The 56,383-nt window shown below is 68.6% G+C and carries 57 protein-coding genes and 1 pseudogene; 32 read left to right on the top strand and 26 right to left on the bottom strand.

The window, feature by feature from the left end:
- Nucleotides 1-39: 39 nt before the first annotated feature.
- Entirely contained in the window at nt 40-381 is a 342-nt protein-coding gene (locus AB0M48_RS44380) for a hypothetical protein (RefSeq protein WP_090006401.1), read from the top strand.
- Nucleotides 382-450: 69 nt separating this feature from the next.
- On the opposite strand, the gene AB0M48_RS44375 is transcribed toward AB0M48_RS44380, so the two are convergent.
- The 4 genes from AB0M48_RS44375 to AB0M48_RS44360 form a co-directional block, all read right to left on the bottom strand.
- Nucleotides 451-1,053 (bottom strand): hypothetical protein, encoded by a 603-nt coding sequence (locus AB0M48_RS44375; RefSeq protein ID WP_363855019.1) that lies wholly within the window; start codon nt 1,051-1,053, stop codon nt 451-453.
- Nucleotides 1,046-1,630, bottom strand: a complete 585-nt coding sequence (locus tag AB0M48_RS44370) for a hypothetical protein (RefSeq protein ID WP_363855016.1) — start codon at nt 1,628-1,630, stop codon at nt 1,046-1,048. The genes AB0M48_RS44375 and AB0M48_RS44370 overlap by 8 nt, the downstream gene beginning before the upstream one ends.
- A 72-nt stretch (nt 1,631-1,702) precedes the next feature.
- Nucleotides 1,703-2,881 (bottom strand): RtcB family protein, encoded by a 1,179-nt coding sequence (locus AB0M48_RS44365; protein WP_363855014.1) that lies wholly within the window; start codon nt 2,879-2,881, stop codon nt 1,703-1,705.
- Nucleotides 2,882-2,891: 10 nt separating this feature from the next.
- Nucleotides 2,892-3,566: a hypothetical protein gene (locus AB0M48_RS44360; RefSeq protein WP_363855011.1), complete on the bottom strand. Its 675-nt coding sequence runs from the start codon at nt 3,564-3,566 to the stop codon at nt 2,892-2,894.
- 169 nt (nt 3,567-3,735) lie between these two features.
- Between AB0M48_RS44360 and AB0M48_RS44355 the strand changes: the two genes are divergently transcribed.
- Entirely contained in the window at nt 3,736-5,055 is a 1,320-nt protein-coding gene (locus tag AB0M48_RS44355) for an NAD(P)-binding domain-containing protein (RefSeq protein WP_363855008.1), read from the top strand.
- Nucleotides 5,056-5,337: 282 nt separating this feature from the next.
- On the top strand, nt 5,338-5,865 hold the full coding sequence (cpt, locus tag AB0M48_RS44350; RefSeq protein ID WP_363855005.1) for a chloramphenicol phosphotransferase CPT: 528 nt from the start codon (nt 5,338-5,340) through the stop codon (nt 5,863-5,865).
- A 292-nt stretch (nt 5,866-6,157) separates the two neighbouring features.
- Here the strand turns inward: cpt and AB0M48_RS44345 are convergent, their stop codons facing one another.
- From AB0M48_RS44345 to AB0M48_RS44335, 3 genes are read right to left on the bottom strand one after another with little or no spacing between them, the layout of a single operon-like run.
- Nucleotides 6,158-7,660: an aldehyde dehydrogenase (NADP(+)) gene (locus AB0M48_RS44345; RefSeq protein ID WP_363855002.1), complete on the bottom strand. Its 1,503-nt coding sequence runs from the start codon at nt 7,658-7,660 to the stop codon at nt 6,158-6,160.
- A complete protein-coding gene (locus tag AB0M48_RS44340) occupies nt 7,657-8,481 on the bottom strand; it encodes an NAD(P)-dependent oxidoreductase (protein ID WP_363854999.1) in 825 nt (274 codons plus the stop codon). The genes AB0M48_RS44345 and AB0M48_RS44340 overlap by 4 nt, the downstream gene beginning before the upstream one ends.
- A gap of 40 nt (nt 8,482-8,521) precedes the next feature.
- The gene (locus tag AB0M48_RS44335; protein WP_266042096.1) at nt 8,522-9,310 is read right to left on the bottom strand and encodes an IclR family transcriptional regulator; all 789 of its coding nucleotides are present in this window, start codon (nt 9,308-9,310) and stop codon (nt 8,522-8,524) included.
- Nucleotides 9,311-9,434: 124 nt separating this feature from the next.
- Here AB0M48_RS44335 and AB0M48_RS44330 point away from each other — a divergent pair, with 124 nt between their 5' ends.
- The 10 genes and pseudogenes from AB0M48_RS44330 (at nt 9,435) to AB0M48_RS44285 (ending at nt 17,832) form a co-directional block, all read left to right on the top strand.
- On the top strand, nt 9,435-10,754 hold the full coding sequence (locus AB0M48_RS44330) for a sugar ABC transporter substrate-binding protein (protein ID WP_363854995.1): 1,320 nt from the start codon (nt 9,435-9,437) through the stop codon (nt 10,752-10,754).
- Complete coding sequence (locus AB0M48_RS44325) at nt 10,751-11,722, top strand: sugar ABC transporter permease (protein ID WP_363854992.1); 972 nt, start codon at nt 10,751-10,753, stop codon at nt 11,720-11,722. The genes AB0M48_RS44330 and AB0M48_RS44325 overlap by 4 nt, the downstream gene beginning before the upstream one ends.
- Nucleotides 11,719-12,597: a carbohydrate ABC transporter permease gene (locus tag AB0M48_RS44320; RefSeq protein ID WP_363854989.1), complete on the top strand. Its 879-nt coding sequence runs from the start codon at nt 11,719-11,721 to the stop codon at nt 12,595-12,597. Before AB0M48_RS44325 ends, AB0M48_RS44320 begins: the two co-directional genes overlap by 4 nt.
- 8 nt (nt 12,598-12,605) lie before the next feature.
- The gene (locus tag AB0M48_RS44315; protein WP_363854985.1) at nt 12,606-13,508 is read left to right on the top strand and encodes a 5-dehydro-4-deoxyglucarate dehydratase; all 903 of its coding nucleotides are present in this window, start codon (nt 12,606-12,608) and stop codon (nt 13,506-13,508) included.
- A 13-nt stretch (nt 13,509-13,521) separates the two neighbouring features.
- Entirely contained in the window at nt 13,522-14,781 is a 1,260-nt protein-coding gene (locus AB0M48_RS44310) for a glucarate dehydratase family protein (protein ID WP_363854982.1), read from the top strand.
- Entirely contained in the window at nt 14,775-15,905 is a 1,131-nt protein-coding gene (locus AB0M48_RS44305; RefSeq protein WP_363854979.1) for a hypothetical protein, read from the top strand. The genes AB0M48_RS44310 and AB0M48_RS44305 overlap by 7 nt, the downstream gene beginning before the upstream one ends.
- A 66-nt stretch (nt 15,906-15,971) precedes the next feature.
- Entirely contained in the window at nt 15,972-16,442 is a 471-nt protein-coding gene (locus tag AB0M48_RS44300; RefSeq protein ID WP_363854976.1) for a hypothetical protein, read from the top strand.
- Nucleotides 16,443-16,615: 173 nt separating this feature from the next.
- On the top strand, nt 16,616-17,146 hold the full coding sequence (locus AB0M48_RS44295; RefSeq protein WP_363854973.1) for a hypothetical protein: 531 nt from the start codon (nt 16,616-16,618) through the stop codon (nt 17,144-17,146).
- Nucleotides 17,147-17,195: 49 nt separating this feature from the next.
- Nucleotides 17,196-17,351: pseudogene (locus AB0M48_RS44290) on the top strand (alpha/beta hydrolase); the annotation flags it as partial.
- Nucleotides 17,352-17,670: 319 nt separating this feature from the next.
- Nucleotides 17,671-17,832 (top strand): hypothetical protein, encoded by a 162-nt coding sequence (locus AB0M48_RS44285; RefSeq protein ID WP_363855028.1) that lies wholly within the window; start codon nt 17,671-17,673, stop codon nt 17,830-17,832.
- Nucleotides 17,833-17,857: 25 nt separating this feature from the next.
- On the opposite strand, the gene AB0M48_RS44280 is transcribed toward AB0M48_RS44285, so the two are convergent.
- The 6 genes from AB0M48_RS44280 to AB0M48_RS44255 all read right to left on the bottom strand — a co-directional run bounded on the left by AB0M48_RS44280 (nt 17,858) and on the right by AB0M48_RS44255 (nt 25,070).
- Nucleotides 17,858-18,319, bottom strand: a complete 462-nt coding sequence (locus tag AB0M48_RS44280; protein WP_363854970.1) for a hypothetical protein — start codon at nt 18,317-18,319, stop codon at nt 17,858-17,860.
- Nucleotides 18,320-18,487: 168 nt separating this feature from the next.
- Nucleotides 18,488-20,143, bottom strand: a complete 1,656-nt coding sequence (locus tag AB0M48_RS44275) for a fumarate hydratase (RefSeq protein WP_363854967.1) — start codon at nt 20,141-20,143, stop codon at nt 18,488-18,490.
- A gap of 282 nt (nt 20,144-20,425) precedes the next feature.
- Complete coding sequence (locus AB0M48_RS44270) at nt 20,426-21,415, bottom strand: sigma-70 family RNA polymerase sigma factor (protein ID WP_363854964.1); 990 nt, start codon at nt 21,413-21,415, stop codon at nt 20,426-20,428.
- Nucleotides 21,416-21,665: 250 nt separating this feature from the next.
- Complete coding sequence (dtd, locus tag AB0M48_RS44265; protein ID WP_363854961.1) at nt 21,666-22,091, bottom strand: D-aminoacyl-tRNA deacylase; 426 nt, start codon at nt 22,089-22,091, stop codon at nt 21,666-21,668.
- The gene (locus tag AB0M48_RS44260) at nt 22,088-23,557 is read right to left on the bottom strand and encodes a methyltransferase (RefSeq protein WP_363854958.1); all 1,470 of its coding nucleotides are present in this window, start codon (nt 23,555-23,557) and stop codon (nt 22,088-22,090) included. The genes dtd and AB0M48_RS44260 overlap by 4 nt, the downstream gene beginning before the upstream one ends.
- A 28-nt stretch (nt 23,558-23,585) precedes the next feature.
- On the bottom strand, nt 23,586-25,070 hold the full coding sequence (locus tag AB0M48_RS44255; protein ID WP_363854951.1) for a helix-turn-helix domain-containing protein: 1,485 nt from the start codon (nt 25,068-25,070) through the stop codon (nt 23,586-23,588).
- A gap of 70 nt (nt 25,071-25,140) precedes the next feature.
- Here AB0M48_RS44255 and AB0M48_RS44250 point away from each other — a divergent pair, with 70 nt between their 5' ends.
- Nucleotides 25,141-25,479 (top strand): DUF3099 domain-containing protein, encoded by a 339-nt coding sequence (locus AB0M48_RS44250; RefSeq protein WP_363854948.1) that lies wholly within the window; start codon nt 25,141-25,143, stop codon nt 25,477-25,479.
- A 159-nt stretch (nt 25,480-25,638) separates the two neighbouring features.
- Here AB0M48_RS44250 and AB0M48_RS44245 read toward each other — a convergent pair whose 3' ends face one another.
- Together AB0M48_RS44245 and AB0M48_RS44240 are read right to left on the bottom strand one after the other, a co-directional pair.
- The gene (locus AB0M48_RS44245) at nt 25,639-26,517 is read right to left on the bottom strand and encodes a sugar kinase (protein WP_363854945.1); all 879 of its coding nucleotides are present in this window, start codon (nt 26,515-26,517) and stop codon (nt 25,639-25,641) included.
- On the bottom strand, nt 26,514-27,404 hold the full coding sequence (locus AB0M48_RS44240; protein WP_363854942.1) for a pseudouridine-5'-phosphate glycosidase: 891 nt from the start codon (nt 27,402-27,404) through the stop codon (nt 26,514-26,516). The genes AB0M48_RS44245 and AB0M48_RS44240 overlap by 4 nt, the downstream gene beginning before the upstream one ends.
- Before the next feature lie 31 nt (nt 27,405-27,435).
- Between AB0M48_RS44240 and AB0M48_RS44235 the strand changes: the two genes are divergently transcribed.
- Complete coding sequence (locus AB0M48_RS44235) at nt 27,436-27,687, top strand: DUF3039 domain-containing protein (RefSeq protein WP_090006425.1); 252 nt, start codon at nt 27,436-27,438, stop codon at nt 27,685-27,687.
- A gap of 154 nt (nt 27,688-27,841) precedes the next feature.
- Here the strand turns inward: AB0M48_RS44235 and AB0M48_RS44230 are convergent, their stop codons facing one another.
- Nucleotides 27,842-28,945: a YihY/virulence factor BrkB family protein gene (locus AB0M48_RS44230; protein ID WP_363854938.1), complete on the bottom strand. Its 1,104-nt coding sequence runs from the start codon at nt 28,943-28,945 to the stop codon at nt 27,842-27,844.
- Nucleotides 28,946-29,086: 141 nt separating this feature from the next.
- Here AB0M48_RS44230 and AB0M48_RS44225 point away from each other — a divergent pair, with 141 nt between their 5' ends.
- Entirely contained in the window at nt 29,087-30,772 is a 1,686-nt protein-coding gene (locus AB0M48_RS44225) for a DEAD/DEAH box helicase (RefSeq protein ID WP_363855025.1), read from the top strand.
- A gap of 7 nt (nt 30,773-30,779) precedes the next feature.
- Here AB0M48_RS44225 and AB0M48_RS44220 read toward each other — a convergent pair whose 3' ends face one another.
- Nucleotides 30,780-31,568, bottom strand: a complete 789-nt coding sequence (locus tag AB0M48_RS44220; RefSeq protein ID WP_363854935.1) for a class I SAM-dependent methyltransferase — start codon at nt 31,566-31,568, stop codon at nt 30,780-30,782.
- A gap of 246 nt (nt 31,569-31,814) precedes the next feature.
- Here AB0M48_RS44220 and AB0M48_RS44215 point away from each other — a divergent pair, with 246 nt between their 5' ends.
- The 4 genes from AB0M48_RS44215 to AB0M48_RS44200 all read left to right on the top strand — a co-directional run bounded on the left by AB0M48_RS44215 (nt 31,815) and on the right by AB0M48_RS44200 (nt 36,405).
- On the top strand, nt 31,815-32,939 hold the full coding sequence (locus tag AB0M48_RS44215; RefSeq protein WP_363854932.1) for a substrate-binding domain-containing protein: 1,125 nt from the start codon (nt 31,815-31,817) through the stop codon (nt 32,937-32,939).
- Between the two features lie 76 nt (nt 32,940-33,015).
- Nucleotides 33,016-33,789: an ATP-binding cassette domain-containing protein gene (locus AB0M48_RS44210; RefSeq protein ID WP_363854929.1), complete on the top strand. Its 774-nt coding sequence runs from the start codon at nt 33,016-33,018 to the stop codon at nt 33,787-33,789.
- A 20-nt stretch (nt 33,790-33,809) separates the two neighbouring features.
- Entirely contained in the window at nt 33,810-35,246 is a 1,437-nt protein-coding gene (locus AB0M48_RS44205; protein WP_363854926.1) for an ABC transporter permease, read from the top strand.
- Nucleotides 35,247-35,250: 4 nt separating this feature from the next.
- Nucleotides 35,251-36,405, top strand: a complete 1,155-nt coding sequence (locus AB0M48_RS44200) for an ROK family protein (RefSeq protein WP_363854923.1) — start codon at nt 35,251-35,253, stop codon at nt 36,403-36,405.
- Nucleotides 36,406-36,466: 61 nt separating this feature from the next.
- On the opposite strand, the gene AB0M48_RS44195 is transcribed toward AB0M48_RS44200, so the two are convergent.
- From AB0M48_RS44195 to ppgK, 3 genes are all read right to left on the bottom strand, one after another.
- Entirely contained in the window at nt 36,467-36,646 is a 180-nt protein-coding gene (locus tag AB0M48_RS44195) for a hypothetical protein (RefSeq protein ID WP_030464836.1), read from the bottom strand.
- Nucleotides 36,647-37,316: 670 nt separating this feature from the next.
- Complete coding sequence (locus tag AB0M48_RS44190; RefSeq protein WP_266042071.1) at nt 37,317-38,636, bottom strand: RNA polymerase sigma factor; 1,320 nt, start codon at nt 38,634-38,636, stop codon at nt 37,317-37,319.
- A gap of 218 nt (nt 38,637-38,854) precedes the next feature.
- A complete protein-coding gene (ppgK, locus tag AB0M48_RS44185) occupies nt 38,855-39,616 on the bottom strand; it encodes a polyphosphate--glucose phosphotransferase (RefSeq protein ID WP_363854918.1) in 762 nt (253 codons plus the stop codon).
- A 117-nt stretch (nt 39,617-39,733) separates the two neighbouring features.
- Between ppgK and AB0M48_RS44180 the strand changes: the two genes are divergently transcribed.
- Nucleotides 39,734-40,540: an inositol monophosphatase family protein gene (locus tag AB0M48_RS44180; protein WP_363854916.1), complete on the top strand. Its 807-nt coding sequence runs from the start codon at nt 39,734-39,736 to the stop codon at nt 40,538-40,540.
- Nucleotides 40,541-40,624: 84 nt separating this feature from the next.
- Here the strand turns inward: AB0M48_RS44180 and AB0M48_RS44175 are convergent, their stop codons facing one another.
- Both AB0M48_RS44175 and cei read right to left on the bottom strand, forming a co-directional pair.
- A complete protein-coding gene (locus AB0M48_RS44175; protein ID WP_363854913.1) occupies nt 40,625-41,167 on the bottom strand; it encodes a hypothetical protein in 543 nt (180 codons plus the stop codon).
- 31 nt (nt 41,168-41,198) lie between these two features.
- A complete protein-coding gene (gene cei, locus AB0M48_RS44170; protein ID WP_363854911.1) occupies nt 41,199-41,921 on the bottom strand; it encodes an envelope integrity protein Cei in 723 nt (240 codons plus the stop codon).
- 421 nt (nt 41,922-42,342) lie between these two features.
- On the opposite strand from cei, the gene AB0M48_RS44165 reads away from it, so the two are divergent.
- The gene (locus AB0M48_RS44165; protein ID WP_030474775.1) at nt 42,343-42,642 is read left to right on the top strand and encodes a DUF4193 domain-containing protein; all 300 of its coding nucleotides are present in this window, start codon (nt 42,343-42,345) and stop codon (nt 42,640-42,642) included.
- A gap of 62 nt (nt 42,643-42,704) precedes the next feature.
- Here the strand turns inward: AB0M48_RS44165 and AB0M48_RS44160 are convergent, their stop codons facing one another.
- Nucleotides 42,705-43,166 carry a DUF3093 domain-containing protein gene (locus AB0M48_RS44160; RefSeq protein WP_319984446.1) on the bottom strand — a complete coding sequence of 154 codons (462 nt, stop codon included), beginning with the start codon at nt 43,164-43,166 and terminating at the stop codon, nt 42,705-42,707.
- A gap of 24 nt (nt 43,167-43,190) precedes the next feature.
- Between AB0M48_RS44160 and dut the strand changes: the two genes are divergently transcribed.
- Together dut and AB0M48_RS44150 are read left to right on the top strand one after the other, a co-directional pair.
- On the top strand, nt 43,191-43,664 hold the full coding sequence (gene dut, locus AB0M48_RS44155) for a dUTP diphosphatase (protein WP_363854906.1): 474 nt from the start codon (nt 43,191-43,193) through the stop codon (nt 43,662-43,664).
- A gap of 4 nt (nt 43,665-43,668) precedes the next feature.
- Nucleotides 43,669-44,286, top strand: coding sequence for a DUF3710 domain-containing protein (locus tag AB0M48_RS44150; protein WP_363854903.1), 618 nt, complete (start codon nt 43,669-43,671; stop codon nt 44,284-44,286).
- Here AB0M48_RS44150 and AB0M48_RS44145 read toward each other — a convergent pair.
- On the bottom strand, nt 44,283-44,939 hold the full coding sequence (locus AB0M48_RS44145; protein ID WP_363854900.1) for an alpha/beta hydrolase: 657 nt from the start codon (nt 44,937-44,939) through the stop codon (nt 44,283-44,285). The genes AB0M48_RS44150 and AB0M48_RS44145 overlap by 4 nt on opposite strands.
- Nucleotides 44,940-45,008: 69 nt before the next feature.
- Between AB0M48_RS44145 and AB0M48_RS44140 the strand changes: the two genes are divergently transcribed.
- Both AB0M48_RS44140 and AB0M48_RS44135 read left to right on the top strand, forming a co-directional pair.
- Nucleotides 45,009-45,389, top strand: coding sequence for an OB-fold nucleic acid binding domain-containing protein (locus tag AB0M48_RS44140; protein WP_363854897.1), 381 nt, complete (start codon nt 45,009-45,011; stop codon nt 45,387-45,389).
- Nucleotides 45,386-46,156 (top strand): DUF3159 domain-containing protein, encoded by a 771-nt coding sequence (locus tag AB0M48_RS44135; RefSeq protein ID WP_363854895.1) that lies wholly within the window; start codon nt 45,386-45,388, stop codon nt 46,154-46,156. The genes AB0M48_RS44140 and AB0M48_RS44135 overlap by 4 nt, the downstream gene beginning before the upstream one ends.
- A 614-nt stretch (nt 46,157-46,770) precedes the next feature.
- Here AB0M48_RS44135 and AB0M48_RS44130 read toward each other — a convergent pair.
- A complete protein-coding gene (locus tag AB0M48_RS44130; protein WP_319984453.1) occupies nt 46,771-47,427 on the bottom strand; it encodes a TrkA family potassium uptake protein in 657 nt (218 codons plus the stop codon).
- The gene (locus AB0M48_RS44125) at nt 47,427-48,089 is read right to left on the bottom strand and encodes a TrkA family potassium uptake protein (protein WP_363854892.1); all 663 of its coding nucleotides are present in this window, start codon (nt 48,087-48,089) and stop codon (nt 47,427-47,429) included. Before AB0M48_RS44125 ends, AB0M48_RS44130 begins: the two co-directional genes overlap by 1 nt.
- Before the next feature lie 82 nt (nt 48,090-48,171).
- Between AB0M48_RS44125 and AB0M48_RS44120 the strand changes: the two genes are divergently transcribed.
- The 6 genes from AB0M48_RS44120 (at nt 48,172) to AB0M48_RS44095 (ending at nt 56,059) form a co-directional block, all read left to right on the top strand.
- Nucleotides 48,172-50,157: an APC family permease gene (locus tag AB0M48_RS44120; protein ID WP_363854890.1), complete on the top strand. Its 1,986-nt coding sequence runs from the start codon at nt 48,172-48,174 to the stop codon at nt 50,155-50,157.
- The gene (locus AB0M48_RS44115; RefSeq protein ID WP_363854888.1) at nt 50,154-51,359 is read left to right on the top strand and encodes a class I SAM-dependent RNA methyltransferase; all 1,206 of its coding nucleotides are present in this window, start codon (nt 50,154-50,156) and stop codon (nt 51,357-51,359) included. Before AB0M48_RS44120 ends, AB0M48_RS44115 begins: the two co-directional genes overlap by 4 nt.
- A 62-nt stretch (nt 51,360-51,421) precedes the next feature.
- Nucleotides 51,422-53,326 carry a 1-deoxy-D-xylulose-5-phosphate synthase gene (dxs, locus tag AB0M48_RS44110; protein ID WP_363854885.1) on the top strand — a complete coding sequence of 635 codons (1,905 nt, stop codon included), beginning with the start codon at nt 51,422-51,424 and terminating at the stop codon, nt 53,324-53,326.
- A 230-nt stretch (nt 53,327-53,556) separates the two neighbouring features.
- Nucleotides 53,557-54,198, top strand: a complete 642-nt coding sequence (locus AB0M48_RS44105) for an SPFH domain-containing protein (RefSeq protein WP_363854881.1) — start codon at nt 53,557-53,559, stop codon at nt 54,196-54,198.
- 46 nt (nt 54,199-54,244) lie between these two features.
- Nucleotides 54,245-54,928, top strand: coding sequence for a response regulator transcription factor (locus AB0M48_RS44100; protein WP_319984458.1), 684 nt, complete (start codon nt 54,245-54,247; stop codon nt 54,926-54,928).
- Nucleotides 54,929-54,931: 3 nt separating this feature from the next.
- On the top strand, nt 54,932-56,059 hold the full coding sequence (locus AB0M48_RS44095; protein WP_363854877.1) for a HAMP domain-containing sensor histidine kinase: 1,128 nt from the start codon (nt 54,932-54,934) through the stop codon (nt 56,057-56,059).
- The last annotated feature ends 324 nt before the right edge of the window (nt 56,060-56,383 follow it).

Genomic DNA, 56,383 nt, shown 5'->3' with positions numbered 1-56,383 from the left:
TCAGGACGTCCGCGACGGTGCGGAGGAGCGGGGTGTGCCGTGTCCTTCAAGGCGGAGTTCCTCGCAGAACTCGAGGACTGTCTGCGCGGTTACGGCGCGGTTCCGGTGAGCAATCCGGACGCACTCGCGTTGTTCATCGAGTTCGTGCGAGCTCTTCCGGCGACTGACCAGAGGCTGCGGTGCCTCGAAGGCGTCGACCAGGGGTCCGGGTCGTTCTGGAACAACCCGGCGGTGTGGTGGGAGCAGGTGCCGCGGTTCGGCGCGGGTTTGCCGCGTTGCGGATCAGCGGAGTGCCGCAAGTTGCTGGACGACATGCTGGACGAGGCGATCAGCGACGAGATCGACGTCCTCGAGATGGAGATCCGCGAACTTCCCAGCTGATCGGGAACCTCTGGACACGCCTGCCGGCGCCGCCACCTGTTACGGCCACGGCGCCGGGGCTTCCAGCACTTACTTGACGGCGACCAGCGACTTGAAGAGTTCCCGATAACGGTGGAGAGCCAGTCGCAGGTCCTCGGTCTGTGGATCACCGTTTCCCTCGAGCTGCTTGGTGAGGGAGCGGTGCCGGGTGTTCAGCTCCTCCAGCGCGCGCGTCACGAGCTCGTCCGCCTTGCGGACAGCGGCCTTCGGGTCGTCGACGAACTCGTACTGCACCGCCTGCCACTCGTCCTCGAGCTTGCTGGACGACCGCGCGCCGGTGTGCTGCGAGCCGGTGGGCTGCTCGGCGCGGTGCTGGTCGGTGCGGCGCTCGTCGCGCTCATGTTCGTTGCGCTGCGGTTCAGTGCGCTGGTGTTCGGCGCGCTGGGCCTCGGTTCGTGCGGCTTCGGTGCGCTGGACGTCGGCGCGCTGGCCGTCGGTCCGCTGAGCCTCAGTTCGCTGTGCATCGGTGCGCTGCGCGTCGGTTCGGTTCGCGTCGGTCCGCTGTGCCTCAGTCCGTTGCGCGTCGGTGCGCTGCGGCTGCTGCGGCATGCGGTCTGTCTGCGGAGTGCGCTCGGTCTGTTGCGGCCGGGCAGGAGTCGGAACCCCCGCGGCGTGAGTCGGTGCCTCAGACATCGGTCTTCTCCTTCCGCACGGCTTCCCTGTCCTTGCGCGGCTCTGCGCCGCGTTCCAGCAGATCGGTGAACAGCTCCCGGTAGTGCACCATCGCGGTGCGCAAGTCCTCGGTGCTCGCCTCGCCGATCTCCTGGCGCTCTGAGATGTCGTGCGCCTTGCGGTAGTGCTCCAGCGTCCGTGCGTGCTCGACGGACAAGACGCTCAGCTGTGCCTCGTACCCCTCAGTGGGGTAGCCGCGCTCGGCCATCAGGTCGGTCACGAGCCGGTCGGCATCGGCGATCGCGCTCTCCGGCGAATCGACGAACTTCGTCTGCACGTTCGCCCAGTGGCGGCGGTAACTCTCCTGCGCCGTCTGGGAAAGCGGCTTCAGGTCGAACTCGCTGTGGCGGTGCTCCCGCTCGGCGAGCTCCTTCTCCGCGGCCGTTCTGCTGTCGCTGTGCGTGACCGCGCGGTCGTACTCGGGGCCGAAGCGGTCGCGCAGCTTCTTGCGCTGCATAGCGGGCCTCAGCACGAACGCGAGGACCGCCAGCACCACTAGAACCGCGACCACCAGGCCGATGATGGCGCCCGTTGACATGGAAAAACCTCCAAGACAGGCAAGAAAGACTCTGCTGTCCTGGAGGCTTCCCGTTCACCCACAAGGGAAACATCAACCCTTGATACAAACCACCTGCTTGAGCTTGGCGACCACCTCGACCAGGTCGGACTGGTTCGCCATCACGGTGTCGATGTCCTTGTACGCGCCCGGAATCTCGTCCACCACGCCGGAGTCCTTGCGGCACTCGACACCACTTGTCTGGGCGGCGAGATCCTGCGTCGTGAACGTCTTGCGGGCCTTGTTGCGCGACATCCTCCGGCCGGCGCCGTGCGACGCAGACTCGAACGAGTCGGGATTCCCGAGCCCGCGCACGATGTACGAACCGGTGCCCATGGAACCCGGGATGATGCCCAGCTCTCCACGGCCCGCACGGATCGCACCCTTGCGCGTCACCAACACGTCCTCACCGAAGTGGTTCTCCTCGGAGACGTAGTTGTGGTGGCAGCTGATCGGGTCCTCGAACGCGATCTGCGGGAACTCGGCGCGCAGCACGTCGCAGACCAGGCGCAGCATGACCGCGCGGTTGCGTCGCGCATAGTCCTGAGCCCAGTACAGGTCGTGACGGTACGCCGCCATCTCGGGCGTCCCCGCGAGGAACACGGCGAGGTCCGGGTCCGGCAGCTCGGAGTTGTGCGCGAGCGTGCGCGCCACCGCGATGTGGTGCTGCGCAAGCTCGTTGCCGATGCCGCGCGACCCGGAGTGCAGCATGACCCACACCCGCTGGTCGGTGTCCAGGCAGACCTCGAGGAAGTGGTTGCCGCCGCCGAGCGTGCCCATCTGGTGCATCGCCTTGTCGGCGCGCGCCTTCACGGCCGGCGTGAGGTCGTCGAACTTCCTCCAGAACGTGCCCCAGTCGGACGCGTCCCTCTCGGTGAACGCGGTCGCCTTGTGCTGGCCGAAACCGACGGGGACCACGGCCTCCATGCGGGACCGCAACCCGCGCAGCGTCTCCGGCAGGTCGCTGGCCGTGAGCGAGGTGCGCACGGCGGCCATGCCGCAGCCGATGTCCACGCCGACGGCCGCGGGGGAGACGGCGTCGCGCAGCGCGATCACCGAGCCCACCGTGGCGCCCTTTCCGTAATGCACGTCGGGCATGACCGCGATGTGCTTCACGGCCCAAGGCAGCGCGGAGATGTTCTGGAGCTGTCGCATGGCGAACTCCTCGACCTCGTCCGGTCGAGTCCACATTCGGATGTCCACGTTCTGGCCGCGGACCACAGTTGCTGCCATGCCTACGAGGTTAGGCCGCGTTTTGCCTGTTCCACAAAGGAGTTTCCTCGGCGCTGACGAACTCCCAGGTGCCCTTGCGCACCTTCGCCTTGGTGATGTCGCCGCCGATGTCGGTGACGAACGCGCGCACAGTCGGCAGGTCGTCGACGTCCGCGATCAGGATCGCCTTGTTCTGCAACGTGACGCTGCCGCCGCCGAGCTTCTCGCGCGCGACCGCGTCCTTGAGCAGGCCTTCGCGGACCTGCGTCGCGGTGATGCCGTCGACCTCGACCTGGACGGCATCGACCTCCGGCGAGTTCGCGGGCAGGAAGCGGAACGTGAGCACCGACTCCTGCCGGAACTGCTTGCTGATCGTGGACGCGGTGTGGCGCAGGGTTTCCTCGTCGAGGGTGACGTCGAACTTGCGGGACCGTTCGAACGTCGTCTGCTGCAGGTCGCTCGACCAGAACACACCGTCAAGCAGTGTTGAACGGATGGTCACGCCACCGTTGGCGTGCACGATGCCGCGCACCTCGCGGTCGAACCGCACCAGTCTGTCCCGCAACCGCGGATCGGCGGGGTCGGTGATGATCGCGGTGTTGTTCGTCGCGAAGATCTCCGGGCACGGCAGCGGCGCGCCCGCCGCCGTGCCGGTGGAGACCGCGAACGCCAGTACCGAGGTGACTGCCACGAGAAGATTTCGCATGGGGCACAAAGTATTGGGCGGACCTGGTCCGGCACACCCCGTTCCACACAGCGGGCTACCGCGCGAGGTGCTCGCACCCGGTCGGCGCGACGACTGACCCGGAGCGTCTGACCAGGCCTTCGGTCACAACGATTGACAGCCGCTCCTAACGTGAAAATACTTCAGCCGCATGGAGCGTGTGTGCGTCATCGGAGCGGGATCGTCCGGCATCGCCGCTTGTCAGGTCCTCGGCGCCCGCGGCATCGAGTTCGACTGCTTCGAGACCGGGTCGGAGATCGGCGGCAACTGGCTCTACCTCAACGACAACGGCATGTCGTCGGCCTACCGGTCCCTCCACATCAACACCTCGCGGCAGATGATGGAGTTCAAGTCCTTCCCGATGCCCGCGAGGCTGCCCGCGTACCCCTCTCACTTCCAGATCGCCGAGTACTTCGACGACTTCGTGAAGCACCACGGCTTCCGCGACCGCATCCGGTTCCGGACCGAGGTCACCTCCGTCTCCGTTGCGCCGGGTGGCTACGCCGTCACGACGCGTGATCGCGACACAGGCGAGGAGGCTTCGGGGAGCTACGGATCAGTGATCGTCGCGAACGGACACCACTGGTCGCCGCGGATGCCCGAGCCCGCGTTTCCCGGCTCGTTCGACGGCGAACAGATGCATGCGCACTTCTACAAGACGCCCGAACGATTCGCGGACAAGAAGGTGCTGGTTCTCGGCATCGGCAACTCCGCCTGCGACATCGCGGTCGAGTCGTCGCGGGTCTCGGCGCGGACGTTCCTGGCGATGCGCCGCGGAGCGCACATCATGCCCAAGTACCTCTTCGGCATGCCGACCGATCACCTGACCACCTCGCCGCTCGCCCGCTTCGCACCCGCGTGGCTGCAGGCGCTGTCCCTGCGAGTGATGCTCCGGCTGGCGCGCGGCAAGCTCTCCGCCTACGGCCTGCCCGAGCCGTCGCACGGCATCCTCGCCGCGCACCCGACGGTGTCCGACGACCTGCTCACCCGGCTCGGGCACGGCGACATCACCGTGAAGCCGAACCTGTCGCGGCTCGACGGCTCCGGGGTCGTGTTCGCCGACGGGTCGCGCGAGGACGTCGACGTGATCGTCTATTGCACCGGTTACAAGGTGGAATTCCCGTTTCTCCCGGCGGCCGAGTTCCCGGCGGTGTCGTCCGCCGACAACGACGTGTCGCTGTATCGCCGGGTCGTGGATCCGGCGCATCCCGGGCTGTACTTCCTCGGGCTGATCCAGCCGCTGGGAGCGATCATGCCGCTGGCCGAGGCCCAGTCGGAGTGGATCGCCGACCTGATCTCCGGACGTGCGGCGCTGCCTCCGGTGGCGGAGATGAAAGCGGAGATCACCTCCTACCGGGAGCGGCTACGGCGCCGGTATGTGAAGTCGAAGCGGCACACGTTGGAGGTCGACTTCCTGGGGTACCAGCGGGAGCTGCAGCAGGAACGGCGAGCCGGCGCCGCCCGCCGCTGACTGCTCCAGTCGTCTGCTCCGGTCACGCTCGCCGCAAGGTCCGCACCGCTCGTTCAGTCGATCTTTGCAACGAGCCTTTTGACTTCGTCCGCAAACGTTTTTTGCATGCGGTGAGGGCGGGAACCGATATATCACTTGGTGTGAGGGCTGTGAGCTGGTCCTTAGCAATGGGTCTTTGACTTCGTCGTCAAAAGACCCATTGCTAAGGCGGTGACGGGTGGGAAGTGAGGGGTGAGGGCGGGGGCGGCTGGGTACCGTCGGGGCGTGTCGTCGAGTGCTCAAGTGATCGTTCTCAACGGTGGGTCCAGTTCGGGCAAGTCGGGGATCGCGCGGTGCCTGCAGGCGGTGTTGCCGGAGGCGTGGCTGGCGATCGGAGTCGACACGTTGATCGACGTGATGCCCGCGCGGTTGCGGCTCGGCTCGGAGGGGATCGGGTTCACGGGCGACGGTGAGGTCAGCGTCGGAGCCGAGTTCCGGGTGCTGGAGGACGCGTGGATGGCGGGCGTCGCCTCGATGGCGCGCTCGGGGGCACGGGTGATCGTGGACGACGTGTTCCTCGGTGGCGTCGAGTCTCGACGCCGGTGGGAGAAGGCACTCGACGGGCTGGACGTGGTGTGGGTCGGGGTGCGGTGTGATGCCGCCGTCGCGGCCGGGCGGGAGCTTGCTCGTGGTGACCGGGTCACCGGGATGGCCGAGGCGCAGGCCGAGTTGGTGCATCGCGGGATGAGGTACGACGTCGAGGTCGACAGCGCGAAGTCCGAGGCGGTCGAGTGCGCCAGGATGATCGCCGCGAGGATTGGGAGCGCTTAGGTGTCGGTCTGAGCGATCAGTTGCCGGTCAGGAACGTCTCATCAGGAAGCACGCGAAACCGCTTCCGCGGGCGGGCCCTCGCATGTTGTCGAGCACGCTGTAGTCGACGAGCAGGTCGAACGTCCCGGAGACGCCGGGATCGAGTCAGGTCTCGGGGCAACCACTCGATCGACAACGGCGGCGGCGTCGTGCGCTGGGCCTTCTTCAGGCCGACGACTGGCATCCCACGTCCTCCCAAAAGGAAACGGGGCCACTGACATGGTGTCAGCGGCCCCGCTCATTCGAAGATCCCTCAGTGCACGCCGAGCACACCGTCCACCCGGCGGGGGATGCCGAGCGGGTTCGCGTCCTGCAACTCTGCCGGGAGCAACGCGTCCGGCCACGACTGGTACGTCACCGGGGCGATCCAGCGGCGGATCGACGTGGCGCCCACCGACGTGTGCAGCGGGTTCGTCGTCGACGGCCACGGGCCACCGTGGTGCTGGCCCCACGCCACCGCGACACCGGTCGGCCAGGCGTTGAAGATGATCCGGCCCGCCACGCGCCGCAGGATCTCGGCGATCCGACCTGCCTCCGCGTGGTCCGACTCGGCGGCGTGCACCGTGCCGGTCAGCGTGCCCGGCAGCTTCGCCAGCACCGAGTGCAACTCCTCCGGCGACGAGTACGTCACGACCAGTGCGGCCGGGCCGAAGTGCTCCTCGGTCAGCTTCTCGAGGTTCTCCTCGAACACCTTCACCGACGTGCTGAACAGCAGCGGTGCCACGGCCCACGCCTCGTCCGGGCGGACACCCGTCGACACCACGGAGACGAGGTCCGACGCGGCCAGGGCGTCCGTGCCCGCCTTGTAGGAGTCGCACATCCGCTCGTTCAGCATCGCGCCACCCGACGAGGCGGCGACCGCCTCGCCCAGCGCCGCCACGATCGACTCCGGCGCGAACACGAGGCCGGGGTTCGTGCAGAACTGCCCGACACCCATCACCAGCGACTGCGCGAAACCGGCGGCGATCTCCGGGGTGGCCGCACCGGGCAGGATCACCGTGGGGTTGACGCTGCCGAGCTCGCCGTAGAACGGGATCGGGTCCGGCCGGCCCTGCGCCAGGTCGAACAGCGCCCGGCCGCCACCGGTCGAACCGGTGAAGCCGACGGCGCGCACCGCGGAGTGCTTCACCAGCGCGACACCGGACTCGGTGCCGTACACGATGCCGAACACGCCCTCGGGCGCACCGGCTTCACGCAGCGCGTCGATCACCACTCGGGCGGTCTCGCGCGACGTCGACGGGTGCGCCGAATGTGCCTTCACCACAACGGAACAACCGGACGCCAGCGCGGAGGCCGTGTCACCACCGGCGACCGAGAACGCGAACGGGAAGTTCGACGCGGAGAACACCGCGACCGTCCCCAGAGGACGGAGCACGCGCCGCAGCACCGGCCGCGGCGGGATGATGTCCGGGTTCGCCGTGTCCAGGGTGGCCTCGACGTAGCTGCCCTCGCGCAGCACCTCGCTGAACAGCCGCAGCTGGTTCGTCGTGCGCTTGAGCTCGGTCGTCAGCCGCGGCACGCCCAGTGCCGTCTCGCTGTCCGCGGTCTCCACGAGCAACGCCGACTCGGCGTCCAGCGCGTCCGCGACCTTCTCCAGCACCACGGCACGATCCGCCGCCGGAACGACCGACCACGCGGAGAACGCGACGGCCGCGGCGGACGCGATGCGGTCGACCTCGCTGTCGGGGGTCTTCGCAACCGGTTCGCCGTACGGCTCACCGGTGCGCGGGTTGTATCCCTGCACGACGTGGCTCAACGCCCTGCCTCCTTGACTGCCGTGTCGAAATCGGGGCCGCACCAGGCTCCACCCACGTACCTCGCCGCCGGCGACGAGGGGTCGAGTTCGCCGTGCTGCTCCAGCACGGCGGCCGCGTACTCCTCGGAGTCGTCCTGCGGCTCGTAACCCAGCGCACGGGCCTCGTCCAGCGAGAACCAGCCGCGCTTGTTGTTCGAAACGCCCCACACGATCCGGAAACCGGGTGACGGGGCGGAGAGGCACGCCTCAAACAGGCGCGCGCCGTCGTCCGGCGACATCCACGTCGACAGCATCCGCACGTCACGCGGCTTCTCGAAGCACGACCCGATGCGGATCGCGATCACGTCCATGCCGTAGCGGTCGGCGTACAGCGACCCCAACGCCTCCAGCGCCACCTTGGACACGCCGTAGTAGGTGTCCGGGCGCGGGAACGCGTAGTCGCCCGCTTCACCGTCGGCGCGTTCGAGATAGCCGACGGCGTGGTTCGAGCTGGCCAGGACGACCCGGCGGACGCCGGAACGCCGCGCGGCCTCCAGCACGGTGTGCGTGCCGTCGATGTTGACGCGCAGGATCTTGTCCCACGACTCCTCGAGGCTGTGGCCACCGAGGTGGATCACCGCGTCGACGTCCTCCATCGCGGCTTCCATCGCGGCCATGTCGGTCACCGAGGCCTCGACGAGCTCGACGTTCTCGCCGTCGGCGGCCGCGGGCAGCTCCGCGATGTCCAGCAGCCGCAGGACACGACCCTCCGCGGCGAGACGGGAACGCATGAGCGTTCCCACCCCGCCACCGGCGCCGGTGATCAGGATGCGTGCGGTCACGGGTTGGAACCCTCCGTCTTGTTCAGGTGTTTCGGCAAGCTCAGCGACCGAACTGGCGGAGGAGTTCGGTGATCGTCCGGGCGGCGTCGAGCAGAGCGGAGATGACCTGCCGCTCGTGCTCCGGGGTCAGCCTGCCCAGCGGGACCGAACAACTCATGGCGTCCAGCACGGGATTGCGGTACGGCAGCGCCACCGCGAAGCAGCCCAAGCCGGGCGTGTTCTCCTCGCGTTCGTGGGCGTAGCCGACGTTGCGGAACCCGGCGAGCTGTTCGTGCAACGCCGCCCGGTCGATCACGGTGTTCGGGGTCAGCGGCGCCAGGTCGTGGGGGAGGATCAGGTCGACCTCCTCCGGCGTGCGCGTCGAGAGCACGGCCTTGCCCAGCGACGTCGAGTGGGCGGGCAGCCGCCGGCCGACGCGCGAGACGACGCGCAGGTGGTGCTCGGACTCGCGGCTCGCCAGGTAGACGACGTCCGCGCCGTCCAAACGGGCAAGGTGCACGGTCTCGTTGATGTCCTGGCGGACCTGCTCCATCACGCGGATCGCCGCCCGCACGACAGGGTCGTGGTCCAAATAGGACGTACCGACGAGCAGCGCGCGCACGCCGATGCCGTACGTGCCCCTGTCCGAGTCGACCTCCACCCAGCCGCGCGCGACCAGCGTCTGCAACAGCATGTAGAGGCTGGACTTGGGATAGCTGAGCTCGCGGTGCAGCTCCGTGAGCGTCAGCCTGCGGTCTGACGCGGACAGCACCTCGAGCAGCTCCACCGTGCGGTCGGCGGACTTGACCGCGCCCGGACGTGCTGTGCCCTTGTCGATCGGCGACGCCACCTGGCCTCCTCGTAACAGGAAAGCAACTTGCCCTTGACACGTTGCTGTGTCGATTCTTACAGTCCTGCACCAGGTTCACAAGTACGACCCAGGTTCATATATCTGAACGCGAGGGGCTCCGACGATGCGCCGTGGAACTGCCACAACACTTGCCACGCTGGGCGTGGCCGCGCTGCTCGCGGGATGCGGCAGCGGTGGCACCACGGCCGCGTCGAGCAAGGACCCGAACAAGCCTCTGGAGGTGTGGACCCGCTCCACCGAGGCGACCGCGAAGGTCTACGAGAAGATCTTCAAGTCGTTCACCGAGAAGACCGGTGTGCAGGTCGACTACAAGCCGATCTTCAACGACTTCGACAAGCAGGTGCAGCAGCGCGCCGCGTCGAAGGACCTCCCCGACGTCGTCATCACCGACACCGGCTCGCTCGGCAACTTCGTCAAGCAGGGCTGGACGACCGAGGTCAACAAGGGTGACATCGCGGGCGGCGGCGACATCGTCGACCGCGCGTGGAACAACGGGAAGGGCGCCGACGGCAAGTTCTACGCCATTCCCTACTCCACCCAGGCGATGGTCACGCTGATCCGCAAGGACTGGCGCGAGAAGCTCGGCAAGCCGATCCCCACCACGTGGGAGGAGCTCGACGACCTCGCGAGGGCCTTCACCCGCAACGACCCCGACGGCAACGGGCAGAACGACACCTACGGCATGCTCGTGCCGGGCACGACCGACCGCGGCTACCTCGCGTGGTGGGCGGCCAGCTACATCTGGCAGGGCGGCGGCGACATCCTCGAGGACGAGGGCGACGGCAAGTTCCGCGTCGGCATCGACTCGCCGGAGTCGACCAAAGCCGTCGAACGGATGCGCAAGCTCTTCTGCGAGGACAAGGTCATGCAGCCCGGCTCGCTGACCCTGGGCACGAACGACGCGCACCCGCTGTTCGAGTCGGGCAAGAGCGGCATCTACCTCACCGGCCCGTACATGATCGGCCGCTTCGACAAGTCGGTCGGCAAGGACAAGTACGAGGTCGTCGCGTCCCCGAAGGGCCCGGCCGGCGCCACGGTGCTCGGTGAGGGCGAGAACATCTACCAGATGGCCGGCTCCGCCAAGACCGCCGACCAGAAGAAGCTCGCCGAGTACCTCATCACGCCCGAGGCGCAGCAGGCCGGCATGAAGGGCGACCCGCAGCCGGTCGTCCGCCTCCCCGTCAACAAGACCGTCGACGTCAACGCGACGTACAACGACCCGCGCTGGGCGACCGTGGCGGGCGTGTACTCCAGCGAGGCGCGGCCGTTCCCCAGCGTTCCGAACTTCGCGCCGTTCCGGCAGAAGACCTCGGAGACCCTGAACTCCATCTTCGCGAAGTGCCCCGCTGACTCCTCGGCCGAGCTGAAGACGCTCGCGGATGCGCTCAAGAAGGAACTCGAGAACCAGAAGGCGTCGAAGTGACGGCAGTTCAGTCACTCGGCGACACCCGAGACGTGGGCTCGACGGCTAGTGGCGGCGGTGCCGTCGAAACCCACCCCGTGAGGCGGCGCCGCCGGCGCCGCCTCACGGGAGCCACCTTCATCCCGTGGCTGTTCCTGCTCCCCGCGGCGCTGATCTTCCTGGTCTTCAAGTTCATCCCGATGGCGGAGGGCATCCGGCTCTCGCTGTTCGAGGTCCGGCCGTTCCTCGGCGACATCTTCGTCGGCTTCAAGAACTACGCGACGATCCTGCAGGACGAGAAGTTCCTGACCGCCAGCTGGCACACCCTTGTGCTGGCCGGCGGTCAGACCGTCGGCGCCATGGTGATCGGCTTCTTCCTGGCGTTGCTGCTGGAAGGCCACACCAAGTCGCTGTGGTTCGTGCGGTCCGCGGTGTTCCTGCCGGTCGTGGCGGCCACCGCGGTCATCGGTGAGATCTGGCGGCTGTTCTTCTACCCGGCACCCGAAGGCTTCCTCAACGAGCTCATCTCGTGGGTCGGCTTGGGGCCCTGGGAGTACATCCACAGCACCGACACCTCGCTGGTGTCGGTCATGTTCGTCGGCATCTGGAAGCACGCGCCGTACGACATGGTGCTGATCCTCGCCGGGCTCGCCGGCATCGACCGCCAGCAGTACGAGGCCGCCGCGATCGACGGCGCGACGACGCCGCAACGGATCTGGAACGTCACGCTCCCCGCGTTGCGGCCCGTCATCACGATCCTGCTGACGCTGGCGGCGATCCGCGGCCTGCGCGTCTTCACCGAGGTGTACGTGCTCACCGGCGGTGGGCCCGCCGGGTCGACCGACGTGTGGATGACCCGCGTCTACACCACGGCCTTCGAACAGTCCGAAGCCGGACTCGCCTCAGCTGGTTCTGTGCTCTTGTTCCTGGTTACCTTGGTTTTGACGGTCAGCGTGCAGTGGTACCGCCGGTGGAAGGAGGCGCGATGAGCGTCAACTCAAGTCGCTTCGACAGTGCCATCGGCTGGTCCTCCCGCCCGGACGCGTGGGTCGGCAGGGGCATCCGGTTCCTTTTCAGCGCCCTCGCTGTAATCCTTTTCTGCGGCCCGCTGCTGGTCATCTTCTCCGGCGCGTTCGACCACAACCCGGACCCGACCAAGCTGTCGATCATTCCGGACAACCCGTCGCTGATCAACTTCCAGGTCGCGGCGGAGAACAAGATCTGGCACTACCTGATGAACTCGTTGATCATCGCCGGTGGTGCGCTGCTGCTGCAGCTGTCGGTGAGCGTCTTCGCCGCATACGCGTTGGCGCGCAAGAAGTTCCGCGGTCAGGCCATCGCCCTGTTGGTCATTCTCGCCACGATGATGTTGCCTGAGGAGGTCATCGCGATCCCGCTGTCGCTGGTGATCGGAGACCTGCCTCTGGTGCACGTGAGTCTCAAGGGCACCCTGCTCGGCGTCATCCTCCCGCTGGGGGCTTGGGGTTTCTCCATCTTCGTCATGACGGAGTTCATGAAGGAGATCCCCAACGAGCTGGAGGAGGCGGCCAAAGTGGACGGTGCCGGGGAGCTGCGCCTCTTCGCGCAGATCATTCTCCCGCTGTGCAAGCCCGCGCTCGGCGTCATCGCCGTGTTCGGATTCAACATGATTTGGGAGCAGTACCTGCTCCCCCTGATCGTCGCCGCTGACCCCTCCGATTACACGCTCACGGTCGCACTCCTCGCGCTTCGGTCCGACGACATGGTCGGAACGGGCATCGTGCTGGCCGGTGCGTTGCTGGCACTGGTACCGAGCTTGGTCGTGTACCTGTCGCTGCAGAAGTCCTTCCTGCGTGGGATCACCACCGGAGCGATCAAGGGATGAGTCTGGTTATGCAACTCGATGGTGTGCTGTTCTTTCCGGTGACCCCGTTCGACAGCGAGGGGAACATCGCGTACGACGTGCTCGCCGAGCACGTCAAGCACGGTGTCTCCGCCGGGCCGGGCGCGGTGTTCGCCGCCTGCGGCACCGGCGAGTTCCACGCGCTGGAACTGGGCGAGTTCGAGCGCGCGGTGGCGGTCGCGGTCGAGGCGACCGCGGGCAAGGTGCCGGTGTTCGCCGGAGCGGGAGGTTCGGTCGCGGCGACCAAGCAGTTCGTGCAGGCGGCGGAACGCGCCGGCGCCAACGGCATCCTGCTGCTGCCGCCGTACCTGGTGACCAACCCGGCCGCCGGCCTCGTGCGGTACGTGGCCGAGGTCGCCGGTGCCACCGAACTGCCGATCATCGTCTACCAGCGCAACAACGCGCGGTTCACGCCGGAGACCGCCGTCGAGGTCGCGCGGATCCCGAACGTCGTGGGCTTCAAGGACGGCCTCGGCGACCTCGACCAGATGCAGCGCGTCGTGCTGTCCGTCCGTGCTAACGTTGACAAGCCGTTCCAGTTCTTCAACGGCCTGCCGACCGCGGAGATGACGCAGCTCGCGTACCGGGCCATCGGCGTCGAGCTGTACTCGTCGGCGGTGTTCTGCTTCGCGCCGGAGATCTCGATCGGCTTCTACAACGCCGTGCAGTCCGGCGACACCGGGCTGGTGAACCGCTTCCTCTTCGAGTTCTACAAGCCCCTGGTCGAGCTGCGGGACAAGGTTCCCGGCTACGCGGTCGCCCTGGTGAAGGCCGCGGTGCGCGCGAACGGCCTTGAGGTGGGCGGTGTGCGTCCGCCGCTGATCGACCCGTCGGACGAGCACCTCGCCGCGCTCGACAAGATCATCGCCGCGGGCAAGGCCCTGCTGAGCTGAGAGGGCGTTCGGCATGAAGATCACCGAGATTGTGCTGACACCGATCGCGTTCCGGGACCCGCCACTGCTCAACTCCGCGGGCGTGCACGAGCCGTGGGCACTGCGCACGATCGTCGAGGTGCACACCGACGAAGGAATTTCGGGGCTGGGGGAGACCTACGGCGACCTCGGGCACCTGGAGCGCTCGCGGTCCGTTGTGGACTCCTTGATCGGCCTCGACGTCTTCGCGTTGAACGAGATGCACACGCGGGTCGCCGCGGCGCTCGGCGGCGCGACCGGGCTGGACAACCACGGCCTGACCGGCAAGATCACGGCGGAGAGCACCGTCGACCGCGTGTACTCGCCGTTCGAGGTCGCCTGCCTGGACATCCAGGGCAGGGCGCTGGGACGCCCGGTGCACGACCTGCTGGGCGGCGCGGTCCGGTCGTCCGTGCCCTACTCGGCCTACCTGTTCTACAAGTGGGACGGGCACCCCGGCGCCGAGCCGGACGAGTGGGGCGAGGCGATCGACCCCGCCGGCATCGTGGCCCAGGCGGCCAGGATGATCGAGCGGTACGGCTTCGGGTCGATCAAGCTCAAGGGCGGTGTCTTCCCTCCGGAGCAGGAGATCGAGGCGATCCGCGCGCTGCGCGAGGCGTTCCCGGACCACCCGCTGCGGCTGGACCCGAACGCGGCCTGGTCCACGGCGACGTCGCTGAAGGTGGCGGCGGAACTCGACGGGGTGCTGGAGTACCTGGAGGACCCGACGCCGGAGATCTCCGGGATGGCGGAGGTGGCCGCGAAGGCGCCGATGCCGTTGGCCACCAACATGTGCGTGGTCGCGTTCGAGCACCTCAAGGCGTCTGTGGAACAGGACGCCGTGCAGGTGCTGCTGTCCGACCACCACTACTGGGGCGGCCTGCAGCGGTCGCGTCAGCTGGGGATGATCTGCCAGACGTTCGGCATCGGCCTGTCGATGCACTCGAACTCGCACCTCGGCATCTCGCTGGCGGCGATGACGCACCTGGCGGCGGCGACGCCGAACCTGAACTACGCGTGCGACACGCACTACCCGTGGAACGCCGCGGACGAGGTCGTGGAGCCCGGGGTGCTGTCCTTTGTGGATGGCGCGGTGCCGGTTCCCGTGACGCCGGGACTCGGTGTGTCGCTGGATCGTGACGCGCTGGCGCGGATGGCCGAGAACTACGTTCGTTGCGGCATCATCGCTCGTGACGACACGGGCTACATGCAGAAGTTCGACCCGAGCTACGAGAGGAAGCGCCCCCGGTGGTGAAGTCGGTGGTCCACGCCTATCCGTGGGACCTGATCGGAGACCCTGACGCCGTCGCGCGGTATCAGGACCTCGGGGTCGACGCGATCGCCCTCGCGGCGTCGTATCACACCGTGCGGGCCGCGACGCCGCTTCATCCCTCGCATCGGATGGTCGATGCGAGGCACGCGGCGCTCTACCTGCCGGTGCGCGAGTCGAACTACGGCCGCCTGGTGCCGGCGGAACCGTCCTGGATGGACGGTTCCGACTCGTTCGGTGCCGCGGCGGCCCTGGTTCGTGCCGCCGGCCTGCCGGTGTACGCGTGGACCGTGCTGACGCACAACTCGCGCCTAGGTGACCTGCACCCGGACGTGACCGTGGTGAACGCGTTCGGGGATCGCTACCCGTACGCGCTGTGCACCGCGCAGCCCGACGTCGTCGAGTACACGTCGGCGCTGGTGTCCGAGGTGCTGGAGCTCGGCGCGCCGGACGGGATCATCCTGGAGGCCTGCGGGCCGCTGGGGTTCTTCCACGGCGGGCACCACGAGAAGACCGACGGCACGGACTGGAACGCGGTGCAGCAGAAGCTGTTGTCGCTGTGCTTCTGCTCTGCCTGCACCGCCCTGTACGCCGACCCGGATGCCCTGCGTGAAGCGGTCCGGGCCGGGGTCGATCGCGGCGCGTCCAGCGTCGAGGAAGCGCTGGGCGCGCTCGCGGACGACGTTCGAGCGGTGCGCACCGGCGTGGTGCGGTCGTTGCGGCAGAGGCTGGTGCCGGAGATCCGCGCTGCCGCGCCCTCGATCCGGATCGGCATGCACGTGACGGCGGACCCCTGGGGCACCGGGCCGTTCGCCACCGTGGCCGGTGGTGTCGACGCCGACGTCGACGTCCTGACGACGATGTGCTGGCCCGGCCCGGAGGTCGCCGTCCCCGGCATCGAGGCTCTTCGCTCCGTCGCCCCGGACATGCGGATCGCGGCGTACGTGCTGGGGCTGCCGCCGAAGCCGGCCGACGGTGCGGCGTTGTCGAAGGAGTGGCTCGCGTACCTCGACGCCGGCGTGGAGGAGTTCCACCTCTACCACGGTGGTCTCGCGTCCGCGGCACGGCTGGAAGCTCTGCGAGAGGCTGTAACTTCCGTTAGCCGCTAACTGTGAAGAGAAGTCCCTGAGAGAAGTCGCTGCAACCCGCTGTGAGCGCGGTTCCGTCCTCTTCACATGAGGCACATAGGAACCGTAGTTGGCACTGGCGTCCTGCTGCTGGTCATCTCGGCCTGTGGCGGCGCGCAGAACGCGGGCACAGGGGCAGGTGGCGGTCAGGAGTTGCCGACCGCCACCTCCTCCTCCGAGGTGCCCCCGAACACCCCACCCGGAGAAGTGCCGCCGGACGGCAAACCCGTGACGAAGCTCGACGCCAACGCGCTCGCGCCGGATCAGCCGCGCACCGTGTGGACACAGGGCGACGGGAAGACAGTCGGAGTCGTGGCCCAGGAGGGCGGATGTGGCAAGGCGAGCGCGTCCGTGCTGGAGCAGAACGCTTCCACGGTGAAGATCGAGCTGCTCGAGACGCTGCCGCTGACCAAGCAGATGTGCACCATGGACATCCGCTTCCCTCCGTTGACGGTGCAGCTGTCCGAGCCCCTTGGTGAGCGCACGGTCGTGCTGACGTCGCGGCAGGAACAGAAGTAGACCTTCCTCCCCCCCACGGTGCCCGGTCGGCAACTGCCCCGCCGGCCGGGCATCTCTACTTCCGTGACCTGCTTCCGGGCGTACTTCTGGGGACTGGTCCGGGAAAATTCCACCGGACACATCGCGAGACATTTGACAGGGACTTCTTGTCCCGGTTTGCGAGGATGGTGCGCATGAGAAACGCCGTCGCTGCCGTTGCTCTCGCTGTCGTGCTCGTCGGCTGCTCGTCCGGCACGCAGTCCAGCGCGCCCGGCTCCAGTTCGTCGGGCGCCTCGCCCACGGGCACCACCGCACCCGGTTCGAGCGGCACCCCCGGCTCGTCCGGCACGAACCCCACCGCTCCCGCCCCGCCTCCGGTCTCGATCTCGGAGGAGAAGCCCGTCGTGCCGCCCAACGTCACGCCCGTGGCGAAGGACAAGGTCGACACGACATCGTTGTCAGACACCTACCGCGACGAGGTCTACGTCTTCGGCGACGGCCGCGACGTCGAGGTCTTCGGCGTGGGCGGTGGCTGCAAGGAGGCCCGCGCCGAGATCACCGGGCAGTCCGCGGACGTCGTCCAGATCACGCTGGTCACGATCACCAAGCAGCCTCCGGGCACCCTGTGCAGCCAGGAGGTCCGTCAGGTGCCACTGGCGGTCCGCCTGGACGCGCCTCTCGGGAACCGTCGCCTGGTGCTCGAAGCCCGCGAGGAAACCGGCTGATACGTGGATTTCCAGCCCGTTGACGATGTACGGCCCGTAGACCTGCCGTATGGCGATCGCGTACTGCGTGTGTACGAAGTGGGTACAGGCCTCCGCCGCCGCTGATGTAGCGCACATCGCCGACTCGCTCGGCGTCTCGAAGTTCGCGGTCGTCGGACACTCCGGCGGCGCACCACACGCCCTCGCGTGCGCCGCCCTGTTGCCCGACCGCGTCACCGCCGTCGTGGCCGGCGCGTCGTTGGCACCCTTCGACGCGACCGGCCTCGACTGGTTCGCCGGCATGATCGCCTCAGGTGAGGCCTCACTGCGTGCCGCGGCGGCCGGTCGAGCGGCCAAGGAGGCCTACGAGGCGTCCGGTGCTCCCTACGACCCGGAGTTCACTCCCGCCGACCTCGAGGCGCTCGACGGCCCGTGGTCGTGGTTCGGCAAGGTCGTGGGGCCCGCGCTGGCAGGCGGACCCGGCCCGTTGATCGACGACGACCTCGCCTACGTCACGCCCTGGGGCTTCGACCCGCGTACCTGCCCTGCTGCTGCACGGCGAACGCGACGGCATGGTCCCGGCCTCGCACAGCCGCCGGCTCGCGGCACGGATCCCCGGTGCCGAACTCCGCCTGACCCCGCACGACGGCCACATCTCGGTCCTCGCCCACGCCCCGGCCGCCCTCGACTGGCTGCTGGCCCGCTAGCAGGCCGGCAGCCGACCTCGCCGCCCTATTGCGGGTAGTAGTAGCCGTGCTCGGCGATGCTGTCGCGGTCCAGGTTGACGGGCGGGCTGCACCAGGTCAGGTCCTGACTCGGGCACACCTGGATCTTGACGCGGTCGAAGCCCCCGACCAGGTTGGGGGCTTCGAGAACCAGGGGGCCGAAAGACCGGTCCTCGCCGGGACTCGCGGTCCTCGTGTCGCTGTCGACCTTCTGGGCTCCGGCGTACGCGGTGAAGAAGACGGTCGTGGAATTGGACGGGTACTTGTCCACGACATGCCCGTGAAGGGTGGCGCTTCGATTTCCCCAGGTCACGGACCCGGTGCTGAATCCGGTCAAGAGCTCGTCGTTGACGTTCCACGTGTCGTTGGGCCATGCGCTCGCCCCGGCCTGCCCGGCCTGGACGAACGACAGCGCCAGCATCCCGGCGGCCATCGCGGCGACCCTGGCCGCCCACTGTCTGCTCGGCATCGACGTTCCTCCCTCGGTCGACACCCCGCACATCGCGGGGCGTCACGAGCAGGGCACGCTCCGAAGCCGTGGACCGTTGTCCTTTCGCATGCGGTTCACCCGGATGCCACGAAGCCGCCCACGCCCCGCCGACGACTCGGTGAGGCCCAGACGGCTCCGTGAAGGGGTCTAACGGCGGAAACTGATCTGCAGGGTCGGCGTGGACGTCTCCGCGAAGAAGTCGTTGCCCTTGTCGTCGACCACGACGAAGGCGGGGAAGTCCTCGACCTCGATCTTCCAGACCGCTTCCATGCCCAGCTCGGGGTATTCGAGCACCTCGACCTTGCGGATGCAGTCCTGCGCCAGCCGCGCCGCCGGGCCACCGATCGAGCCCAGGTAGAAACCGCCGTGCGACGAGCACGCGTCGGTCACCTGCTTGGAGCGGTTGCCCTTGGCGAGCATCACCAGCGAGCCGCCCGCGGCCTGGAACTGCTCCACGTAGGAGTCCATGCGGCCGGCCGTGGTCGGGCCGAACGACCCGGAGGCGTAGCCCTCGGGCGTCTTGGCCGGGCCGGCGTAGTAGACCGGGTGGTCCTTGAGGTACTGCGGCATCTCCTCGCCGGCGTCGAGGCGTTCCTTGATCTTGGCGTGCGCGATGTCGCGCGCCACGACCAGCGGGCCGGTCAGGGACACGCGGGTCTTCACCGGGAGCTTGGTGAGGATCTCGCGGATCTCCGGCATGGGGCGGGTGAGGTCGATCTGGACGACCTCGTCGGACAGGTCCTCGTCCTCGATCTCGGGCAGGAACCGGGCCGGGTCGCGTTCCATCTGCTCCAGGAACACGCCCTCGGCCGTGATGCGGGCCTTGGCCTGGCGGTCGGCCGAGCACGAGACCGCGATGCCGACCGGGAGGGACGCGCCGTGGCGGGGGAGGCGGATGACGCGCACGTCGTGGCAGAAGTACTTGCCGCCGAACTGGGCGCCGATGCCGAAGTTGCGGGTGAGTTCGAGGACCTGCTGCTCGAGGTCCGTGTCGCGGAACGCGTGGCCCGCGGTCGAGCCCTCGGCCGGCAGGGTGTCGAGGTAGCGGGCGGAGGCGAGCTTCGCGACCTTGAGGTTCTGCTCGGCGGACAGGCCACCGACGACGACCGCGAGGTGGTACGGCGGGCAGGCCGCGGTGCCGAGCGAACGCAGCTTCTCGTCCAGGAACGACGCGAGGCGCTTCGGGTTCAGCACCGCCTTCGTCTCCTGGTAGAGGAACGTCTTGTTCGCGCTACCGCCACCCTTGGCCATGAACAGGAACTCGTACACTGGCTCCTGGCCGGGCTTATGGAACACCTCGATCTGCGCGGGCAGGTTGGTGCCGGTGTTCTTCTCGTCCCAGAACGTCACCGGAGCCATCTGCGAGTAGCGCAGGTTGAGCTCCTGGTAGGCCTCGTAGACGCCGCGGGCCAGGGCCTTCTCGTCGTCGCCGCCGGTCAGGACGGTCTCCGAACGCTTGCCCATGATGATCGCCGTGCCGGTGTCCTGGCACATCGGCAGCACACCACCGGACGAGATGGCGGCGTTGCGCAGCAGGTCCATGGCGACGAAGCGGTCGTTGCCGGAGGCCTCGGGGTCGTCGACGATCTTGCGCAGCTGGGCGAGGTGCGACGGGCGCAGCAGGTGCTGGATGTCCCGGATCGCCTCCTTCGCGAGCAGCGTCAGCGTCTCGGGGGCGATCTCCAGGAACTTGCGGTCACCGGCCTCGATGAGCTTGACCCCGTCGGAGGTGACGAGGCGGTACTCGGTCTCGGTGTCCTTCGCGAGCGGGAGGACGTCGGTGTACTCGAATGTGGTGGGCACGGGGTACACAACTCCAACGGTGTGCAGTTCGGATCGGAAAACCGTACCGCCCTCAAAGGGACCTTCCGGTCCCCGTCCACCGTGTTCTTCGCAACGACGTTCCTCGCGGGGGCCGCGAACGCGGAAGGCCGGGGCGGCCCCCGGCCGTCCCGACCTTCCTTCGCGTGCTAACCCGACTCACGACGGGCGTCGCGTGGCTCTGGTAACGCCCGACCGTGCCGTGAGTTGAGTCACAAGTCAATACTGCCCGGCAGGTGAGACCCGACCGTGACGCCTCCGGTACTAGGAGGCGTACGCCCGCAGCTTCGCGGCGCGTTCGCCCTGGCGGAGCTTCGACATGACCTCGCGCTCGATCTGACGGACCCGCTCGCGCGACAACCCGAAGCGCTTGCCGATTTGGTCGAGGGTGCGCGGCTGGCCGTCCTCCAGGCCGTAGCGCAGCCGGATCACGGCCTGCTCGCGCGGCTCCAGCGTCGCGAGAACGCGGCGCAGGTCGTCCTGCAGCAACCCGGAGATGACGGCGCTCTCGGCGTCGGTCGCGTCCGAGTCCTCGATGAAGTCACCGAGGGGAGCGTCCTCCTCCGTGCCGACCGGCATGTCGAGCGATACCGGGTCACGAGCGTGGTCGAGCAGGTCGGCGACCTTGTCCGGGTTGAGGCCGGCTTCCTTCGCGAGCTCCTCGTTCGTCGCCTCGCGGCCGAGCGTCTGGTGCAGGTCGCGCTTGATCCGCGCGAGCTTGTTCACCTGCTCGACGAGGTGGACGGGGAGGCGGATGGTGCGGCCCTGGTCGGCCATGCCGCGGGTGATCGCCTGGCGGATCCACCACGTCGCGTACGTCGAGAACTTGAAGCCCTTGGTGTAGTCGAACTTCTCGACCGCGCGGATCAGGCCCAGGTTGCCTTCCTGGATCAGGTCCAGCAGCGGCATGCCGCGGCCCGTGTAGCGCTTGGCCAGCGACACGACGAGTCGCAGGTTGGCCTTGAGCAGGTGGTCCTTGGCACGGCGGCCGTCGCGGACGAGCTCTCCCATCTCGTCGCGACGCGTGGGGGTGAGGCGCTTGGCCGTCTCCAGGACGTGCTGCGCGAACACACCGGCCTCGATGCGCTTGGCGAGCTCCACCTCCTCTTCGGCGGTGAGGAGCGCGGTCTTGCCGATTCCGTTCAGGTAGACTCGAACGAGGTCGGCTGCTGGTCCTTGCGCGTCGAGTTCGTGCTCGACGACGGCGGGCGTGTTCTCTCCGACTTCACGGTCGGAGATCCTCGTGACGGTCATGGATCTCCCTCCCCCTGGTGCGGGCGACGCTGCTGTCGGTCAGGACAGTCGCGCGTGGCGGTCAAGGCGGCGCGGCGCTGCGCCCTGGTTGCCGGTTGCGGCGGGCCCGCTCGGGATCCCATCGCTAGCTGGCTGATACCTGGGTAACGAACCCGATTCCGAATTCGTTCCCGACTTCCATGACCTGAAGACGTCGCCACTGTCACAGCGGTTGCGCGCCTAATCTGAGGATTAGCTGAGAACCGTTTAGTCAGAGTTCGACGATCACCGTGAACGGTCCGTCGTTCACGCTCCGTACCTTCATCTCGGCTCTGAATCGTCCCGTTTCGACACGCGCGCCCTTTTGGCGTAGTTCCTGCACGACGGCGTTCACCAACGGTTCCGCGTGCTCGGGCCGGGCGGCCGCCGTCCAGGACGGACGGCGGCCCTTCCGGGTGTCCCCGTAGAGGGTGAACTGGCTGACGACCAGCAGCGGAGCACCTGTCGACTCGCACGACCGCTCGTCGTCGAGGATGCGCAGACCATGCAGCTTCTGCGCCATTTTGCGGGCGTGCTCGGCCGTGTCGTCGTGGTGGACGCCGAGCAGCACCAGCAATCCGGGCTCGTCGATCGCGCCGACGATCGCCCCTTCGACTTCGACACTCGCTTCTGTGACGCGCGCCACAACTGCTTTCACGCGGGAATCAGCATTCCGTGCCGGATGAGATCACGAACGATCGGCAAGGCCGCTTCTGCATCGATTTCTCCGTACGCGAACTCGAGCAGTGCGAGCAGGTCTTCCAGCGGCAACGCGCCGTTGCAACCGGCGACGAGCTTGGCGGTCGCCTCGTCGACCTCGTGCTGCCAGCCGGGCCCGTCGGTGCGGTGCAGCCGGGCCACGACCTTGCGCCAGCCCTCGTCGCCCGGCTCGGAGACCTCCTCGAGCAGCACGGTGTCGGCGACCCGGAACCGCCGGCTCAGCAGATCGGGGTTGGCGCGCAGCCACGCGACGTTGTCGAGCCAGCGCGCCGCCTCCGGACCCAGCGGGTCGTCGTAGGCGTGCCGCAGGTCTTCGCAGATGACCTGGGAGTGCATCTCGTCGGTGCGCCGCAGCGTCACGTACCCGAAGCCGACGCCCTGGACGTCGTTCTCCTCGAACCAGTCCAGCCACGCCGCGGCCTTCTGCCGGCCCTCGGGGCTGCGCGGGTCGACGCCCGCGTCCTTGAGCCACGTGCCGACGTACAGGGCGGGCTCGGCGATGTCGCGCTGCACGAACCACGCGTCGATGCCGCCGCGCGGGAGCCAGCCGGAGACGCGCTCCTCCCAGTCCTCACCCTTGCGGTGCACCCACGACGCGAGCAGCTGGCCGACGCCGCCCTCGTTGAGGAAGGCGGGCAGCTGCCGGATGACCAGCGCCGACGCGTCGTCACCGCCGAGGCCGGAGTCGCGGTAGACGAAGTCCACCCGCGGCGGGCCGACGACGAACGGCGGGTTGCACACGACCTGGTCGAACCGCCGGTTGCGGACCGGCCCGAACCACTCGCCCTGCAACGTCTCCACGTTGAGCTCGTTCATGCGGAACGTGCCCTGCGCGAGCCTCAGCGCGCGCTCCGACAAGTCGGTCGCGGTGATCTTCTGAGCGTGTGTGCCGGCGTGCAGCGCCTGGACGCCGCAGCCGGTGCCGAGGTCGAGCAACGTGCCGACGGGAGTGCGCTTGGTCGCGCGGGCGAGGCTGATGGACGCGTGACCGACACCGAGAACGTGGTCCTCGGGAACGGCGCTGCCGCGCAGATCCGAGTCGAGATCGGCGACGACCCACCAGTTGTCCTCGTACGGCCGGACGTCGAGCCCTGCCTTCAGGCTGTTCGCACCGGAGACGGGGGCCAGGACCTCGTTCTTGACGGCGTCGTCGATGTCGACACCGTCCAGCGCCCTGCGGACGTCCTGCTCGGGCTCGTGGTCGCCGAGCAGGAACATGCGGATCAGCGTGCCGAGCGACCCGGCGTCCTTGCTCGCACGGCGGGCGGGCTCGGGCTCGCCGCGGCCGAGTGCGGCGTGGGCCTGCGGGCCGAGCGCGTCGACGACGCCGTCCGCGGTGTAGCCGGTGTTCAGGAAGGCCTCGCGCAAACGGGCGCACAGTTCAACGGAAAGATCGGGGTGCACGGGTGGAGATGCTTTCACGCCCCGTGGCTCACCGCGTGATCTGGAGGGCGATGGCCATCGCGAGCCGCTGGTCGGGATCGTCGAGGGGTAGTGGCGTCACCTCGGCCATCTTCTGCATCCGGTACCGCAACGTGTTCGGGTGGACGTTGAGCTCCCTGGCCGCCGCCCGCACGTCGCCCTGAGCCGTCAGCCACGCCCTCAACGTCGTCGCGTACTGCGTTCCGTACTCGGCGTCGTGCCGCAATATGTTGGATATCGGCCCGCGGGTCGGCAGTCGTCCGGCCTCGGCGACGGCGGCGAGCCGGTGCAGCAGGACCCGGGCCCACGCGTCGTCGTACACAACCGGTACACCGGTCGAGAGCGCGAGGCATTCATCCGCCTCCTGCCGTGACGCCGGCAGCTGCGTCGCCTCGGCCGGCCCTCCGATGCCTGCCAGGACCGTCGCCTCGGCGGGCAGCTCGCGCACCAGCGAACGCACCCACGCGACGGCGTCGTCGGCGGCCGGGATGACGGTGTAGAGGACGTTGCCGAACAGCGCGCTGCGCCCTGGCCGCGACCAGCCGAAACCGGCGGTCGCCCGCTGGAACGCGAGCATCGCCGCGCCGTGCTCGCCCTCACCCGCGTGGGCCTGCACCGCGATCACCCGCAGATCGGCGGACGGCAGCCCGAGGCGCGCGACGTCGGCGGACTCGGGCTGTTCGAGCAGCCGGATCACCAGATCGGCCTCAGCCTGGCGTTCGAGGTCCGTCGACGCGCGCGACCGCAACAGGTGCAACGCCGCCGTGCGCGCGCCGTCGACCAACGCGGCACTACGAGCAGCGTCCACCGGCCCCGTCACCTCGACCCACACGGACCCGAGCAGCTCACGACCCGCCCGCACCGCGGCGACGAGCCGGTTGCCCAGTTGCGGGGTCAGCTTGGGCACGAAGATCGGCTCGTCCGACGACGCGAGGTGCGTGAACACGCCGAACTCGTCCAGCGCCCGCCGGGCCTCCTCCGGCACCCGCCGCCCGAGGATCGTCTGCACGCGCACGGGGTCGACGTCCTCCTGCCGGTAGGAGTACGCGAGCACGCGGGACTGCTGGTCCTCGATCGTCACCGGCCCGCCTACCACGCCCGCGATCACGTCGGCCAGCCCGAACAGGTCCCCGGTCCGCGTACCGCCGTTGACCAGCGTCTGCGTGACGTTCGCGAGCTGACTCCACGGCACGGACGGGTCCACGAGCAACACCGCGGCGCCGGACTTCTTGGCCGCGGCGATCACCCGTTCGTCAAGTGGCGGCTTGCCGTGCAGCACCACCGCGGACGCCACCGTGGAGGACACGAGTCGTGCCGCCGCCGCGACCGACGGCGTGCCGAGCCCGAGAAGCACGTCACCCGCGGTCGCCGGCGTGTTCTCCGCCGGATCGTGCAGGGCGACCCCGCGGAGTTCGGCGTCGCGCCCTCTCGGCGCGCAGGCCAGGTGCGTGCCCAGACTGCCGAGCACGTCCACGAGGCGATCAAGGGCGACCACCCGCGGATGTTAACCGCCGACCGGCCGTCCCCGACGTCACTCGGACGTGGGACTATGTAGGGCGTAGCCGATGGAAGTTGGACGAGGTGGTGTCGTGAGCAGTCCCGACCGGACCGACACCCCGGTGTTGATCACCGAGGCGGCTCCTTCCTACGAAGAACAGCACGCCGCCCGGCGCCGCAAATACGCGATCATGATGAGCCTGCGCTTCCCGTGCCTCATCCTCGCGGCGCTGTTCGCCCACACGTGGTGGCTGGCCCTGTTCTTCATCGTGCTGTCCGTGCCGCTGCCGTGGATGGCCGTGCTGATCGCGAACGACCGGCCGCCTCGCAAGACCGAGAAGGCCAACCGCTACGAGGTCGAGCGCCGCGCCATCGCCCCGAAGAGCACCACCGTCATCGACGGCTGAACTGCTGAAACCCGCTCGATCCGACAGCGGCTCGCCGCCGTCTCAGCCTTTGCAATGAGTCTTTTGACTTCGTCCGCAAACGTTTTTTGCGTCCGGTGGTGCCAGGCCGAGGCAACCGATATATCAGTTGGAAACTGATATATCGGTTGAGGCAGGAGGTCAGCGGGGCGGCTGGGCACCCACGACGCTGACCGCGCGAGAGCCCGCGCGGACGCCGCCGAGAAGGGCGTCGATCTTGGACGCCCCGGACAGCCAGGCCGCGAGGAAGCCCGCGTCGAAGGCGTCGCCGGCGCCGGTTGAGTCGATGCACTCGGTGACTTCAGCGGGAACTGAGATCAGCTCGTCGGCGTCGACCCACGTCGCGCCGTCAGGGCCCGAGGTCACCACGACCGCACCGACGTGGGAGAGCAGCGACTTCGCCGACGACGGTTCCGAGGAGCCGGTGAGGGCGAGAAGCTCATCGGCGTTGGGTAGCAGGAAGTCGACACCGCGCACGTCCGCCAGGAACGCCTCAGGCGAGTGGATCAGGACGGCTGCCTGGGGGTCCACGGACGTCGTCCAGCCCGCGGCGCGGGCGGCGTCGAGCACGGCCAGGCCGGCGGGGCGTGAGGTGGCGTCGAGCAGAACGTAGCCGGAGAGGTGCAGGTGGCCGTGGGGCTCGGTGAGCAGGCCGGGGGCTAGGTCCGCGGGGGAGAAGCGCGCGTTCGCGCCGCGGTCGGGGAGCATCGAGCGCTGACCGTCCTCGTCGACCAGGACGACCACGCAGCAGGTCGCCAGGTCCTGGTCGACCGCGAAGGCGCACTGGACGCCCGCCGAGGTCAGTTCGGCGTGGACCTGGCGGCCGGCCGAGTCGGCGCCCACGCGGGCCACCAGGACCGGCGAGGCGCCGCAGGCCGCGAGCCACACCGCCGTGTTGGCGCCGGCACCGCCCGGCTCGATGGTGACCTTGGCGCGGACGTCGCCGCCGTGGGCGATGGGGCCGGCGTGGCGGGCCACCACGTCGAGGCCCGCGTCGCCGACCACGACCACCGGCCTCACTGGAACAGCTCGACTGCGACGGCGGCGGCCACGGAGACGTTGCTGACGACGAGTTCCTCGTTGGCGTCGAGGCTGACGCCGGCGCTCGCGGTGTGGAAGTGCTCCAGCAGGACGGGGGTGACGTCCTTGCCGCGCACGTCCTGGTCGACGAGCTTCTGCAGGCCCTCGGCGAGCAGGCGGTCGTGCAGGGCGGAGTCCATCTCGAAGGCGGCCGGGATCGGGTTGGCCAGGATCATGCCGCGGCCACCGGCCGCGAACACGGCCGCGGCCTCGGCGGGGGTCTCGACCCGCCACGACAGGCCGAACTCCGACTCGCGGCGGTAGAAGGCGGGGAAGCGCGAGGTCCGGTAGCCGATGACCGGCACCGAGCGGGTTTCGAAGACCTCCAGGGTCGCGCCCATGTCCAGGATCGACTTCACGCCCGAGCAGACGATCAGCACCGGCGTCGTCGCCACCACGTCGAGGTCGGCGGACACGTCCCACGTCTCGCGCGCGCCGCGGTGCACGCCACCGAGACCGCCGGTCCCGAAGACGCGGATGCCCGCCTGGTGGGCGAGGGCCGTCGTGGAGGCCACGGTCGTCGCGCCGCTGGCGCCCAGGGCGTAGGCGGGGCCGAGGTCGCGCAGCGAGAGCTTCACGAGGTCACCCGCGGTGCAGACGCGGTCCAGCTCGGACGAGGAGAGACCGATGCGCGGCACGCCGTCGAGCACGGCGATCGTGGCGGGGACCGCGCCGGCTTCCCGCACCACCTCCTCCAGGCGTGCGGCGACCGTCAGATTGCGCGGCGCGGGCAGGCCGTGGGACAGGATCGTGCTCTCGAGAGCGACGACGGGCCGGTTCTCGGCCAGTGCGGTGGCAACTTCATCGGCGATGTGCAGCGTGGTCACGAGGGGACATCATCCCAGGTACCCTGGGCGGGTGAGCACCCAGACTCTTCCCGAGGTCGACGTACGGCCGGATGAGACCGACCAGTCCTCGGACGACACGCCGAAGATGTTCCACTACGTGCGCAAGGCGAAGATCGCCGAGAGCGCCGTGATGGGAACGCATGTGGTCGCGCTCTGCGGAGAGGTCTTCCCGGTCACGCGGTCGCCGAAGCCCGGTTCGCCGGTGTGCCCGGACTGCAAGAAGATCTACGAGAACCTCCCGCCCGGCGGCGACGGCGACTAGTCGCCCCCAGTAGCTTTCCGGCGCCCGCCGCCTCGAGATGGCTCGAGGCGGCGGGCGTTGCTGTCTCGAATCGACGTGGGGGAGCTCGCAGGGAGGTCGTGTGCCCGGTCCTCACGGAGGACTTCCCGAGTGAGGACTACGAGGTGACGGCTGCCTAGCCGCGCTGCTTCTCTTCCTCCGAGTGAGACCGCTGCTCCTGGATCTCCATCGGCGTCGTCAGCTGCGTGTCCGCGGGGGAGGGCGCCGAGTACTCCGCGTTGTGGTTCTCCTGCTGGGGCGCGGCGGCCTCGGAACGGATGCGGGACGCCGCGCGCTCCATCTCGAGCCTGCGCCAGCGGCGGCGCTGGCGGCGGGTCATGCGGGCCGGCCACATGTCCTGGACGGCGCTGTTGAAGTACGCGCCGATCGTGATCGCCAGGCCGATGAAGAACACGAACAGCAGGAACGCGATCGGCGTCGCCAGCGCGCCGTAGGTGTAGCCGGTGGTGGTGATCCACTGGATGTACAGGCGCAGGCCGATGGACGACAGGATGAAGAAAGCCATCGCGAGGATCGCGCCGGGCAGCACGCGGTGGTACGGCAGCCTTCGCGGCAGCGCGACCTTGTAGAGCATCGACAGCGAGAGCACCAGCAGCAGCGCCACGCCGGGGTAGTAGAACCGGCCGACCCACGTCGTGATGTACGGCTGCCAGGACGCCGGGAAGAGCTCCGGCAGGATGTCCGGGCCCAGCGCCAGCACCGGCAGGCCGATCACCAGCGCGACCAGTGACACCAAGTAGAGCAGCAACGCGAAGAACCGTTGCCACACCTCGTTGCGCACGCCGTACTGGCCGTGGGCGACCGTGATCGCGTCGACGAACGACGACATGGCCGATGATCCCGCCCACAGCGAGATCAGGAAACCGATGGAGACGATCTCGCCCTTGCCGGTCGAGAGGATCTCCGCGACGGTCGGCTGGATCACGCCGTTGACGACGTCCGCGCTGAAGATCGTCCGGGTGAACCCGATGATCTTCTCCTGGACGGACAGGACGATCTCGGGGCCGAACCAGGTGCCGATCCAGCCCATCGAACCCAGCACGCCGAGCAGCAGTGGAGGGAACGACAGGGTCTGCCAGAACGCGGCTTCGGCGGCTTCTGAGAAGATGTTGTGCTGCCACGCCTTCGACAACGTGCGCGCGAGTAGACGCAGCGGCCCCTTGCGGCCGGACCTGCGCGCGTCGTTCTCGGAAGGCGAACCCATCGCAGTGACAAGCATGGTGCATACCGCCACGTTTCGCGGCATCGACGCCCGGAACAGGTAGAGTCGCAGTGCCCTCGGCCACGGTCTGCTTGAGGGTACTGCCATGTTTGATCTGCATAAATGAGGAGAAACACGTCTGTGACAGCGACAGCAGCAATGCGACCGCTGCGGGCATGGCAGCGGCGCGCGCTGACCAAGTACCTCGCCGTCAAACCCAAGGACTTCCTCGCCGTCGCGACGCCGGGCGCGGGCAAGACGACCTTCGGGCTCCGCGTTGCCGCCGAGTTGCTGGCCGACAGGACGATCGAGGCCGTCACGATCGTCACGCCCACCGAGCACCTCAAGCACCAGTGGGCGAAGGCGGCAGCCGAGCAGGGCATCCACATCGACTCGAACTTCCGCAACACCAACGCGATGACCTCCCGCGACTACCACGGTGTGGCCGTCACGTACGCGCAGGTCGCCGCCCATCCGACGCTGCACCGGGTGCGCACCGAGAACCGCAAGACGCTCGTGCTGCTCGACGAGGTGCATCACGGCGGTGATGCCAAGTCGTGGGGTGATGCGATCCGCGAGGCGTTCACGCCCGCGGTCCGCCGTCTGTGCCTCACCGGCACGCCGTTCCGCTCGGACGACTCGCCGATCCCGTTCGTCACCTACGAAGAGGGTTCCGGCGGCTTCAAGACGTCCAAGGCCGATCACACCTACGGGTACGCCGACGCGCTGCGCGACGGCGTGGTCCGGCCCGTGCTCTTCCTGGCGTACTCGGGTGAGGCGTCGTGGCGGACCAGCGCGGGCGAGGAGTACACGGCACGCCTGGGCGAGCCGCTGACGCAGGAGCAGACCGCGCGGGCGTGGCGCACGGCGCTCGACCCGGCCGGTGACTGGATGGCGTCCGTGCTGCGTGCCGCCGACCAGCGCCTGACGCAGAAGCGGGAGAACGGCCTGCCCGACGCGGGCGGCCTGGTGATCGCCACCGACCAGACCGTCGCGAAGGCCTACGCGCAGGTGCTGCAGCGCGTCACGGGCCAGATCCCCACGCTCGTCCTGTCCGACGACCCGAAGGCGTCCGGCAAGATCGCCGAGTTCTCGGCGACGAACGAACGCTGGATGATCGCCGTCCGCATGGTGTCCGAGGGCGTCGACGTGCCGCGGCTCGCCGTCGGCGTGTACGCGACGTCGTCGTCGACGCCGCTGTTCTTCGCCCAGGCCATCGGCCGCTTCGTGCGCAACCGGAAGCCCGGCGAGACGGCGACCGTGTTCCTGCCCTCAGTGCCGGTGCTGCTGCAGCTCGCGTCCGAGCTGGAGGCCGAGCGCGACCACGTCCTGGGCAAGCCGCACCGCGAGAAGGACGGCTGGGACGACGAGCTGATGGCCGCGGCCAACGCGGTCAAGGACGAACCCGGCGAGGACGAACGCGCCTTCACGGCCCTGGGCACCACGGCCGAGCTCGATCAGGTGATCTACGACGGCTCGTCGTTCGGCGCCCCGACCCACGCCGGCTCCGAGGAGGAGCAGGAGTACCTCGGCCTGCCGGGGCTGCTCGCGCCGGACCAGGTGCGCACCCTGCTGCTCCAACGCCAGGAGGAGCAGATGGCGTCGGCCGCCAAGCGGCCCAAGCCCGAGGTCGCCGTGCGCGAGGCACGGCCCGTGGGTGTGCAGGAACGCCTCACGTCACTGCGCAAGGAGCTCAACACCCTCGTCGCGATGCACCACCACCGCACGAAGAAGCCGCACGGCAAGATCCACAACCAGCTGCGCGAGTACTGCGGTGGGCCACCCACGGCGATGGCCACGATCGAACAGCTCGAAGAACGGATCGCGACCCTGCGTTCGTGGTAGCGATGAGTCAGGTGCGCGTGATGGCGACGGCCAGCGTGCTGTAGCGCATCGTGAGCTCGCCGCCGATCGCGTCGATCGCGCCGCCGACGTCGTCGAGGAGTTCCGTGCCCTGCTCGGTGCTGAGCAGGGCCATCGGGCTCATGGTGCGCATCAGGTCGAGGTAGCCGGCCGTCGTGAAGGTCCGCTCCCAGTCCGCCTGCCACTGCTCGGCGTGGGAGAACGCGCCGGTGGCGGCGAACGCCTCGGCGGTGCGCACGCAGCCCGACCGGTAGGACTCGGACGCCTCGTCGTAGGAATGACCGATCCGGTGCGGCAGCTGCGGCGCCACTTTCTCGTACGCCGCGACGAAGGCGTCGGCGATCGGCTCCGGCGTCCCGAACACGTGCCACAGCGCCACGAACACCCCGCCCGGCCGCAACACCTGGGCGGCGTGTGCCGGGCCCGCCTCCTGGTCGACCCAGTGCCACGACTGCCCGGCGACGACGGCGTCGAACTCGCGACCGGCGGGGTCCCAGGCCTCGAACTTCGAGACCTCGACGGTCACTCCGGTGCCGCGCGCGAAGCCGGCCATCCGCTCGTCGTGCTCCACGCCGAGCACGTCCATGCCGGCCGCCCGCAATTGCCGCGACAGGACGCCGGTGCCGCACCCGACCTCGACCACCCGAGGCCCTGGGCTCGCCGCGACGAGCCTGTCGATCAGCTCCTGCGGGTAGGCAGGCCGGGTGCGGTCGTAGCGCGCCGCCTCGGCCCCGAACGAGAGCGCCAGTCTTTCGGCGGCTTCCTTGTAGATGGTCATGCACCCAACCTAGGGATGTCCGGGAGGTGACGGCCGGGTGTTCGCCGCGAGCGATGTCCGATACATCGCCGTTGTAATCAGTAGCGCGGTGGTAACGCTCTCATGACCCTCCGTGACTAAATGTCGGCACGGTTACCGCATCGTTGCGACTTAATCGATCCAGTGTGGTTCCGGTCACGCATATGTCGGGCATACGTTGTGCGCCACAACATTCTCTGTGACACAGCGCAGTGAAAGGGATGGCGGATGCGCAGCAAGACTCTCGCTTCCATCGCTGTTACCGCGGGCCTCGCCCTGGCGGTTACGGCGTGCGGCGCCAACACGTCCTCCAACACCGGAGGAAGCACCAACACGAACTCTGGCAGCGGCACGGGCGCGAAGGTCGGCGTGATCCTGCCCGAGACCGCCTCCTCCGCGCGCTGGGAGGGCTTCGACAAGCCGCTCCTCGAGGCCGCTCTGAAGAAGGAGGGGCTCGACCCCGACATCCAGAACGCGCAGGGCGACGTCCAGAAGTTCAGCACCCTGGCCGACGGCATGATCAACGCCGGCGTCAAGGTCCTGATCATCGCCACGCCCAACAGCGAGGTCGGTGCCTCCGTCGCCAAGAAGGCGCAGGCCCAGGGCATCCAGGTCATCGACTACGACCGCCTGAACACCGGCGGCTCCTCGTCCTACTACGTGTCGTTCGACAACGTGAAGGTCGGCGAGCTGCAGGGCCAGGGTCTCGCGGACGCGATGAAGGCCGCCCCGCAGGGTGCGAACGTCATCGAGATCGAGGGCGCGCCCACGGACAACAACGCGACCCTGTTCCACCAGGGCCAGCAGAAGGTCCTCAAGCCGCTCTACGACTCGGGCAAGCTCAAGCTGGTCCAGTCCCAGCCGATCGACAACTGGGACAACCAGAAGGGTGGTCAGGTCTTCGAGCAGATCCTGACCGGCAACGGCGGCAAGGTCGACGGCGTCGTCGCCGCGAACGACGGCCTCGCCGGCGCCGTGATCACGATCCTCAAGAAGGTCGGCCTCAACGGCAAGGTCCCGGTCACCGGTCAGGACGCCACCCCGGACGGCCTGCAGGCCGTGCTCCGCGGTGACCAGTACATGACCGTCTTCAAGCCCATCAAGGACGAGGCCGAGGCCGCCGCCAAGCTGGCCGGTGCTCTCGCCAAGGGCGACACCGCCGCGGCCGACGCGCTCGCGTCCGCCACGACGGACGACAGCAAGGGCAACCGCAAGGTCAAGTCCGTCCTGCTGTCCGCCCAGCTGATCACGAAGGACAAGGTCAAGTCCGTCGTGGACGCCGGCTTCGTCAAGGCGTCGGAGATCTGCGTGGCCGACACCCAGGCCGCCTGCACCGAGCTCGGCATCAAGTAAGACCGCTCGCGACGAGGGCGGGGTGCGCTTTGCCGCACCCCGCCTCTCGTCACGTGTAACCCCGGAGGAAAACCCAGTGAGCGAGCCGATTCTCGAGCTGCGCGGCATCAACAAGAGCTTCGGTCCCGTGCACGTCCTGCACGACATCGACCTCGACGTCAACCCCGGCGAGGTCACCGCCCTCGTCGGCGACAACGGCGCGGGCAAGTCGACGCTGGTCAAGTGCATCGCGGGCATCCACCCCACCGACTCCGGTGAGGTCCTGTTCAACGGCGAGCCGGTGCACATCAAGGGCCCGCGCGACGCCGCGGATCTCGGGATCGAGGTCGTCTACCAGGACCTCGCACTGGCCGACAACCTCGACATCGTCCAGAACATGTTCCTCGGCCGCGAGCGCACCAAGGGTGGCCTGCTCGACGAGACCGACATGGAACAGGCGGCACGCAAGACCCTGGCGTCGCTGTCGGTGCGCACGGTCAAGTCGGTGCGCACGCAGGTCTCGTCGCTGTCCGGTGGTCAGCGCCAGACCGTGGCGATCGCCAAGGCCGTGCTGTGGAACAGCAAGGTCGTGCTGCTCGACGAGCCCACCGCCGCCCTCGGCGTCGCCCAGACGCGGCAGGTCCTCGACCTGGTCCGCCGGCTGGCGGAGCAGGGCTTGGGCGTCGTCCTGATCAGCCACAACATGAACGACGTGTTCGAGGTCGCCGACAAGATCGCGTGCCTCTACCTCGGCCGCATGGCCGCTGTCGTGGGGTCGAAGGACGTCACGCACGGCCAGGTCGTCGAGCTGATCACCGCCGGTCGTTCCGGTGACCTGGGCATCGCCCGCCCCGAGGCGGCGACGATCTGATGAGTTCCGAAGAGGCGAGCATGACCGACACCACCGAAACGCACGAGCACGACCACGAGACGCCCCCGCAGGGCGCCATCTCCGACTTCGGCATCGACACGACGTCCCAGTCCACGGGCGAAGCGGTGCGCGACTACTGGGCCAGGGTCCGCGGCGGCGAGCTCGGCTCGCTGCCCGCGCTGCTCGGGCTCGTCGTGCTGCTCATCGTGTTCAGCGCGTTGTCCCCCACGTTCTTCACCCTCGGCAACCTCGCCAACCTGCTCCAGCAGGGCGCCAGCATCACCATCATCGCGATGGGCCTGGTGTTCGTGCTGCTGCTCGGCGAGATCGACCTGTCCGCCGGTACCGCGTCCGGTGTGACGGCAGCGGTGATGGCACTGCACCTCATCAACAACGGCAACCTGCTCGGCGGCATGGGCGACACGGTGTTCTACGTGTTCTGCGGCCTGCTGGTGCTCGCGATCGTGCTCGCGGCGATCATGAAGATCTGGGCGGGTGCCGTGCTGTCGGCCATCGCCCTGGTCATCGCCGCCGTCGGCATCCCCGCGAACGCCTGGCTGGAGATGCTGCTCGCGGTCTGCGTCGGCGCGGCCATCGGCTCCATCACGGGCTTCCTGGTCGCGAAGGTCGGCATCCCGTCGTTCGTCGTGACCCTGGCGCTGTTCCTCGTCTGGGGCGGTGTCGTGCTGCAGTTCATCGGTGACGGCGGCACGCTCGGCCTGCGCGACGACACGATCTTCAACGTCGCCAACGGCAACCTGAACTTCGTCGGTTCCTGGGTGCTGTTCGTCGTCGCCGTCGGCGGCTACGCGGCGGTCGTGCTGACGCGGCACTTCTCGCGGCTGCGCAAGGGACTCGTGGCCCAGCCGACGTCGCTGGTGCTGGCCAAGATCGGCGCCCTCGCGGTGCTGGCCGCCGTCATCACCTACGCGCTCTCGCTGAACCGGGCGCCGAGCAACCTCGTGATCATCGAGGGCGTGCCGTACGTGGTGCCGCTGGTGCTCGTGCTGCTCGTGATCGGCACCTTCGTGCTCGACCGCACCAGCTACGGTCGCCACGTGTACGCCGTCGGTGGCAACAAGGAAGCCGCCCGCCGTGCCGGTATCAACGTCGAGCGCATCCGGATGAGCGTGTTCGTGATCGCCTCGTCGGCGGCCGCGATCGGCGCGATCGTGTACTCGTCGAAGGTCGGCTCCGTCGACCCGAACGCCGGTGGCGGCAACACGCTGCTGCTGTCGGTCGGTGCGGCCGTCATCGGTGGCACGTCGCTGTTCGGCGGCAAGGGCCGGCTGCGCGACGCGGTCATCGGTGGCGCGGTGCTCGCGATCATCCAGAACGGCATGGGCCTGCTCAAGCAGCCCGCCGCCGTCGTGTTCATCGTGACCGGTCTCGTCCTGCTGCTCGCCGCGAGCGTCGACGCGTTGTCCCGCCGCCGGGCGGCCACCGCGGCTCGATGACGCGGTGACCGGTCCCACGTCCGGCACCCGTCCCGACGAGATCCGCAGGCACAACAGGACGGCGCTGCTGCGCCGCCTGCACATCGACGGACCGTCCACCAGGGCGTCGCTCGCGGCTGAGCTCGGCCTCAACCGCAGCACGATCAAGGCCCTGGTGGACGGCCTCGCCGAAGCCGGTGTCGTCGCCGAACGCGTGCCCGCTCTGCGCAGCGGAGCGGGCCGCCCGTCGCTGCTCGTGCTGCCCCAGCCGAACGCCGCCGTCGTCATCGCGATCGACGTGCGCGTCGAGCACGTGGCGATGGGGTTCGTCGGCCTCGGCGGGGAGATCCTCGGGCGGGACAGCTGGAACCTGCACCGGACACGTGATCCGGGGGAGGTCATCACGCACATCGTCGAGTCGGCGCGCCTCATGGCCGACGATCTCGACGCCACCGCGGTCGGGGTGGGCGTCTCGGTGCCCGGTGTCGTGCGACGCGCCGACGGGCACGTCCACGAGGCGCCCAACCTGCACTGGACCGGTGTCGCGCTCGGCAAGCGCCTGGAGGCGGTGCTGAAGCTGCCCGTCCAGGTCGGCAACGACGCGGAACTCGGTGCCCTGGCCGAGCACGTGCGCGGTGCGGCCCGTGAGTCCTCGGACATGGTCTACATCTCCGCGGACGTCGGCGTCGGCGGAGGGGTGATCCTGTCCGGGCAGCCGTTGCGCGGCTCCGGCGGTTACGTCGGCGAACTCGGGCACATGGTGGTCAACCCGCGCGGCCGGCGGTGCTACTGCGGCTGTGACGGCTGCTGGGAGACTGAGGTGGGCGAACCGGCGCTGTGCCGGGCGCTCGGCCTTCCCGACGACGCTCCGCGAGGCGCCGTCGTCGCGGCGCTGCGGGCGCTGGACGACCCGTCGGTGCTCGACGAGTTCGCCGGCTGGCTCGCGCTGGGGCTCGCGAACATCGTCAACGTCCTCGGCCCGGAGCTGGTCGTGCTCGGCGATCTCTACACGGCACTGCCGGCGTCCGTCGTCGACGCCGTGAGCTCCGCCGTGCAGGTCCGCAGTCTCGTCTCCCGCGCGGTCGGCGGCACCCAGGTCGTGACGTCACCCCTGGGCCGCGACGCGAAGCTCATCGGAGCGGCTGAGCTGGCCTTCGAGCCCGTGCTGGACGCCATCTAGAAAGCGAAGGGGGCGGAGACCCAGAAGGATCTCCGCCCCGAGCGGCTAGGTGGGGTGGAAGTCAGCCCTGCTGAATTTCAGCAGCGAGCTCGCGCAGTTTTTCGCTGTGTGCGCGGGAGTGGTGCCCGCAGAACAGCAGCTCGCCCCCGGACGGGAGAACGGCGCGAACCTGGGCAGCAGCCCCGCAGCGGTCGCAGCGGTCGGCAGCGGTCAACTCGGGGCGGGTGAGTGCTGCAGTCATGATGGATCTCCCTCCGTCCCAGCACCGGAAACGGTGTGTTTCGGTGCCCTCTTACCAAGCTGCGACCACAGCGCCCCTGGCCGGTGCGCGGTGCTCGCTGGCTCCACTCTGACAGACGTTTCGGCGATAGTCAGTGTTCCCGTGTACGTGGCGACTCGCGTCACTATGCGATTTACCCGCCTGCAGCACGCCCACACATGTATTTGCCACCGGTTCACCGCCTTGACACGCACGCTGAGCGACCGGAAACCCGCTGGTGGAGCAGTGTGTTCGGGCCATTCGGTCGGTTGCGTGCGACCGGGAGTGTGATATCGGTTGCCTTTGTCCGCCCTCCGCGAACAGGTCACGAACGTCCCACGATTCGGACGCGGAACCGTGATCAAATCCTGGTCGAAAGTGTGCTTCAGGCCTCTCCGTTCGACCCGCGAGGGCCGCGCTGATCGCTCAGGCGGCGTGCCTCACAGCCTCTCTCACGGCCCTGGCGCTGCGGCGGTTGGAGACGCCTGCCGCGCCACCTTCAGAACGCTGGAGCAGGCTCTCAGGCCCGTTTTCGGCATCGCGCAGCGGTCAGCGTGAAAGCCCTTTCGAGCACGGAAGCATGAGTATTCGAAAAACAGAACAGCCCCGCACCGAACCGGTGCGGGGCTGTCTGCGTATGACCGGGTAAGACCTAGTCGAGGTAGTCGCGCAGGACCTGCGAACGCGACGGGTGACGCAGCTTCGACATCGTCTTGGACTCGATCTGGCGGATGCGCTCACGCGTCACGCCGTAGACCTGGCCGATCTCGTCCAGGGTGCGCGGTTGGCCGTCGGTGAGGCCGAAGCGCAGCCGGACGACGCCCGCCTCACGCTCGGACAGCGTCGCGAGCACGGACTGCAGCTGGTCCTGCAGCAGCGTGAACGAGACGGCGTCGACGGCGACGACGGCCTCGGAGTCCTCGATGAAGTCGCCGAGCTGGCTGTCGCCCTCGTCGCCGATCGTCTGGTCCAGCGAGATGGGCTCACGCGCGTACTGCTGGATCTCCAGCACCTTCTCGGGCGTGATGTCCATTTCCTTGGCGAGCTCCTCCGGGGTGGGCTCGCGGCCCAGGTCCTGGAGCAGTTCGCGCTGGATGCGACCGAGCTTGTTGATGACCTCGACCATGTGCACCGGGATGCGGATGGTGCGGGCCTGGTCGGCCATCGCGCGGGTGATCGCCTGACGGATCCACCAGGTGGCGTACGTGGAGAACTTGTAGCCCTTGGTGTAGTCGAACTTCTCGACCGCGCGGATCAGGCCCAGGTTGCCCTCCTGGATCAGGTCCAGGAACGCCATGCCGCGGCCGGTGTAGCGCTTGGCCAGCGACACGACGAGGCGGAGGTTCGCCTCGAGCAGGTGGTTCTTGGCGCGCTCGCCGTCGCGGACGATCCAGCGCAGGTCACGGCGCAGCTGCGGCGTGAGCTTCTCCGCTTCCTCCTCGGAGCGGCGCACGCGCTCGGCGGCGTAGAGACCCGCCTCGATGCGCTTGGCGAGCTCGACCTCCTCCTCGGCGTTGAGGAGGGCGACCTTGCCGATCTGCTTGAGGTAGGCGCGGACCGAGTCGGCCGAGGCGGTGAGCTCCGCGTCCTTGCGCGCCTGGCGCAGGGCCTCGGACTCCTCCTCGTCCCAGACGAAGTCACCCTTGTTCTCGGGGTCCTCCGCCTCCTCGGGCTCGTCCACGACGGGCTCGTCGACGATCTCGACGTCCTCGACCAGGTCCTCGGCGCCAGGAGCGCCTTCCATGTCCTCGGGGTCGTCGCCGTCCTTCTTGGCGGTGCCCTTCGCGGCAGGATCGGCCTTGCCGGCCGTCTTGCGCGGGGCCTTGGCGCCGGCTGCGGGCTTCTTCGCTGCCGCAGCGGTCGTCTTGCGCTTCGGCTTCTCCTCGGCCTCGCCGGCCGCGGTCGCCTTGGTGGTCTTGGCGGCGCTCGCGGCGGAGCTGGAGCGTCGGGTTGCGGTTTCTGCGGCTGCCACGTACGCCCTTTCGCGACGGTCGTTCAAGGCAAACCGGAGGGCGCGAAACCTCGGTCGCCAGAGTTCGGGGGATCTCCCCGCCGATCTTGCTTGGCGGGTGTGCGTTCCATTGTAACGACGTCCGTGACGCGGTGTTGCGCCCCGAGGTGCTTCGAGGCGCTCTCACCTGCGTTCCCGCAGCTAGATCGAGTCGGACACGTTTCGGTGTCGAACGCTCACTACGGCCTGACACCGTGCGCGGCGGCCCATGCGGCGCCCACGATGCCGGCGTCGTTCTTCAGCGCCGCGGCGACCACTTCGGTGCGGACTTCGAGCAACGGCAACCACTTGTGCGCCTTCTTGCTCACACCGCCACCCGCGATGACGAGGTCGGGCCAGATGAGGTCCTCGAGCACGTTGATGTACCGCGTGACCCGCGGAGTCCACTCCTCCCAGGACAGGTCCTTCTCCTCCTTCACGGAGGCGGCCGCGCGCGTTTCCGCGTCGTGCCCGTCGACCTGGAGGTGGCCGAACTCGGTGTTCGGGACGAGCTTGCCGTCGAGGAACACCGCACTGCCGATGCCCGTGCCGAACGTCAGCAGGACCACGGTGCCGTTCTTGCCCACGCCCGCGCCGAACGTCATCTCCGCGATGCCGGCCGCGTCCGCGTCGTTCATCACGACGATGTCCTCGGGCTTGCGCTTGAGGCGCGCGGCGAAGAGCTGCTGGGCGTCGCAGTTGATCCAGCCCTTGTCCACGTTCGCGGCGCTGAGGGCGACACCGTGCTTGACCACGCACGGCAGCGTGATGCCGACCGGACCGTCCCACTGGAACTTCTCGACGATCTCCGCGACGACCTCCGCCACCGCTTCCGGCGTCGAAGGCTGGGGCGTGGGGATCCGCAAGCGTTCGCCGTCCAGTGCTCCTGCTTCGAGGTCGACCAGGCCGCCCTTGACGCCCGAGCCGCCGATGTCCACACCGAACCCGCGGGTGATGCCCATCCCCGTGGTCCTTCCTACTAGATCCAGCTGGTTTCGATTCAGTACACCTGTGGTGCGCAGACATTAGCCTGACGGTGTCCGATAGTCCCGTGCTAGTGACGCAGGAGGGAACCGGTCGTGTTCGATCCCCGGCCACTCGTCGACATCGCGACGGCGATCGGACGAGAAGCGGGTGCCCTTGTTCAGCGCATGCGCGCTTCCGCCGTCGTCTCGTTCGACACCAAGAGCACCTCTACAGACGTGGTGACCGCAGCTGACCGCGCCTCAGAACAACTCGTCCGGACGCGTCTGTCCGAGTTGCGCCCCGGCGAGCCCGTGCTCGGCGAGGAGGAGGGCGGCCTCGACGGTCCTGCTGCCGTCGAAGGCTTGACGTGGGTCGTCGACCCCATCGACGGCACCGTGAACTACCTCTACGGAATCCCCTGGTACTCGGTCTCGATCGCAGCGCAGCTCGACGGCGAGTCCGTCGCGGGCGCGGTGTTCGAGCCCGCCACCGGCCGCATGTGGACCGCCGCACGCGGGTACGGCTCGTTCCTGGACGGTTCGCCGTTGCGCGTCTCGGCGACGACGGACCTGTCTCTCTCGTTGCTGGGATACGGCTTCGCGTATCGGCCGGAACGTCGTCAGCGGCAGGCCGCCGCGTGGGCCGGCATGGCCACGCGAGTGCGTGACCTCAGGCGCGCCGGCGCGGCGTCGCTCGACCTGTGCTCGGTAGCCGCCGGACGGCTCGACGCCTACGCGGAGCACGGGCTGGGGCGCTGGGACTGGGCCGCCGGCGGACTGATCGCCGCGGAGGCCGGTGCGGTCGTGCGGCTGCCCGGATCGTCCCCCGAACTCGGGCAGGACGCGACGTTCGCCGCCGCACCCGGCATCGCCGACGAGATGTACGACGCCCTCGTCGAGTCGGGCTTCGGCAAGGTCTGACCCGCAGGTCAGAGCGCTAATATATTGGTTGTGCAAAAGACGTTTGCGGTCGTCCGCAAACGTCTTTTGCATAAGGGGCCCGAATCAACGTTGAATCAACGTTGATTCGGGGAGGCCCGTCAACGTGGACAGCAGGGTGACGACCTGGCGCACGTCCGGCACGTGGATCAGCTCGGCGACCGTCCCGTTGCCGTAGCCGTCGGGCATGATCCGCCGGTCGAGCCTGATGTGCCCGGAGCCGTCCGGTTCTTCGGTGAAGGACAAGTTGTCGATGTCGGCGAGCTTCACCGACCGCGCCCGCCTTCCAGGAATGGACACGACGCGTTGGTCGGTGACGTAGTAGGTCGTGCGACGCAGCGTCCGGTAGCGCCAGAGGAACGGCTCGGCCAGATAGAGAAGATCGAGCACGGCGAACGCGCCGCACACCAGCAGGGCGGTGGACCAGTCGGCGAAGAAGCCCGTCCACCCGTGCGTCAGGAAGGCCAGCCCCGCTATGAGCGCGATCTTGACGGCGCCGAACTTGAGGCTGAACCGGATCCACTTCAGGTCCAGCCTCAGGAAGACCGAGTGATGTGCCGGCTCGCCCTGCCACAGGACGCGCTCGTCCGGACGAAGATCTACCCCCATGCGCGCAAGGTAGCGCGCGGCCTTGCGGAAGTCAGCAGGTCACGTCGCGTGCGCCGGCCAGGTTGTCGGCGTTGAGCGTCGGCGGGGTGGCCGCGGCGACCTGACCGCCCTGCTGCTCCGGCTGCTGCGCCGCCCACTCGCTGAGCTGGTCGAGGATCTTGCGCGCGCTGCTGTTCGGCTTGACCTCGTCGAACTTCTTGCCGATCGCGATGTCGACGGTGGCGTCCTGCCGGTCGTCGCGCACGAGTTCCAGGCACGGCTCCAGCAGCGACAGCGTCCTGGCCGCCGACGCGCCGGGCGCGCCGAAGCGGATCTGGCCGCGACAGGTCATGTCGCCCGCCGGGTAGATCGCGTCGTTGCCGGGGTCGGCCGCCTGCTTCAGGCCCAGTTCGGTGAACATCGTCGCGACGGCCTTGGCGTGGTTGCGCTGCGTCGAGGCGTTCACGACCTTGAAGTTGACCTCGCCGACCGGCACCGGGTTCGTGCGGTCCAGCGCGTCGTGCTCCAGGACGGTGCCCAGCGGCGGTGCCTGCGGCTGCGGCGTCGAGGCCGCGGCCGGATCCGCCGCGCCGGTGACCGATGTCGTGACGTTGCCGGGCGCGTTGCACTTGATGGCCGCGTCCACGTCGCTCGCGTTGCCGAGCACCTTCACCCACACGAACACGGAACTGACCAACAGCACCGCGAACAGGACGAGCGCGGGCACGGGCCGACGCCTCTTGTAAGGCGTCAAGCTCCCCGATGCGGATCCCACGTTCGAAGCCCTCCCCGTGATCCGTCCCTGAGATCAGCCTAGGCCCAACCCGGCTGATGCGCGCCCTGGCGGGCGTGACCCACTGCACCCTCCTGATTGCTCACAGTCAGGACGGTACCGGCCCGGCGCCAGGTTGCACGCCACGGCACACGTGCTCCCGCACAGGGTATCGGTCCAGCGTAGAAAGGTTGTGTCACCCGTCCGGTCGGTAAGGGGTAACCCGATGTTGAGCCACTCGGGCAATGAGCTACCCTCTGCGCGCTCCGCACACATTTCGATCAAGCCGACGGTCACGTCAAGGGGGTTGGCTTGCCCGCCGGGTGTGGGAGACCTACGTCACCTTGACGTGGGGCACAAAAGAGGTCGCTGGAGCGTTAACCAGCGACACGAACAGTCTCCGTAGACCGCAGGGGTGAAGAAGATGGCGACCGACTACGACGCGCCGCGTCGCAGCGAGGCGGACGAACTCGCTGAGGACTCCCTCGAGGAGTTGAAAGCCCGGCGGAACGAGACGCAGTCCGGCGTCGTCGACGTCGACGAGGACGCGAGCGCGGAGAACTTCGAGCTTCCGGGCGCCGACCTGTCCGGTGAGGAGCTCACGTTCAAGGTCCTGCCCAAGCAGGCCGACGAGTTCACGTGCTCGAAGTGCTTCCTGGTGCACCACCGCAGCAGGCTCGCCGAGGACAACGGCGGCACGTACATCTGCCGGGACTGCGCCTGAGTTCAGTCCGCTGGAGAAAGAACTGGGCGCTCACCCTCACGGGTGGCGCCCAGTTGTGTTTCTCAGGACTTGATCGCGGCGGCGAGCTCGTCGGGACGACGCGTGCTGATCACCCAGTAGGGCGTCGGGTCCTCCGGGTCGTTCACGCGCACCCGCACGAGCGGCTTGACCCAGCCCCGGTGCACGACGAACGCCGCGGGGTCCAGTTCGCGGCCCATGGTCCGGCGGCGGTCCTCGGGAGCGATGATCTCGACGTCGCCGAGCAGCTCCAGCGGGATGTGCGCGTCACCCGCGCGCAGCTCTCCGTCGGCGACCTCCACCTTCGTGGACCCCATCTTCGCGATCAGGGCGGCCGTCAGCGGGAGCAGGATCACGTACGGCAGCCAGGACCTGACGCCGGGGAAGCCCATGTGCACCTCGGCGGCCAGCAGCGCGGCCGCGAGCAGCGGCAGCGGCCAGATCCACCACGTCACGTACAGGCGTTCGCGGAAGGTCGTAGTGGCGGTCACGGCAGTCTCACTCACGTCGTCAGGGTAATCTCGGCCGCCGTGTCCAGCGTCGAGGTGTTGCTGACCCGGCTCGATCCGGGGGTTCCCGTGCCCGCCTACGCCCGTGATGGCGACGCGGGCGCAGATCTGGTCACCACGTCGGACGTGGTCATTCCACCAGGAGAGCGCGCCGTGGTCGGCACCGGTGTCGCCATCGCGCTGCCCGACGGGTTCGCGGGCTTCGTCCACCCGAGGTCGGGCCTGGCCGCCCGGGCCGGGCTGAGCGTGGTGAACACGCCGGGCACGATCGACTCCGGCTACCGCGGTGAGATTCGCGTTTGCCTCGTGAACCATGATCTCCGGGAGCCGATCGTGCTGTCGCGGGGCGACCGGATCGCGCAGCTCGTGGTGCAACGCGTCGAGCACGCGGTGTTCCGGGAGGTGACCGAGTTGCCGGAGACGGAACGCGGTGCGGAAGGCTATGGCTCGACCGGCGGGCACGTGGTGCTCGCCCGGATGAAGGCGGAGGGGTAGGGGCATGTTCGGAAGGCGCCGCAAGCGCGGTCGTCACTCCTCGGGGGCGGTCGAGACCGGTCCGGAGCACGACGAGGTCTTCGACGACGTCGAGGGCCCGTGGGACTCGACGGTCGCTCCCCAGGACGACGTGGAGCGGCTGGACCTGGGATCGGTGCTGCTGCCGATGCCGGACGAGGCCCAGTTGCAGGTCGAGATGGACCAGCAGAACGGCTCCGTGCGCGCCGTGCACGTCCTTACGTCCGTCGGCCAGCTGACGGTCAGCGCGTTCGCCGCGCCGAAGTCCGGTGGCCTGTGGCGGGAGGTCGGCGCCGAGCTGATCGAGGGTCTCAAGGAGGACGGCGCCCGCATCAACCGCGAGAACGGCGAGTGGGGCGAGGAGATCACCGCGCGCAACCAGGGCGTGCAGATCCTCTTCGTCGGCGTCGACGGCCCGCGCTGGATGCTGCGCGGTGTCGCGGCCGGCCCCGAGGAGCACTTCGAGCAGAACTCGCAGGCGTTGCGCGAGATGTTGCGCGGCACCGTGGTCGTGCGCGGTGAGCAGCCGATGCCGCCCCGCACCCCGCTGCCGGTCGAGCTGCCGGAAGCGATCGCCCGGCACATCCAGCAACAGCAGGGCTAACGCGCCTGCTGCCACGCCTGCACCGCACGCCCCAACGCGTGCGGGTAGGCGTCCAGCGTCGTGGTGACGAGCACGGCGCGTGGGATGGCTTCGGCCCATGCCCGCGCGACCACGATCGGGTGCACCGGGTCATCGGTGCACCCGACGATGCCCGTCGGCACGTTCAGCGACTTCAGCTCGTCGAGGGTGGGCGCCAGCGATTCGGCGGCTTCTTCGAGATGCGGCACGAGTTCGTCGCCGTAGCCGTGCCATGCCCTCGTCAGTTCGTCGTGCAGCCAGCCGGTCGTGCCGGCGAGCGCCGTCGTGAGGCCCTGGGTCCGGACGATCTGCGCGCTCGCCTTGGCCGCCAGCGCCGCGGGTGCCTCGTCCGGAGCGCCGGTCCACGCAGGTAGCGCCAGGATCAAGCCCGCGCACCGCTCCGGGTTGGCCACCGCCCACCTCGCGGCGACGTGCGCGCCCAGCGAAACACCACCTACCACGATCGGGTGGCTTGCCGGGGCATTTTCAAGGGCCGTCAACCGTTCACTGAGTGTGCGGACACGTGGTGCGGTGAGAACGGCACCGACCTGCGACAACGGCTCGGTGAACACCGAACGGACGAACACCTCGTCAGAGGCGGTTCCGGGCAGCAGAAGCACAGTCTCGGCAGGCACGCCCAAGATTGTCGTTGCCCGTGCGTACCCTCACTGTCAGACGGTCCACACCACGGGGCCACCTGAGCAATGCAGGAGTCGGGGATGAGCGGCTATTGGCGCCGCTTGGTACGTCGCTTGACCAGCGACGTGACCGAGCTCGACGCGGACGACCTGTCGCGAAAAGCGGAGGCCGTCGGCGCGGTGAAGGCCTGCGACTGCAAGTCCGGTGAGGAGGTCACCGTCCTCGGAAGGCTCCGCACCGTGGAGCTCTGCCCGCGGGACGCGGCCGCCACACTGGAAGCCGAGCTCTACGACGGCACCGAGGGCGTCACCCTCGTCTGGCTCGGCCGCCGTCGCATCGCGGGAATCGAGCCTGGTCGGACGATCAAGGCTCGGGGCCGCATCGCCGTGCGCGACGGGCGCAAGGTGCTCTACAACCCCTATTACGAGTTGCAGAACGCTTCATGACCTCAGTCAAGACCGAAGAAAAGCAGCCCACCGTCCTCGATCAGATGGGCGGCGTGAGCGGAATGCTCTACTCGTCGCTGCCCGTGCTCGTCTTCGTGATCGTCAACTTCATGACCAAGAACCTGATGGCGGCGATCATCAGCTCGCTCGCCGCCGCCGTCGTCATCGGTGTGGTCCTGGCCGTGCGCAAGGGCACCATCCAGCCCGCGATCTCCGCCGTCTTCGGCGTGGGCATCGCGGCGTTCATCGCGTACAAGACAGGCGAGGCCAAGGGTTTCTTCCTCTTCGGCATCTGGCAGAGCGTGGTGTACGGCAGCGCGTTCCTGCTGTCGATCATCCTGCGCCGGCCGCTCGCCGGCGTGATCTGGACGTTCCTCAACGGCAGAGACCGCTCCTGGCGCGACGACAAGGCCTCGGTCCGCGATTACGACATCGCGACCTTCGTGTGGGCCCTGGTGTTCTTCGCCCGCTTCGTGGTCCAGCGCTGGCTCTACGACGAGGACCAGGTCGGCTGGCTCGCGGTCGCCCGTCTCGGCATGGGCTACCCGCTGATGGCCATCGCCCTCCTCGCCACGGTCTGGGCGGTCCGCCGCGCGGACAAGCGCCTCAAGGAGGCCGAGGAGGCAGCCGAGGCCAAGGCCAAGGCGGATGCCGAAGCGGCGACGGAAGCCGTCCTCGCACGCACGGCCGACGACCTGCTCACCCCGGACATGGACGAACTCAAGCGCGTCGTCGACGCCGAGTCCCGCGACAAGTCCAGAGACTGACCCGCTTCACGCTTCGCTGCCGGTGCCTCCACTTGGGGGCACCGGCAGTGTCGTTTCCGGACCCGACGCCGCGATGGAGTGCGAACGTCGCGGGGCTCGATCGTCGCGGACTGCTGTGCGGCGTCTGAACGGCGCCCGGCTGCGCCCCGCGGCGGATCGCCTACTGACATCCGACACATGGAGTCTCGGCTGCCTGCTTCTGCCCGTCTCGCTGACCATCAGATGCAAAAAACGTTTGCGGACGACGTCAAAAGACTCATTGCAAAGGCTGTGGGAGGCTGGCGGGCCAACCAGCAACGGTCAGGCTCGGGGCTCGGACCAGCGGCGATGCGGCGAAAGCGCGCTGACGGTCGTAGACAGCGTGTTGTGTGAGCCCGATATATTGGATATCAATCAGCCGAGCGACACGCGCCCGTCGTCGTCACCGACGCGCACGAGAGCCACGTCCACGAGATCCTGCGGCACGGTCATCAACGCGGATTCGAGCGATTTCCGCGGTAGGCACGAGCGACGCAATCGCGCCGAGTGTGGCGTACCAGCGCCCGACCAAGGGCAGCCGATCGCTCACAAAAAGCAGGTGCCCGCCTCCCCAGACACGCAGGCAGAAAGCGGCCTCAGTACCCCAGAGCGGCCTTGATGTCCTGCTCGACCGCGGCGGTGGTGACGAACAACAGCTCGTCGCCGCCCTCGAGCGTGTCGTCCGGCTGCGGCACGATGACCCGCCCGCCGCGCAGGATCGTCACCAGGGCGGCGTCCCGCGGCATCGTCAGCTCCGAGACCGCCCGGCCGGCGAACGGCGTCGACTCGTCGAGCGTGATCTCCACGAGGTTCGCCTGCCCCTGCCGCAACGTCATCAGCCGCACGACGTCGCCGATCGTCACGGACTCCTCGACCATCGCGGCCAGCAGCCGTGGCGTCGACACGGCCACGTCGACACCCCACGACTCGGTGAAGAGCCATTCGTTCGTGGGGTCGTTCACGCGCGCGATGACGCGGCGGACGGCGAACTCCGTCTTTGCCAGCAGCGACACCACGAGGTTGACCTTGTCGTCACCGGTCGCGGCGATCACCACGTCGCACAGCTGCATGCCCGCGTCCTCCAAAGAGGACAGCTCGCACGCGTCGGCCTGGACCCACTCGGCCTGTTCGACGGAGTTCGGGTCGAAGTGCGCCCGGTCCCTTTCGATCAGCATGACCTGGTGCCCGTCCGAGACGAGCTCCTGCGCGATGGACCGTCCCACGGCCCCCGCGCCGGCGATGGCGACCCGCATCAGCTCTCCTCCGGTGCCTGCAGCGCCGCCGCCGCGACGTCGGTGATCGTGCCGGACAGCGCCGCCACGTAGATCGAGTCGTCCGCCTGCACGACGGTCTTCGCGTCCGGCAGGACACCCGTGCCGAAGCGCATCACGAACGCCACGCGCGCGCCGATCGCCTCTTCGAGCTGGCGCACCGGGCGCCCGACCCAGGCCTCGTCGACCTCGATCGGCAGCACCGCCACGGTGCCGGACGGGTCGCGCCACGCGGTCGACGCCCCCTCGGGCAGCAACATCCGCAGGAACCGGTCGGTCGACCACGGCACCGTCGCCACGGTCGGGATGCCCAGGCGCTCGTACACCGCGGCGCGCTTGTGGTCGTAGATGCGCGCGACGACGTGCTCGACACCGAACGTCTCGCGCGCGACCCGCGCCGAGATGATGTTCGAGTTGTCACCGCTGGAGACCGCCGCGAACGCGCCGGCGCGCTCGACACCGGCCTCGATCAGGACATTGCGGTCGAAACCGTTGCCGATGACCTGCTGGCCGTGGAAGTCGCTGCCCAGCCTGCGGAACGACTGCGCATCCTTGTCGATCACGGCGACCTGGTGGTCGAGTCGCTCCAGGGCCCTGGCCAGGGACGCCCCCACCCGGCCACAACCCATGATCACCACGTGCACGACATGCCTCCTCAGGCGAACTCTCCGCAGAACCTACCGAGCATCAGCCCGTCCCGGTGAGCGGACCCCTTACGCTCTGGCCGTGTCCAAGCTCGCCACCGCTGCCAAACGCCTCCTTGTCGGACGGCCGTTCCGCAGTGATCGCCTCGCGCACACCCTCCTGCCCAAACGCATCGCCCTCCCGGTGTTCGCCTCCGACGCCATGTCGTCGGTCGCCTACGCCCCGGAGGAGATCTTCCTGATGCTGTCGGTGGCGGGCTTGAGCGCCTACGCACTGGCACCGTGGGTAGGGGTCGCGGTCGTCCTGGTCATGCTGACCGTCGTCGCGAGCTACCGGCAGAACGTGCACGCCTATCCGTCCGGCGGCGGTGACTACGAGGTCGCGACGGTCAACCTGGGACGCAGAGCAGGGCTCACGGTGGCGAGCGCCCTGCTCGTCGACTACATCCTCACGGTCGCGGTGTCGATCTCGGCCGCGGCGGCGAACATCGGTTCGGCCATCCCGTTCGTGGCGACGCACAAGGCGGAGTTCGCCGTCGCCGCGATCGTGATTCTCACGGCGATCAACCTGCGCGGCATCCGCGAGTCCGGCACCGCGTTCGCGATCCCCACCTATGCGTTCATGATCGGCATCATGGGCCTGATCGGCTACGGCCTCGTCCGCGGCTTCGTCATGGGCGACGACATGCGCGCGGAGAGCTCCGGCCTGGAGATCCACGCCGAGCAGGACCACCTCATGGGCCTCGCCTTCGCGTTCCTGGTGATGCGGGCGTTCTCGTCCGGCTGCGCCGCGCTCACCGGCGTCGAGGCGATCAGCAACGGCGTGCCCGCGTTCCGCAAGCCCAAGTCCCGCAACGCCGCGACGACGTTGCTGTTGATGGGCGGCATCTCGGTGACCATGCTCATGGGCCTGATCGTGCTCGCCCAGCTGACCGATGTGCGGATGGCCGAGTTCCCCAAGCAGCAGATCACGAACGCCCCGGCGGACTACGAGCAGAAGACGATGCTGGCCCAGATCGCGGGCGCGGTGTTCGACAGCTTCCCGCCCGGCTTCTACTTCGTCACGGCGGTGACCGCGCTGATCCTCGTGCTCGCGGCGAACACCGCGTTCAACGGCTTCCCGGTGCTCGGCTCGATCCTCGCCCAGGACCGCTACCTGCCGAGGCAGCTGCACACCCGCGGCGACCGGCTGGCGTTCTCCAACGGCATCGTGTTCCTGGCCGGGTTCGCGATCGTGCTGGTGATCGCTTTCGACGCCGAGGTGACCCGGCTGATCCAGCTCTACATCGTCGGTGTGTTCGTGTCGTTCACGCTGAGTCAGCTCGGCATGATCAGGCACTGGCAGCGGCTGCTGAAGACCGAGACCGACGAGCAGGCGCGCCGGCGGATGCGGCGGTCGCAGGCGATCAACACGTTCGGTCTCGTCATGACCGCGACCGTGCTTGTCATCGTGCTGATCACCAAGTTCACCAAGGGCGCGTGGATCGCCATCGCCGCGATGGCCGCCATCTACGCGTTGATGACGGCGATCCGCAAGCACTACGACACCGTCGCCGAGGAACTGCGCAAGCAGGAGCGCGTGCGCACGATGCCCGCGCGCAACCACGCGATGGTGCTGGTGTCCAAATTGCACATGCCGACGCTCAGGGCCTTGTCCTACGCCAAGGCCGTGCGTCCGGACGTGCTGGAGGCCGTCACGGTCAACGTCGACGACGGCGACACCCGCAAGCTCGTCGCCGAGTGGGAGAAGGAGAACTTCAAGATCCCGCTGAAGGTGATCGAGTCTCCCTATCGGGAGATCACCAAGCCCATTCTCGACTACGTCAAGCGCGTCAGGACGGACAACCCCCGCGACGTTGTTACGGTGTTCATCCCCGAGTACGTCGTCGGCCACTGGTGGGAGCAGCTTCTGCACAACCAGAGCGCGTTGCGGCTCAAGGGAAGGCTGCTTTTCCAGCCGGGTGTGATGGTGACCAGCGTGCCGTGGCAGCTGGAGTCCTCGGTGAAGGTCAAGGACAAGGACGTCATCGCGCCCGGCGCTGTCCGAAGGGGACTTGACGACCGATGAGCTCGACCAAGGAAGACTGGACCGGACGCAAGTTCGAAGTAGAAGTAGGGCCTGTCGCGCACGGCGGGCATTTCGTTGCACGGCATGAGGGACGCGTTCTGTTCGTGCGTCACGCGCTGCCCGGTGAGCGCGTCGTGGTCTCCGTGTACGAGGACAACGGCGGATCGTTCTGCCGTGCGGACGCCGTCGAGATCCTTCAGGCGTCACCCGACCGGGTCGAGGCGCCGTGCCCGTTCAGCGGGCCGGGGCTGTGCGGCGGCTGCGACTTCCAGCACGTCTCGTGGGACGCGCAACGCGAGCTGAAGGCCGAGGTCGTCCGCGAGCAGCTGGCGAGGCTCGCCAAGATCGAACGCGACGTGGTCGTGGAGGCGCTGCCGGGCGGTCCGCTGGAATGGCGGACGCGGATCCGGATGGCCGTCGGCCGCGACGGGAAGCCGGGCTTCCGGGGCCTGCGTTCCCACGATGTGATCCCGGTCGACCACTGTGTGATCTCCAAGCCGGGCATGGTCGAGGCGGTGACCGACCGAAAGTGGCGGGCACAGGAGCTCACGATCGTCCAGGACGGTGACGGCAACCGTCATGTGGGTGAGGTGCGCGGCCGACACACCACGCGACGCGCCGGAACCGGTACGGCCGTCGAGATCGCCGCCCAACGAAAGTGGAGAGTTTCCGCGGACGGTTTCTGGCAGGTCCACCCGGCCGCCGCGGACACGTTCGCGTCCGTCGTGGGGGAGTGGGCCGCGGCCGAGCCGGGACAACGCGCGTGGGACCTCTACGGCGGTGCGGGCCTCTTCGCCTCCGTGCTCGGACGGCAGGTCGGCGAAAGCGGATCCGTGCTGGTCGTGGAGTCTTTCCCCGGTGCCGTGGAGGACGGCCGGCGCAACCTCCGGCGCATGTCCCAGGTGGAGTGGGTGGCGGACAAGGTGGAGAGCGCTGTGACGCGCAAACTGCCCGTCGAGAACCCTCATGTCGTGGTCCTCGACCCCCCTCGCAAGGGAGCGGGCAAGGTCGTTGTGGCTGAAGTCGCACGACGGCGTCCGCAGCGGGTCGTCTACGTCGCCTGCGACCCCGCCGCCCTGGCCCGCGACCTGGCCGAATTCACAGTTCAGGGCTACCGGCTCGCGGAGCTGCGGGCGTTCGACGCGTTCCCGATGACCCACCACATGGAGTGCATCGCCCTGCTCGTACCTGAGACGAGCTGAAGCTGCGTCTCAGTCGCGTCTCCGTAGACTGAGCCGAAGTCTTCAGGAGTGAGGTGGGCGTGGTGACCCTGCTGGAGTCCGTGCACGGACCAGCTGATCTGAAACGGATGGACGACGCGCAGCTGAAGCAGCTGTGCGACGAGATCCGGCGTTTTCTGGTCGACAAGGTGTCCAAGACGGGCGGGCACCTGGGCCCGAACCTGGGTGTCGTCGAACTGACCCTGGCGCTGCATCGAGTCTTCGACTCGCCGCAGGACCCGATCGTGTTCGACACCGGTCACCAGTCGTACGTGCACAAGATCGTCACGGGCCGCCGTGACGGCTTCGACCGGCTGCGCAAACAGGGCGGCATGTCGGGCTACCCGTCGCGGTCGGAGTCCGAGCACGACGTGCAGGAGAGCTCGCACGCCTCGACGGCGCTGTCCTACGCGGACGGTCTGGCGAAGGCGAAGCAGATCAACGGCGCTCACGGCCACGTGGTCGCGGTCGTCGGCGATGGCGCGCTGACCGGTGGCATGTGCTGGGAGGCGTTGAACAACATCGCGGCGGACAAGACGCGTCCGGTCGTGATCGTGGTCAACGACAACGGCCGCTCGTACTCGCCGACGATCGGTGGACTCGCGGACCACCTGTCGTCGCTGCGGCTGCGTCCCGGTTACGAGCGCGTGCTGGAGAAGGGCAAGAGCGCTCTGCAGCAGACGCCGTTCTTCGGCAAGCCCCTCTACGCCGCCCTGCACGCCGCCAAGCGCGGCATCAAGGACGCGCTGGCGCCGCAGGCGATGTTCGAGGACCTCGGTCTCAAGTACATCGGCCCGGTCGACGGTCACGACATGGCGACGCTGGAGTCCGCACTGCAGCGCGCGAAGTCGTTCGGCGGCCCGGTGATCGTGCACGCGGTCACCCGCAAGGGCATGGGGTTCGCGCCGGCCGAGAACCACGAGGCCGACCAGATGCACGCCACCGGCGTCATCGACCCGATCACCGGCGAGGACGTCAAGCCGTCCAGCCGGACCTGGACGCACGTGTTCTCCGACGCCTTGGTGGACGTCGGCCGCGAGCGTTCCGACGTCGTGGCGATCACCGCCGCGATGCAGGGGCCCACCGGACTGGACCCGTTCGCCAAGGCGTTCCCGGAGCGGTTCTTCGACGTCGGCATCGCCGAGCAGCACGCGCTGACCTCCGCCGCCGGTCTGGCGATCGGTGGCCTGCACCCCGTGGTGGCCGTCTACGCGACGTTCCTCAACCGGGCGTTCGACCAGCTGCTGATGGACGTCGCGCTGCACAAGCAGGGCGTCACGGTCGTGCTCGACCGGGCCGGCGTCACCGGCCCGGACGGCGCGTCGCACCACGGCATGTGGGACATGTCGATCCTCGGCGTCATCCCCGGCGTCCACGTGGCTGCGCCGCGTGACGCCGGCACGCTGGTCGAGGAGCTGAAGGAGGCCGTGGCGATCTCGGACGCGCCGTCGGTGATCCGCTACCCGAAGGCCTCCGTCGGCCCGGACCTGCCCGCGTTGGAGCGCGTGGGTTCCGTGGACGTGCTGAGGCGCTCGGGCACCGACGTGCTGCTGGTGACGGTCGGCGCGTTGGGCGGTCTCGGTCTCGAAGCCGCGCAACGGCTGGAGGACCAGGGCATCGGCGTGACGGTGGTCGACCCGCGGTGGATCTACCCGATGTCGGTGGACCTCGTGGAGATGGCGGCGTCGCACAAGCTCGTGGTGACCGTTGAGGACGGTGGCCGCCACGGTGGCTTCGGTTCCTCTCTCGCGGCCGCCCTGCGCGATGCCGACGTCGAGGTGCCGTTGCGCGACATCGCTCTGCCGCAGCAGTTCCACGACCACGGTGAGCGTGGCGAGGTGCTCGCGTTGTGCGGCATCACCGCGCAGGACGTCGCACGCCGCGTGACGGAGTGGGCCGCCCGCCTGGAGTGCCTGCCCGTCGAAATTGACGAGCACGTGGAGAAGTAGGTCGGCTAACCTCCACCACCGTGAGCGTTCGCTTCAGCGGCCCGGCAGGTCTTCCCGACTCGGGTCCCGCGAATCGGGCGGACGCGTTGGTTCTGTAGAGACCAGGTTCAAATCCTGACGCCACGACCCCGGTCGCACACGGGGGCGAGGAGCTTTGAGAGTCCCTTGTGGACTCCCGCTCCCCGCCTCGCCGACCGGGGTCGTGGCCTGTCCGGACGGGGGTGGAGACGATGAAGCGCACGTTGTTCCCGTGGGAGCGGGGCGTCCGGTTCGACCGCGGAGAGCTGGTCGGTGAACTCGGCCCGGGACGCCACCGGGTGCCGTTTCGCGCGGTGCTGACCCGCGTCGACATCCGCCCGCGCACGATGACGCCCGCGGCGCAGGACGTGCCGACCGCGGACGGCGTTCTGGTCCGCGTGACCGTTGTGGTCCGGTGGGCCGTGACGTCGCCGACGAAGTTCGTGATGGAGGCGGCGTCTCCTGAGGATGAGCTCTACACGGCCGTGCAGCTCGCGTTGCGCGGTGCCGTGGTCACTCGCGCACACTCGGCCGTAGACCCTGAGCGCGCGGACATCGCGGCCGAGGTGGCGACTCGTATCGCGCCGCGCGCCGAAGAGCTGGGGATCTCCGTCGCCGAGGTCGCGGTTCGCGATGTCGTCATGCCCGCCGAGCTGCGCCGAGCCGCCCTGGCCGAGCTGGTGGCGGCGTCCGAGGGACGTGCGGCGCTGGAGCGGGCACGCGGGGAGACGGCGGCGCTGCGGTCGTTGCTGAACGCGGCCCGGCTGGCGGAGCAGCACCCGGCGTTGCTGGAGCTCCGGGCACTGCAGAGCGCCTCGACGGTCGTCGTCGATCGGCCTGCACGCAGCAGGTGAAGGTGTCGTTAAGCGCCTTCTCAGGTGCGTGTGGCACCTTTGAGGCGTGCGGATTCTGGTAGTCGAGGACGAGGCGCCTCTGGCCGACGCGATCGCTCGCGGCCTGAGGCGCGAAGGCATGGCCGTGGACGTCGCCTACGACGGCGAGACCGGGCACGAGAAGTCGACCGTCACGCGGTACGACGTGGTCGTGCTCGACCGCGACCTGCCGGGGATGTCCGGCGACGAGCTGTGCAAGGAGATCCTCAGCTCCGGCGCGCTCACCAGGGTCATGATGCTGACGGCGAGCGGTTCCATCGAGGATCGCGTGTCCGGACTGTCGCTCGGTGCGGACGACTACCTCGCGAAGCCGTTCGCGTTCCCCGAGCTGGTCGCGCGCGTGCGGGCGCTGGCCCGGCGCGCGACCCCCGCGACGCCGCCGCTGCTCGCCGCCCAGGACGTGGAACTGGACCCCGCGCGGCGCACGGTGTCGCGCGGCGGGCAGCCGATCGAGCTGACCCGCAAGGAGTTCGGCGTCCTCGAGGTGCTGCTCGCGGCCAAGGGCTCGGTCGTCAGCAGCGAGGAGCTGCTTGAGCGCGTGTGGGACGAGAACGCCGACCCGTTCACCACGACCGTGCGCGTCACTGTGATGACGTTGCGCAAGAAGCTCGGGGAACCGGGCATCATCGACACCGTCGTGGGCTCCGGCTACCGGGTGCCGAGTGCTTCGAACGGATCTGCTGAGGACTGACCTATGCGAAGGCGCGGACCAGGGCTTCGCCTTCGGATCACGCTCCTCACCACCGCGCTCGTCGCGGTCGTGAGCGCCGTACTGCTGTTCCTCGGCTGGACGCTGGTGGGACGGGTCTTCGACTCGTCGCCGTCGTTCCCCTCCGACACCCAGGTCACGGTGGACGGCGTCACCGTCACCGTGAAGGTGCTGACCGACGCGTTGACGGCCGCCGCCCGCCAGGACCTGCTGCGGGCCGGGCTGATCGCGTTCGCGTGCATGGTCGTGGCCGCCGGTGTTCTGACCTGGACGCTCACCGGTCGCGTCCTGAAGCCGCTGCACGACGTGACGGGGGCTGCTCGCCGGTTGTCGGCCGAGTCGCTGGGGTCGCGGTTGCGGCTGGAAGGCCCGCGCGACGAGGTCGCGGAGCTCGCGGACACCTTCGACGCGATGCTCGACCGGCTGGAAGCCGCCTTCGACTCGCAGCGCCGGTTCGTGGCGAACGCATCGCACGAACTGCGCACTCCTCTCTCGGTGGTGCGCACCGAGCTGGACGTGACTCTGTCCGATCCGGACGCCGACGTCGAAGAGCTGCGACGCATGGCCGGCGTCGTGCGTGCGGCGGGGGAGCGTGCCGAACAGTTGGTGTCCGCGCTGCTGCTGCTCGCGCGCACGGACGGGATCGGGCTCGCTGTGCGCGAGCCGGTCGACCTGTCCGCTGTGGTCGAGTCCGCGTGGAGGGCGGCACGGGCCGAGGCCGAGGCACGCAACCTGCGCACGGTGTTCCGGTGCGTGCCGGCGCTCGCGGTCGGGGATCCCGCACTGCTGGAGCGGATCGCCGGCAACCTGCTGGAGAACGCCGTCCGCCACAACCACGTCGGCGGATGGATCGAGACCGTGGTGGAGACGGGGCCGCAGTGGTCCGTTCTGCGCGTGTCGTCGTCGGGGCCGTTGATCCCGCCGGACCGCGTGGAAGAGCTGTTCGAGCCGTTCCGTCGCGGGGTCAAGGACCGGACCAGCCAGTCCGGAACGGGGTTGGGGCTCTCCATCGTGCGTGCCGCGGTGGCTGCTCATGGCGGGTTTGCCCAGGCAGTGGCCGTGCCGACCGGTGGTTTGTCGGTCACCGTGCACCTGCCGGCCGCACCCCGTTGAGGCTGGATACAAGATTGTCTGCGTGGTCCCGGTCACACTGTGCGTCGATCTTGGCGGGTTTGAGCCGTCTGCGTGCTGCCTGACCTGCGGTTACGCCGTACGTGACCCCCGATTTGGATCTCGTGGGGGCCCCGTGTAAATTTCTCCATGCCAGCACGGAACGGGCCGGGAAACACAGCCGGAACGGAGTGCGGCGAAAGACTTCTAAGTACGACACAGCCCCGGAAGTGACTCTCTTCGGAGATTAGCTGCGGTGTGCGCGTGTTCTTTGAGAACTCAACAGCGTGCCGAAACACAGCCAGTAATATATGAATTACCTCCTCG

Source organism: Lentzea sp. NPDC051208, from assembly GCF_040682435.1.
Taxonomy (GTDB): Bacteria; Actinomycetota; Actinomycetes; order Mycobacteriales; family Pseudonocardiaceae; genus Lentzea; species Lentzea kristufekii.
This window is presented reverse-complemented; position numbering and strand designations above follow the sequence as displayed.

Coding starts and splice junctions, on each gene's coding strand:
- AB0M48_RS44150 (WP_363854903.1), top strand. CDS start 43,669: ATGTTCGGAAGGCGCCGCAAGCGCGGTCGTCACTCCTCGGGGGCGGTC.
- AB0M48_RS44370 (WP_363855016.1), bottom strand. CDS start 1,630: ATGTCAACGGGCGCCATCATCGGCCTGGTGGTCGCGGTTCTAGTGGTG.
- AB0M48_RS44315 (WP_363854985.1), top strand. CDS start 12,606: ATGCAACTCGATGGTGTGCTGTTCTTTCCGGTGACCCCGTTCGACAGC.
- AB0M48_RS44095 (WP_363854877.1), top strand. CDS start 54,932: ATGCGAAGGCGCGGACCAGGGCTTCGCCTTCGGATCACGCTCCTCACC.
- AB0M48_RS44280 (WP_363854970.1), bottom strand. CDS start 18,319: ATGCCGAGCAGACAGTGGGCGGCCAGGGTCGCCGCGATGGCCGCCGGG.
- AB0M48_RS44230 (WP_363854938.1), bottom strand. CDS start 28,945: ATGCTTGTCACTGCGATGGGTTCGCCTTCCGAGAACGACGCGCGCAGG.
- AB0M48_RS44195 (WP_030464836.1), bottom strand. CDS start 36,646: ATGACTGCAGCACTCACCCGCCCCGAGTTGACCGCTGCCGACCGCTGC.
- AB0M48_RS44220 (WP_363854935.1), bottom strand. CDS start 31,568: ATGACCATCTACAAGGAAGCCGCCGAAAGACTGGCGCTCTCGTTCGGG.
- AB0M48_RS44140 (WP_363854897.1), top strand. CDS start 45,009: ATGCAGGAGTCGGGGATGAGCGGCTATTGGCGCCGCTTGGTACGTCGC.
- AB0M48_RS44205 (WP_363854926.1), top strand. CDS start 33,810: ATGACCGACACCACCGAAACGCACGAGCACGACCACGAGACGCCCCCG.
- AB0M48_RS44250 (WP_363854948.1), top strand. CDS start 25,141: ATGGAAGTTGGACGAGGTGGTGTCGTGAGCAGTCCCGACCGGACCGAC.
- AB0M48_RS44300 (WP_363854976.1), top strand. CDS start 15,972: ATGAGGCACATAGGAACCGTAGTTGGCACTGGCGTCCTGCTGCTGGTC.
- AB0M48_RS44105 (WP_363854881.1), top strand. CDS start 53,557: ATGAAGCGCACGTTGTTCCCGTGGGAGCGGGGCGTCCGGTTCGACCGC.
- AB0M48_RS44360 (WP_363855011.1), bottom strand. CDS start 3,566: ATGCGAAATCTTCTCGTGGCAGTCACCTCGGTACTGGCGTTCGCGGTC.
- AB0M48_RS44165 (WP_030474775.1), top strand. CDS start 42,343: ATGGCGACCGACTACGACGCGCCGCGTCGCAGCGAGGCGGACGAACTC.
- AB0M48_RS44115 (WP_363854888.1), top strand. CDS start 50,154: ATGAGCTCGACCAAGGAAGACTGGACCGGACGCAAGTTCGAAGTAGAA.
- AB0M48_RS44215 (WP_363854932.1), top strand. CDS start 31,815: ATGCGCAGCAAGACTCTCGCTTCCATCGCTGTTACCGCGGGCCTCGCC.
- AB0M48_RS44375 (WP_363855019.1), bottom strand. CDS start 1,053: ATGTCTGAGGCACCGACTCACGCCGCGGGGGTTCCGACTCCTGCCCGG.
- AB0M48_RS44130 (WP_319984453.1), bottom strand. CDS start 47,427: ATGCGGGTCGCCATCGCCGGCGCGGGGGCCGTGGGACGGTCCATCGCG.
- AB0M48_RS44295 (WP_363854973.1), top strand. CDS start 16,616: ATGAGAAACGCCGTCGCTGCCGTTGCTCTCGCTGTCGTGCTCGTCGGC.
- AB0M48_RS44225 (WP_363855025.1), top strand. CDS start 29,087: ATGCGACCGCTGCGGGCATGGCAGCGGCGCGCGCTGACCAAGTACCTC.
- AB0M48_RS44270 (WP_363854964.1), bottom strand. CDS start 21,415: ATGACCGTCACGAGGATCTCCGACCGTGAAGTCGGAGAGAACACGCCC.
- ppgK (WP_363854918.1), bottom strand. CDS start 39,616: ATGGGCATCACCCGCGGGTTCGGTGTGGACATCGGCGGCTCGGGCGTC.
- AB0M48_RS44355 (WP_363855008.1), top strand. CDS start 3,736: ATGGAGCGTGTGTGCGTCATCGGAGCGGGATCGTCCGGCATCGCCGCT.
- AB0M48_RS44175 (WP_363854913.1), bottom strand. CDS start 41,167: ATGGGGGTAGATCTTCGTCCGGACGAGCGCGTCCTGTGGCAGGGCGAG.
- AB0M48_RS44135 (WP_363854895.1), top strand. CDS start 45,386: ATGACCTCAGTCAAGACCGAAGAAAAGCAGCCCACCGTCCTCGATCAG.
- AB0M48_RS44320 (WP_363854989.1), top strand. CDS start 11,719: ATGAGCGTCAACTCAAGTCGCTTCGACAGTGCCATCGGCTGGTCCTCC.
- AB0M48_RS44330 (WP_363854995.1), top strand. CDS start 9,435: ATGCGCCGTGGAACTGCCACAACACTTGCCACGCTGGGCGTGGCCGCG.
- AB0M48_RS44365 (WP_363855014.1), bottom strand. CDS start 2,881: ATGGCAGCAACTGTGGTCCGCGGCCAGAACGTGGACATCCGAATGTGG.
- AB0M48_RS44310 (WP_363854982.1), top strand. CDS start 13,522: ATGAAGATCACCGAGATTGTGCTGACACCGATCGCGTTCCGGGACCCG.